This window comes from Nitrospinota bacterium, assembly GCA_016235255.1.
In the GTDB taxonomy this organism is placed as follows: Bacteria; Nitrospinota_A; UBA7883; order UBA7883; family JACRLM01; genus JACRLM01.
On record JACRLM010000044.1, the window covers coordinates 1 to 55275 of the forward strand.

Genomic DNA, 55275 nt, shown 5'->3' on the forward strand with positions numbered 1-55275 from the left:
AGGTTGAGGAAAGTGAGCGGTTATAAACACCTGCCAGAACTGCGTGAGATCATGAAACGGGCTCTGGCGGGGAAGATAATGGTGAAAGCGGCGTGACGGTCATGCCGGGAGTTTCAACTAAAAAAGGGATTGACTCCCCTTACGCTGGACAGTGAGATTATCGCCACGGGAAGCAGGGAAGGGGCGCAGGGGGAGCTTGCGCTAAAGTCCGGCGGGGAAAAGACGATTGACCTGCCGCTTCGCGTGTTCACAAGGCAGGCCATAGGCCACGCGCTGGCCGGGCTTGTGAAGAAAGGCTCCAAATTGACGCTGAAAGGGACACTTAAGTTCAATACTATGATGGGAATCGTGACGATTCCATATTCCGTCGAGCGGATTATTTAGCCCCGGCGCGGCGCTGGCTCCGTTTCGCAACCACCGCCGTTTATGATACTCTTTAAACCCTGTGCGGCTAATTGGAGGTACTGAAAACATGGAAAGAAAGAACATATCCACGGGCTCTAAGTGGGAGCCGGTAATCGGCTATTCCCGCGCTGTGATAGCGGGCCATCATGTGTCCGTCTCCGGGACGACGGCCACGGATGAAACCGGGAAAATAGTGGGCGAAGGGGACCTTTACGCCCAGACCAAACAGGCGATCAAGAATATCGAAAGTGCGCTCAAAGGAGCCGGTGTGCCCCTTTCCAATGTGGTGCGCACCAGGATGTTCCTCACAAACATCGCCGAATGGGAGAAGGCGGGCCGCGCCCATGGCGAATATTTCGGCGAGATACGCCCCAGTACCACCATGGTGGAGGTGAGCAAGCTTATCGACCCGAAGATGCTCATCGAAATTGAAGCGGACGCGGTGATAGACGCGTAACGGCATGTATTCGATCACGCGTGAAAGGTTTGTGGAGCTTGCCTCGGAGGGGAACCTTATCCCCGTTTACCGGGAGATATTCGCGGACCTTGAGACCCCCGTATCCGCGTTCCTTAAAATGGGGGACAACAAATACTCCTACCTTCTCGAATCGGTGGAGGGGGGGGAGAAATGGGGGCGATACACCTTTCTTGGCGGGGAACCGTCCATCATTTTCCGCTATGAAGGCGGACGAGTTTTAATCACTGAAAACGGAGTGGAGCGCTCCTTTGAACCAACCGGAGATCCGCTCGACGAGCTTCGCCGGGTGATGGCCCGCTACCGTCCGGCCCATGTCCCGGGTCTTTCCAGGTTCTCCGGCGGCGCGGTGGGATTTTTGTCGTACGACGCCGCCCGGTTTTTCGAGAAAATGCCGGAGACCGTGACGGATGACCTAAAAGTTCCCGACGCGGTGTTCACCGTGACCGGCACGATATTGATTTTCGACAACATCGCCAACACCATCAAGGTGGTCTCCAACGCATTCGTGGGGGAAGAAGGTGCGGAGGCGGCGTACGCCAAGGCGTGCGCGAAGATAGACTCCATGATCGAAAAGCTTAAGGCCCCCCTGCCGGACGTGAAGGTTGTGACCGGGGACGCCTCGGCCATATCGTTCGAGGGGGCGGCGGACAGGGCCGCGTATGAAAAGAACGTTGAGCGCTGCAAAAGCTATATCCGCGAGGGGGACATTTTCCAGGTGGTGCTGGCCCAAAGGCTCACCGCGCGCATCAAGGCTCCGGCCTTTCAGGTGTACAGGGCGTTGCGGGCCGTCAATCCATCGCCATACATGTACTACCTGAATTATGGGGATGTGAAAATAGTGGGCGCATCGCCCGAATCTTTGGTGCGCGTCGAAGACGGAGTGGTGGAGACCCGCCCGCTGGCAGGCACCCGCCCCAGGGGCCGCAACGAGGAAGAGGACAGGCTGCTGGAAAAAGAACTGCTGGCCGATGAAAAGGAGCGGGCGGAACACATTATGCTCGTGGACTTGGGGCGCAACGACATAGGGCGCGTGTCCACTGGCGGCGCCGTGAAGGTGGACGAGCTTATGGCGGTGGAGAAATATTCCCACGTGATGCACATAGTCTCCAACGTGAAGGGAAAGCTGCGGCCGGATATGGACGCGTATGACGCGCTTCGCGCCACGTTCCCGGCAGGCACGCTTTCCGGCGCGCCGAAAATCCGGGCGATGGAAATAATCGAGGAAATGGAGGGGAAACGGCGCGGCATATACGGCGGATGCGTGGGCTATTTCGCATTCTCCGGCAACATGGACATGGCGATTGCCATACGCACCCTTTATATGGACGGCCAGACCGCGTATCTTGGCGTGGGGGCGGGCATAGTGGCGGACTCCAGCCCGGCCATGGAATACCAGGAGACGATCAACAAGGGCAAGGCGCTCATCAAGGCTGTTAAAATCGCCGAAAACGGGCTTGAACCGTTGTAGGCTCCAATCCTCCTTCTTCACACTAAAAATATACAAACCATGCTTGATATAAAGCGCTTCCCTGTCAACATTGCCGCTTTGGCGCTATTGCTCTGTTCAAGCATTTTTCCTGGCCCGGCCCATGCCTCTGAAAAACGGATAACATTCATAAGCGTGAACGATGTTTACCAGATTTCCCCGGCGTCCGACGGCAGGGGCGGCCTGGCGCGGCTAAAAACGCTTGTGGACGGGATGAAAAAGGATAGTCCCGGCGCCATGTTCACCCTTTCCGGCGATTTCCTTTCGCCGTCGCTGATGTCCTCCGTGTTCAAGGGGAAACAGATGGTGGACCTTCTGAACCTGGCCGGGCTCGACTATGCGTCCATGGGCAACCATGAGTTCGACATGGGGACGCAAGCTCTGGACGACCGGATAAAAGAATCCAAATTCACATGGATAAACTCGAATGTTTACAAAACCGGTGAACTATACCCAGGCACGGTGTCCCACGCAATATTTGAAAAAGATGGGATCAAGGTGGGCGTATTCGCGGTCCTTACGGCGAAAACCACATTTCTCTCCCTGCCCGCCACTGAAGTGGAGATAACCGATCCGATCGTTTCCGCCGCCGAGTCCGTTGAGGAGTTGAAGGGACTTGGCGCAAAGGTGATCGTGGCGATGACACATCTGGACTTGAAGGACGACATCCTCCTTGCGCAGAGCGTGGAGGGGATCGACCTCATACTCGGCGGGCACGATCACGATATCGTTTCAGAAAGGGTGAACGGGGTCTTGATAGTCAAGGCCGGAGCCGACGCAAGATCCGCCGCGAAAGTGGAAATTAATTACGACACCACCATCGGCAGAAGGAGCGGCTCGGAAGTGACGTTCATTGCGGTGGAAACGACTTTGCGCGAGGATGCCACTGTGGCCGGGGCCGCGGCGTCGTATGAAAAAGAGCTTGATGAAAAGATGGCCAAAGTGGAATGCCATGCGGCTGTGGAGCTGGACGCCACCACCCAATCAAACCGGACCGGCCAGACAAACATGGGTGCGCTGGCGGCGGGGGCCATCCGGGCGAAGATGGAGGCGGACATCGGATTTATAAACGGCGGCGCGATACGGGCGGACCGCAAATACCCCGCCGGAGCGATCACGAAGAAAGACTTGTTTTCGATATTCTCTTTCGGCGGGCTTGTGTTCAAGCTTGCGGTCAGTGGCAAGGCGATTTTGGACGCTCTGGAATGGGGGGTGGAAGCCATGCCCGAACCGGCCGGCAAATTCCCCCAGGTGGACGGCGTCACGTTCAGGTTCGACCAGTCCGCCCGGCAGGGTGGCCGCGTGACCGATGTGAAGGTGGGGGGCTTTCCGCTGGATCCGGAAAAGATTTACACTATAGCCGTCACGGACTATATCGCCAAAGGAGGCGACGGCTACAAGATGCATAAGGGCGCCGAAACGATAATCGGCGAACAAAGCGCCCCGGCGTTTCTGGACGTGGTGGAGGAATACCTGTGCAAAACGCACGCTCAACCGGCCACAGGGCAATAAATACCATGATGCGCGCGTTATGACTTTCGCCGAAGCGGAGCGATACCTGAATTCCCTATCCTTTAAAGGGATAAGGCTGGGCCTGGCGAACACCAACAGGTTATTGAAACTCCTGGGCGATCCTCACAAAAGCTTTGATAGCGTGCATGTCACCGGCACAAACGGAAAAGGGTCCACTTCAACTCTCATATCGAACATACTCACACGGGCCGGCGTGTCCAACGGGCTTTATGTTTCGCCCCACCTGGAGACATTCAGGGAGCGGATATCCGTGAACGGCTCCATCGTCACCACGGGGCAGGCGGCGGCGCTCGTCGAAAAGGTCCGCGGCGCGGTGGAACGGGATGGGAAACTGGAAGTGACCTACTTCGAATTCATGACCGCCATGGCTTTCCTGCATTTCGCGCAATGCGGTGTGAAAATCGCCGTGGTGGAGGTGGGCCTTGGCGGCAGGTTCGATTCCACAAACGTGCTCTCTCCGGCGGTGTCTGTAATCACCAGTGTTTCAATGGACCATCGGGAGTATCTGGGAAACACCCTTGCGGCGATCGCTCGGGAAAAGTGCGGCATCGTGAAAAAACGGACGCCGCTTGTGACTGCGGCTTCCGGCGCGCGGGTGATCGCTGAAATAATGAAGGACGCAAAAGCGAAAAGGTCGCCTGTATATCTATGCGGCAGGGAATTTTCCGGCAGGCGCACAGGGATGACGGAAGATGGCGAATGCTTCGACTTCCAATCGTCCATGGGAGAAGTTGGAGGGATGGAAGTGTCGCTGGTGGGCCGTCCACAGGTGTTAAACGGTTCCATGGCCATCCAGACGGCGCTGCTTCTACTGCAAAAAGGAGTGAACATAGGCGAGAAAGCCATCCGGGCCGGATTGTCCACCGTGTCGCTCCCCGGCAGGTTCGAGATTGCCCGGCGCGATCCGCTGGTGATACTGGACGGAGCGCACAATCCGAAGGCAACCTCCGCCCTTTGCCGCACGTTGCTGGAGCGTTTTCCGGAGCGCGGGATAGACTTTGTTTTCGGCGCGATGAAAGACAAGGATTACCGGCGCATGCTCAGAAACCTTTCACCTGCGGCAAAGTCTTTCACCTTCTACAGCCCGCCGGTCCCGCGCGCCGCCGACCCGGTGGTCTTTAAAAAAGCGATGGGCGCAAGCCGCATACCTTTCAGGGTGGCGCGAAGTCTGGACGATGTAATAAAGACCATCGTTTGCGCGCGGAAAAACAGCGTCACGTGCGTCACAGGCTCTTTCTACACAATCGGGGAAATACGGCCGCTCTTGCGAAAAGTATTCAGGAAATAATGATGCGGTCAATATTCATCAAATAAACCAGCGCATTGTGAATAAATAAAGCGGCCAAAATCGCTTCTTGTATCAATGTGTTGCCTCATGCATGCCGTATATATTCCACATCCGGCGAATCCTTTTTGCAATGTTTTCATCTAATGCAAGTGTGGCGTGGATAGTTTGACAAAAGCTCTCCGGCCGCAAATCAACAAGCCTCTATAAAGGACCGGTTGGTTCCCCTATCCGCCGGTCTTGTCCGGGTGAGGGCGATCCCCTCACCCGGTCCTTCCCTTCCCCATCACGCAAAATCTCAAGAGCTTTTTCTTTGGAAAGAAAAAGAAGCAAAAAGAAACTCATTTGCGCCGCTTGGGGGGATGCAATCCCCCACAAGACGGCGCACGCGGTTTTCTTTTGGTTCTTTTCTTTTTCCCAAAAGAAAAGAACAGGCTCTCAAGATAATTTGCGTGATGGGGGAGGGAAGGAGGTCAGAAGGCTTCCCGGTCCAGGGAGCGGTATTGGACAGCTTCACCCACATGATCGGCGCGCATGGCGGGAGCCCCTTCCAAGTCGGCAATAGTGCGGGCGACTTTGAGAACTTTTTCGTGCGCCCTGGCTGAAAGGCCCAGTTTTTCGACGGCGGCCTTTAGGATAGCTTTGGAAGGGCCGTCCAGTTCACATATTTGTTTAATCAGCTTCGCCCCCATCTGTGCGTTGCAATAGATGGACGAGCCGGCGAACCGGTCAAGTTGCATTTTTCTGGCGTTGTTCACCCGTGCGCGTATGTCCTCCGAAGGCTCCCCGTCCGCTTCACCCATCATCTCGCGGTATTTGACGGCGGGCGCCTCGATGTGAATATCGATCCTGTCCATAAGCGGGCCCGATATGCGGCTCCGGTATTTCTGTATCATGTGGCCGGTGCAGGCGCATTCCTTGGCCGGATCCGTGTAATATCCGCACGGGCACGGATTCATGGCCGCCGCCAGCATGAACCGGCAAGGGAACGTGACGGACATGGCCGAGCGGCTGATGGTGAGTCTTCCGTCCTCCAGCGGCTGGCGCATCGCCTCCAGCGCGCTGCGGCGGAACTCCGGAAGCTCATCAAGAAACAAAACGCCGTTATGCGCCAAAGAGACCTCGCCGGGGGTCGGATTAGTCCCGCCGCCGATGAGCCCCGCGTCTGAAATGGTGTGATGAGGGGAACGGAACGGCCTGTGAGTCACCAGCGAAGAGCTGGGGCCCAGTTTCCCGGAGACCGAGTGTATGCGGGTTGTTTCTATCGCCTCGTCAAAGCTCATGTCCGGCAGAATGGTGGGGAGCCGTTTGGCCATCATGGACTTTCCTGATCCCGGCGGCCCGATCATTATCAGGTTGTGCCCGCCAGCGGCTGCCACTTCAAGCGCCCGTTTGACGTGGCCTTGCCCTTTAACTTCCGAGAAATCGAGCCCGCCCCAGTCCGCCGGGCGGAACATATCGTCAAGATTCACCCGCGTCGGGTGAATGGTCTCATGTCCGTTCAAATAGCCTATCACCTGCGGGAGCGATGAGACGCCTAGCACCTCAAGACCGTCCACAACGGCCGCTTCCCGTGCGTTTTCCTCCGGCATTATGATTTTGCGAAAACCTTCGTTTTTGGCCAGGATGGCAGCGGAAAGAGCGCCACGGATAGGTTTGACCCGTCCGTCCAGCGCAAGTTCCCCGAAGATCATGGCGGTGGAAATGTCCGCCTCCAGAAGGTTTTCGGCCATCAGCATGGAGACGGCGATGGGCAGGTCGAAATTGGAGCCTTCCTTGCGCACGTCCGCCGGGGCCAGGTTGACCGTTATTTTTTTTGCGGGAACCTCGAACCCGGAGTTCTGCAGCGCAGCCAGAACCCGTTCCTGGCTTTCGCGCACCGCCGCGTCCGGCAGGCCCACGGTGGAATACGACGGCTGGCCCGGGGAGATGTTCACCTCCACGTCCACTTTCAAGGCGTGGATGCCATGGATGGCGGCGCTGTGGGTCTTGGAGACCGGCATTATTATTTACCCCTTTTGGGTAATAATGCTATGAGGATGAACGGATTATGTCAAGGAAGTTAAGAGGGCATTCTCAAAGCCAACGGATTTACGCCCCTTCCTTGCCGCCTGCCGGCGTTGTACAATTACAGCATGGTTTTCATAAAGTAAGAGCAGGCGCGGCCGTAAAATGATCAAAATAGACAACGTCACGAAAATCTACGGCAAGACCGTGGCGGTGGACGGCGTTTCCCTCCATGTGCGGCCCGGGGAGTGTTTCGGATTCCTGGGGCCCAACGGGGCGGGAAAGACCACCACGCTAAAAATGCTCGCAGGGCTCCTCGTTCCGACACAAGGCGCAATGACAGTGGCGGGATATGACATACAGCGCCAGGCGCTGGAGGCGAAGAAAATGATAGGGTTCGTGCCGGACAAGCCCTTCATTTACGAAAAGCTGACAGGATGGGAGTTTTTGGAGTTCATCCGCACCATATACGGGGTGGACGGCGATTCTGGCGTGTTGGGCATGCAGAACGAATTGATAAGCATGTTCGGCCTGTCCGATTGGCTCAATGAGCTTGTTGAAAGCTATTCCCACGGCATGCGGCAGAAGCTTGTGATAACCTCCGCCCTTATCCACAATCCAAAGGCGCTTATCATAGACGAGCCGATGGTGGGGCTGGACGCGCGCGGTATGCGCCAGGTCAAAGAGCTTTTCAGGGAGCTTGTGAAGAGAGGCTCCACCGTCCTTCTTTCCACCCACACCATGGCCACGGCGCAGGAGATTTGCGACAGGATAGGCATTCTAAGCAAAGGGCGTCTGGTGGCCGTCGGCACGCTCGACGAGCTTCGTGAAAAGGCCGGCGGGGGAGATCTTGAGTCCATTTTCCTCTGGATCACCGAGCGGCAAGCCCAGGACCCGAACGGCGCCTTGACCGCGCAATTTTAAACAAAGGCAGTTGGCGGTACATGATCCACTTCAAATCACTCATTGTCCGCGCGTCCGTCTTTTTGGCGGCCCTCACGGTCCTTTCCTCCCCCGCGGCCATGTGCGCGGCTGTGGAAACATTCACGCTGAAGAACGACACCGTGAAAATCAAAAAGACATACAGGAACGGCGACAAGGTGAAGTTCTGTATTTCGAAGACCTCGGCCGTGAAGAACTGGAAAGGGGTGAAGCTTTTCCACAAAGACGGCAAACCTATAGTCACGCTCACCATCGAAGGGGAGGACAACGGGCCTTTTTGCGCCACGCTGGACCGGGCAACACTAAAAAGCGGATTCCGGTATGAGCTGTGGAGGCGCGAAAGGACCCTTCTTGAATCCTACTTGTCCGGCACCGACGTGGCCTATCCGGGCCATTTGCCCCTTGGCCGGATGGAATATCACTGGGTGAAGGAGATGTGAATCACAGCTCCAGAGTCCCGGCTTCGTTTCCGTTTTCGTCTATATAGAAATGCTGGATGGCGATATCGCGCATCCAGCCCGCCCCGGCCTGTCCCTTGAGCATGGCTATCGTGCAAATGCTTCCCGCCACCACGCACTTGTCCGCCACCACGCTCACAGACGCAAGTCCACGCGACGGCCATCCGGTGCGCGGATTGAGGATATGGCCGTAGCGGACACCGTTGATGACTATGCAGCGCTCATAATCTCCGGAGCTTGCCAGCGCTCCGGCGCCAAGCTTTATCGTCCCCGCGGCGGGTCCTTCTTTGAGGGGGCGCCGTATTTCAATTTCCCAAGGTTCACCATTTGCGTGCGGCCCGGTTATCGCGATGTCCCCGCCCAGGTCCACAAGCCCGTGACGCACACCGGATGATTCAAGAAGCTCGGCCACCCTGTCGGCGGCGTACTCCTTGCCGATCCCTCCGAAGTCCAATTCCATCCCGGGCACGTTAAATGTAAGCTCAGGTGGAGTCCAAGTTATTTTGTCCAGCCCCACCTTCGGCAAAAGGCTTTCTATTTGTTCCCTGTCAGGCAGCTTGCCAGACTCGAAATTCCATGCTCTTCGCAATATGCCGGACGTTATGTCGAAAAGGCCGCCGCTGGCCTCGTGGCAGGCGTAGGCATAGTCCAGCAGACCGGCGGTTTCGCTGTCCACTTCCACGCTCCCCCCGGCTTGGGCGATTTTGTTTATGTGGGAAAGGAAGCTTTCGGGATTGTATCTTGAGTAGCGGTCCTCAATCCTGTGGGCCTCGTTGACCGCCAGTTCGGAAATCTGGTCCGCCTTATCCTGGTTTTCGGCGTAAAAATGGAGGTTGCACTCGGTTCCGAGCGCAAAAAAACCATGGCTGAAGAGCTTATGCATAAAACATCGAAAAGATCCGTTCCACCCAACTTACCACAGCATACGTGGCCAATCCATGTGGCCGGGTCCTTTCGACGCTTTTGCGTGAAGATATCAGCTATCAGGCCTTGATGTTAATATGGCCACCTTTGCCGGACGCAGCGACTTTTAAGGCGGAGGCGGATGGGCCGGAGCCATGCGCCGGGGCGGCTTTGGGCGCCCTTGGGGCCGGGGCTGAATGTCTTGCACTGGCTCCCGATGATATTTTAGGGCCGGCGGCCGATACTCCACTCATTTAAACTCTCCTCCATAAAACTTATGTTTGACGGCGTCGTGGAGCGCCCAGACACCCTCTGGATTATCCACTAGTAAACTATATCGACTATAGTGCCGGATACTTTAGGGAAAAATAGTCCTTTTCTGCCTTTATCCCTTTGAATATTCAGTAAGTTAGCCGTAAGCTTTCTCCCCTCTTCGCAAACTCGTTGAATCCTTGCGCAAAAATTCTTATCTAGAACAATTGCACTATCGGCGCCATGAGATATTGCTAATAAAAACAGTGTGTTGATATTGAAAAAGGGGTGAATAATTTGCCAATGGAGGGTATAAGTTGCCGGTGGGGTTAAAAATATTCCTTATTTTTCTTTGATTCCTTTTCTCTCCAGCGCCACATCCATCCCTTTAAGGTCGCCGGAAAGATGTTTCTTCAACCGCTTCATAAGACGCTCCTCCGCCTGGCGGATTGCCTCCCGGGTGACGCCATGAGCCTCGCCGATCTCCCGCAGAGTGATTGGATTGTCCGACAATATCCGTTTTTCCAGAAGGTCAAGATCGCTTTGCTTGAGCCCTTTTTTAAAACGCTCCACGGACTGGCGGAATTTTTCCATTAATTGCCGATGGGAAAGGTCCTCGGCCAGGTCCGGGCCGGAGCCGGGGATCGTCTCCACCAATTCGCGTCTGCCCCCTTCCTCCACAGGCTGGCTTAGCGACGTGTCCGCCGCGCCTATGCTCTGCCCTATCTCGATCACGTCCTGTTCCGTGGCGCCGAACTTTTCCGCCAGCAGTTTGGGCCCGGCCTCCACCCCCGCCTCCTCCAGCTTCCCCTGTATCTCCTTCAGGTTATATAAAAGCTTGCGCCGGACATTTGTGGTGCCAACCTTCACAAGCCGCCAGTTGTCCAGAAGGTACTTTAAGATATAGGCCCGGATCCAGTATGAAGAGTATGTGGAAAGCCGGGTCCCCTTGAACGGGTCGAACTTGCGGATCGCCCGGAGCAGGCCATAGTTCCCCTCCTGAATAAGGTCCAGCATGTTCTGGAATTGCGACCGGAATTCATAGGCTATCTTCACCACCAGCATAAGGTTGGAGGTCACCAGGCGGAACGCCGCGTCCTTGTCCCCGGTCTGTTTGAACTTTTGGGCAAGCTCAACTTCCTCCTCTCTGCTCAGTGGCGGGTACTGCTTGATCTTGCCGATATATAGCTGAAGCGGGTCCGCCGGGACAATCGCCTCGGCATGTTCCCTCTTCACTGCATTGACAGGCCGGAGGGCCGGAGGTATCACCTCCATTTCATTTTCATCCAAGCCCCCCCCGGAAGGCGGCTTTTTGACGCCATGTTTTTCCATCCGGATATTCTAACATGGGGAAAAATTGGCCAATAAGCGTCGGGAAATACATTCCGGCCTCCAAATATGGGGGATTTTGACGCTTTGGGGCATGGCACAACAATTGCCTATTCAATATGTTGTCAGAACCATGACGCATCGGAGCCCTGGCGCCGTAATTGCTTAACATGACGATAAGGTTAAAAGGCTTTTTATGGGAATCGTAAACGACATACTTTATTCAAGCAACACAGGGAAGCTGACGAACAAGGCTCTGGACATATACGCACAGAGGGCGCTATTGCTCACCAGCAACGTGGCGAACGTGGAAACTCCTGGATACAAGTCCGTGGACATGAAGCCGTTTGAAAACCAGTTAAAGGACGCTATGCGCTCCACCATGAAAATGTCCACCACCAACGGAGCCCATTTGGAAGGGCCCGGGGGGGATATAACCAGTTTTACACCCGAAACCGAGGTGTCGGCCGAGCCGGGAAGGATAGACGGGAACAATGTGAACCTGGACAAGGAAATAGCCGCCCTGCAGGAAAACTCCATTATGTACCAGGCAGTGCTGAACGCCCGGAGCAAACGCGGGCAGATAATCAGCGAGACAATTGACATGGCCGGAAGATAGGAAAATATTTAAGGTAAAGGAAAATGTCTGATCTAAAGATTTTTAGCGGGATGGAGCCGATAGGCTCCGCCCTGAAGGTGGGGAAAAAGACGGAAGCGGACGGGGGCAAGTTCGCCAACACCCTTTCGGACGCGATAAAAGAAGTCAACGACATGCAGATCAACGCCGACAAGGCGATAGAAGACCTTGTCACCGGCAAGTCGAAAAACATCCACGAGACTATGATCACCTTGAGCAAGGCCGAGGTGGCGATGAAACTCACCTTGCAGGTGCGCAACAAGGTGATTGAAGCTTACAAGGAAGTGATGAACACCTCGATGTAGGTGGATTGATAATAAACGCTCCGGGGCGGATAACACCCCCGGAGCGCCAGCCGTTGGCCGCTATTTGAAAGCCCCCGCGTAATCTTTCGCGAAATCACCGAACGAGCGCGCCGCTTTGCCGGTGATGTTTTTAATATCGCCGGTGACTGTGGCGGTGTGGCCAGCCTTGTTGACCGCGTAAAGTTCCAGCAAGCCATCCACCATCCAGTCCGGAATCCCCATGGCAGCCATCCCTTCACGCGCCTTTGATTCGGGAATGTCCACATAAGCCACGTTCTTTCCGGCGGCTGAAGAGAGCGTTTGGGCGGCCTGATGGTTTGTTATCGCCGCAGGACCTGTGAGAGTGTACGCTTTTCCTGCGTGCGCGGCGGGATTGACGAGGATTTCCGCCGCCGCATCGGCGATGTCCCGGGTGTCCACAAAACTGACCGCTCCATTGCCGTGGGGTAAATAGAAGGCCCCTTGCTCCTTGATGGAATGGGAATGGAAGTTGACGTAGTTTTGCATGAACGAATTTGGCCGAAGATGGGTCCATGCGACACCTGATTCTTCAACGGCCCGTTCCGCCGCGCGGTGCCATTTGGCCAATGTGATCTGCTCGTGTTCCGCCCCCATTCCGGACAGCCGGACGATATGGGATATCCCCGCATGTTTGGCGGCCGCCGCGATGCCTGATGTGAGCTGGGCCATTTGAGGGAAGAAGGGAGTAAGCAGGAACAGGGCTTTTCCACCTTCAAAGACCCGGTTTAAAGCGGCGTGCCCGGTCATCTCCGCATTGACCGCATCAATGCCCTTGGCGCGTAATGCCGAAGCTTTTTCCGCCGAGTGTGTGACTGCGGTAAAGTTTGCGCCCCGTTTTTGGAGCGCATCCAATAACGGCGTCCCGATGTTGCCCGTGGCGCCTGTAACGATGATTTTCCCGGCCATGATCCTTGTCCTTTCGCCAAATGTTTTTCATCAATATTGATTGGATGATAGGCTTTTGATATATAATGTCAACTAGTGAGCTATATTGAAACTAGTTACATTTTATATACCATAGAGGCAAGGCCACCCCATGAAAAACGGCGCCAAGGGCGATTGTGATCCGTTCTGCCCCGTCCGCAAGACCATGGAAATCATCCAGGGCAAATGGACCCTCTTGATCCTTCGCGACCTGATGGCAGGCCCGCGCAGGTTCGGCCAGTTGCGCCGGTCATTGGATGGCGTCAGCCCGCGCACGTTGTCCGCCAGGTTGAAGGAACTGGAGGCGGAAGGGATATTGACCCGCACAATATATGCGGAAATTCCGCCCAGGGTGGAATACCGGTTGACTCCAAATGGATTGGGATTGAAGGGGGTGATCGGCGCCATGGGTGAATGGGGAATGAAATCGGCCCGCAAAAAAAAGCCGGGCTCCAGGGGCGCCCCGTCTCTTACCGCCTGAAACCGCAGAGTTGCAATCTGTTATCCCCTTGTATTAACAGACGATAGTCCGGATCGATTTTTTTTCTAAAGCCGGAGCGTCAAAAATCCGATAGTCATGTTAACAAAGGACGGCTATCGGAAATGCAAATACAAGGTCTGGTTCCAAATAATTTTCGCCATATGGCGCCGTGGCAAGCTCCGGCCGGCCAATCAGGCGGCGCAAACCCGTTCAATGAAGCGCTTATACAGGCGCAACCGGAACAATTAAGCCCGCAACCTTCCTCCGGCGCCGGCAATCAAGGCGTTACCGGCGATGGATCGGATGGAAGCTCGCTGTTTTACGGGCACGTATCGCTGGACTTGAGTTTCTCCATGTCCGAATCGCTTACCCGGCAGACCACATCCTCAGGCCCTGATGGTTACAAAACACTGACCGAAAACATGAGCAGGAGTTTTCAGGCGGGATTGAGCCTGGACTTCTCGTTTTTGCAGCAATTCAGCGGAACTACAGACAAATTAAGCAAAATGGATCAGGCTGTCTTTGGCGAGTGGGGCCAGGCCGCTTCTGACCTGCTGGACATGAATCCGAAAGATTTCCAGGAATTCGTGGCCTCCACCGACAAGCTGTTCAACGAAATTGAAAAAGCGCTTGGCCTTGGTTCCACCGGATTGGACCATGTGGCGCAGTTCTTCACCGATCAGGTGAAAGGTTTCCTTGGCGACGTGAAGGCCCAGATGGACCAATTCGAGAAAAATCCAATCGGACAGGGCAACGATATCGGGCTTAACATTCCCGCCCTGTTCGACAAGGCGAAACAGGCGATGCCCGGCGACCTGCAGAAATTCCTGGAAGATCAAATTGCCCGGCAGTCTTCCGAAGATCCGAAATCGGAGCTTTTGAAAAAACTGCAGGAGATTTATAAGCGCCTTTTGGACCGACTGAATAACCCAGAGGACCCTAAGGCAATAAACGACGGTTCCGCGAATCAATCAGGGCTGGACATACCTCCGCCGCCACCGCCACCCCCGGGAAGCGATGGGGCGTCCGCGGTTCCGGAGGAGGAAGGGGCCGCAAGTGATAAAGACCCGGGCGGGGAGGAACAGTATTTGTCTTTCTCCTATTTCCAGAAAAAGACGGTGTCAATCTCGGCTTACCTTGAAACCATAAGCCAGAAGGATCCAGGCGGCAACGAACCGGGACAGGCCACCTCCATTACGGCCTGACTGGCTCCGCCACCGTCCCTTCTTACAGGCCTATCTATATCCCCTTCCGGAAAGAGCCGGAGCCCTATGAGCCTTGAATTCGGGCTTAAGGCTCAAGTTGAAAGATTTTTCGACAGGGGCGGCAGAAATCTGGACATCAAAAGCGGAGGCTTCCGGATCACCCTTCATCCTGTAATGCCAGGACATCAGCTTATAGGCGCCTGTTGGAATATCCTTCAATTTTCCCTTGCCGTCGGTCCCTGTGATGGTGAAATAAGGGGTGTCCACCACATATAAGTAGGCGGACATCCAGTCATGTATGTTGCACCCTATGGCAATGGCCCCGGGCTTGTCGAAAACAACTGGATTGGCCGGGGTGCCGATATAGAGCGGAAGCTCGAATGTCTTGGTTGGTGATAACGAATAGACATGATGGCGGATATTGTCCCTGTTTGGGAATTGGACCGCCACTCCGGTCTGGGCCGCCAGCACCAGAGGGACAAACTCCTTGTTCACCTGGTCCATTATCGTCAGTTTGCCGCTTTCCAGGCGAGGCGCCTTGCCGCTGACCGGTACGGCGAATATCACAGCTTTGTTCAATGGGGCGCCGTTGGAGTCCAAGACCGTCGCCGATATCTCCCCCGCATCCGCATTGCCGCCAAATAAGATCAATACCGCGATGAACGCAACCGCGATCAGCGCCGGAGCGTGAAGGGGCGATTTGGCGGATATTCCGGGTTTGCGCGCGTCAGAAAGCATACGCCGCCCCAAACCTGAAGATGTTGTTTTCATAATTCGCCCAGCTCGAGTTTGTGTTGACGCGCAGATAGTCCAGATTAAGGGAAAATTGGCGGTATATTTCCCGGCTTAGCCCTATGTTGAAGGATTGGGTGTCGGCCTGATATCTAGCGGTGGCGTAATTGGAAAAAACATGGTCGTACCAGATTGATGTCCTGGAGTTGCGCAGAGAGGCGCCCGGGACAAAGTCCACCGCCACCTCCCCGCGCCGGAAGCGGTATTCGAATATAAGATTGTCCGCCTCGGTCAACAGGAAAGAGAGACGGGCCAGAACGGTGTTCCCGGAAGTGTCATACGGATTTGAATAGCTTCCTGGACTGCAATCCGTGGTTTTACCGTCCGACCCGCAATAAGCCTCAAATGTTTCTCGGGGGGAATTTCTGTCGTATTCGTATCCTATCAGCATATTCAGCCGCTCGGTGGCCCATAGCGAGCCGGTCAGCCCAGCCGTCAGCGAATTGATGTCGCGGTGATTGTCCTTGAAGTCTTCTATCCGGTATGAGGCCCGCATGTCCATCCGAAGGGACTGCGGCCCGACGCCGAACTTGTGTCCCAGGTTGAGCGAAAGTCCGCCGGACATTCTGCTTAATCCGTCATACTCGGAGACAGTGGCGTTTTCCAGATCAACATCAATGGAAGCGCCGGTGTATGTGGCTATCTGTTCGAAATATCCCAGGGAAGCGCCGGCGATATACGCAGTTCCGGTTTTCATGCCGGCGGCGGCCTTGGTATTGTTGATGTTGTCGTTCCTCTCCGCCAGAGCACGTAAATCTAAAAGCCAACTTGCCTCCGCGCATTTTGGCCCCAGCGTGGACATGGAAAGGATTGTGGCCAGCAACACCGTTGGCAATGATGAAACGAAGCTCGTGAAACAAATTTTTTTTCTCAAAGTGGCCAGCTCCCCATAGGCTGGTTAGAAGATACAATACGCCGCGTAATAATGCAACACAATCGGCGGCTCCGTTGCCGGCCTGCGCATATCGGCTTATCCTGCTTTTGCGCGGCAATTTCCACAACATTTCATGGGTACTGCCGCCAAATAGCTTGACTTCACCTCCTGTTGAAATATCATCCTTTCAAGGTGGATGTTGGCCTGGGGCTGGAACCGGCGGAGCATGCGGGACGGCGGCGCATTGTCCATTGATATGTTTCATTATTGAAAGCCAAAAGGCGGACACAGAGGGCGATTGTTAAAATTCCGGAGCTTTCGGGCACGCATCCTCGCCCTGTTCCTGATATTGCTGGCCATCGTCCAGTCGGCCGTCTTCGTGGCGGTGAACAGGGCGAACATAAATAGCGCCACCGCGCAAATAGAGAGCGCCCTGGCCGTCACCGCCGGGGTCCTCAGGCAGATTGTCCACGAAAGGAACAGGAGCCTGGTCGAGTCCGCCAAGGTCATGTCGGGTGATTATGCGTTCAAGCAGGCCATCGCCACACATGATCAGGGCACCATTATATCGGTCCTGAACAACCATAAGGCCCGCATAGGCGCCGATGTGATGCTGCTGGTCTCTTTCGATGTGGACATAATAGCGGACACGCTTCATCCCAATCAGGCCGGAGGCAGATTCCACGATGAGAGGATCATCAAGTCCGCCGAGTCCAACGAGCGGGGGGAAGCGGCGTCCATCGTGATGATAGACGGCAAAGCATACCAGATGGCCGTCGTCCCATTGCTCATCCCGGCGCCTGAGGCATGGGTTCTTGTGGGATTTGACGTCAATGAGGTGTTCGCCAAAGAGCTGGAGAGGCTCACCCAGTCGCAAATATCCTTTGCGGTAAGCGAAAGCGGAAAGCCGGGCTGGGAAGTATTCGCCTCAACCCTGCCAGCCCAGCCGCGTAAAACACTGCCGCCGCTCTTGAACGACAAGACCCTTGTCGCCGGCAAGGGGGCGACAATTGTCATGGACGGTGTGGAGCATGTTTCTTTCGTGGTCTCCCTGCTCGACACAAACCAGGCCAAGGTCTCCGTGATACTCCAAAGGCCGCTGGCGGACGCGCTGGCGCCGTATTTCAGGCTGAGGATAGTCCTTGCGGCGCTGTTCATAGTGGGGCTGGCTTTCTTCGCCCTTGGAGGCAATTTCCTGGCCGGCACGGTGACAAGGCCGGTGAACAAGCTTGTGCGGATGAGCCGCAAAGTCGAGGAGGGGGACTATACCGTATCCGTCGAGATAGCGCAGAAGGACGAGCTTGGAAAACTCGGGGCCGCGTTCAACAACATGGTCAAGGGGCTCGCGGAACGTGACCGCGTCCAGAACATTCTTGGAAAGGTGGTGTCGGTGGCGGTGGCCGAGGAGCTTTTGAGCAAGGGATATGACCTGGGGGGCGAAGACAAGGAAGTGACTGTGCTTTTCACCGACCTGCGGGACTTCACCACGCTGAGCGAAAAGCACACCGCGCGCGAAATACTTTCGATCCTCAACGTTTATTTCACCGGGATCACCTCCGTGGTGGAGGCGTCCGGTGGAGTGGTGGACAAATATATCGGAGACGCCATGATGGCCCTTTTCGGCGCGCCGCTGACCCATAAGGACGACGCGGAACAGGCTGTGGCCGCCGCGCTGGAAATGATAAAGACCCTGGGCCGGATAAATGAGGAGTTTGTGGCGAGGGGATTCCAGAAGCTGGAAATGGGCGTGGGGATAAACACCGCCATGGTGTTGGCCGGGAACATGGGATCGAAGACCAGGCTCAATTACACGGTCATCGGGGACGGCGTCAATCTCGCGTCGAGAATAGAGGGCCTTTGCAAGAAATACGGGGTGGCCGTTCTGGTGAGCGGCACCACAAGGGAAAAAGCCCACTCATTCGTATATCGAGAGATTGACAGGGTCCGGGTCAAAGGCAAGACAGAGCCTGTGGTCATATATGAGCCTGCAGGCAAAAGCGGGGAGATGGATCCCGCGGCGCTGGAAATGGTGAATACGCACAATTCCGCCATCGAATTGTACCGCGCGCGGCGGTGGGACGAGGCCAAAAATATTTTCAGCGGGATTTGCGGGAATGCTTTGGCCAACCCAAAGCTGTGCTCTCTTTACCTGGAGCGCATAGACGGGCACATGGCCAATCCGCCGGGAGAGGACTGGAGCGGGATCAGCGATCTGCGCGAAAAATAAAGTATCCTATCGGCTGTATTTCAGAGCTTCGAGTTCCAGAGGACGCTGGGCAAGTCATTTTTTACGCCATGGCTATATAAAGGTTCATAGCGAAGAAGGGGAAGGGAGCAGGTTCACCGTGCAGATTCCGCTTGGAATCAGATTCCCGGCCAAAGTGGAGCAATCCATGGAAAGCACAGCCTACCCGCTTCGTTCAAAGGCAATAATAGACGAGGCGCGGGAATGGCTTCCGGATGACGGAATCAAGGAAAGCAACATCGCTCCCGTCACTTCCGATCGTTTGGGCCGGATAGTGGTGGCCGAGGACAACGCAGACATGCGCGAGTACATAAGCCGCCTTGTCCGGGATGCCGGGTAATGCCGTGCTGACCGCGCAGGACGGAGAAGAAGCGCTTGCGGCCTGCCTTGCGGACCCGCCAGACCTGATCCTGTCCGACATCATGATGCCCAAGCTGGACGGTTTCGGTCTTCTGCGGAAACTCCGCGCCGAGGAGCGCACCGCCACGCTTCCCATCATTATGCTTTCGGCCCGGGCGGGGGAGGAAGCGCGGATCGGCGGCATCGCCAAAGGGGCGGACGACTATCTTGCAAAACCGTTCCATGCCCGAGAACTTGTGTCGCGGGCGCGCCGGGAAGTGGAGTGTGAACTTCGCCAGGCGAAGGACGCCGCCGCCGAAATGAAAAAGATCAGCTTGAGCAACAACGTGCCGCCGGAAACCGTGGCGCAGGCGGATCCGGAGCTGCTTGGCGAGGCGCTCCACAACATCGTGGTCAACGCCATAAAATTCACCCACGAAGGGGGCTGTGTGCGCGTGTTCACACCGGAGGACAATGTTATCGCCGTGGAAGACAACGGGATAGGCGTCAATCCTGGCATGATAAACAAGCTTTTCACCGCCGATGGGGCGATATCATCTCCGGGCACGGCGGGGGAAAGCGGCACGGGCCTGGGCCTGCTGCTTTGCTCCGACGTGATAAAGGCTCACGGGGGCGTCATCTCGGTGAAAAGCGAGCCGGGCAAAGGGAGCGTATTTTCGATCCATTTGCCACAGCCCACCCGCAAGACCGGTTGACGACGTCCCGTTTTCTCAGCCTTTCTCCACCATAAGCAAGTGCCTTCCACCCTCAAAAGGATCGCTTGAAAGGATGGTGTGCCCGTCATTGCGAAGGCTTTGCGGCACGTTCTTTATGGGCGCGCCGTCGTCCAGGATCACTTCCACCCGCGTCCCGGTCTCCGCCATTTCCAGGAACAGCTTCACCTTGATGTAGTTGTACGGGCACTTCACGCCGGTCAAGTCCAGCCGTTTTGCTTCCGGCTTGGCCTTTTTCACGGTCTGCTCTTCGTTGGAGTCGGCGTGGATAGTGGTGTACGCGGCGAGGCAGTCCTCAAGGAACTCCCCGCTCATCGCCACAAGCTCGGCGGCGCTTCCGGCCTTCTGGCCCGCGGGTACCAGCGCCACCTTGTAGCGCTCCGGCACAAATCCCCTTGTCACAAGCTTGGTGTTAAACTCGCGGAAGGTCTCCTCCTCCGTGGCGGGGTCTATCCCGTAGGTGACCAGGAGCGCCTTGGCCGCCCGCAACACCGCGTCATGGGCCGCCGCCGCCGCCTCTGCGCCGTTGCCTTGCTTGAGCGCTCCATTGGCTGCGGTGTGATAGCGGCGCGCCTCGTCGAACAGGCCGTCTATCAACTCCAGCGCGGAACCCGCGCACTCTCCCGGGCCCACTTCGTCCAGGCTGAACTCTTTTTGCGTGTCCCAGTCGTAATACGAGTCCGGATTCTCGTCGAAAGAAGGCAGCTTTGAGAATCCGGACAGCGCGGACTCCAGTTTGTCCAGCCCTATCCGCGCAAAAGTGTCCGACAGCCTTTCCCCCTGCAGGCGGTTGATCCCCGCCAGGGAAAGGGTCATGTCCACAGCTTCCGGGACGCGCCGCGCCGGAATTTTCGCCAGCGGCCGCCCGAACACCGTTGTCTGCCCCAGGCTCACACCGCCAACGTAAAGCTGGTAGTGGGGAGCCAGCTTGCCGTTCACCTTCTTCGCGGAACCGGACAAGCCGATATCGGCGGTGTGATGCCGTGAGCAGGCGTTCGGGCAGCCGCTGGCGGCTATCGTGAAGTCATGATAGCCAAGCAGTTCATATTTTTTCGCCACCTGCTCAAGCCTGCGGGCCACCCCCTTGGAATTGGCGATTCCCTCGGAGCATGTTGTGGCGCCGTTGCAGGCCAGAACGCGATAGCTGCGCTCCGGGACATAGATTTCAAGCCCGATTTCCTTGAGCCGCGCCTTTGCCGATTCCCGTTCATCCGGGCCGAATCCATGCACGGCCAGGGTCCCGTCGCGGGTTATGTTCACGGACAAGCGGCCGGCCTCAAGCGCCGCCGCCAGAGAGCGCAACTGTTGCGGTGTGACGTCCCCGGTGGCGCCGCGAGCGTAAACTGCCTCCCCATTCACCTCGTTGACGTATGCGATGGGCAGGTCAATGGGCTCTATGCCGGTGAAGTTTTCCCGTTCACGCCTGTACAGATCCTTGAACATCTCCACACCGACGTTTTCTATATAGAACTTTATCCTGGCCCTGTTCCGGTTCACGCGCTGGCCGTTCCGGTTGAACAGGGTGACTATCGCCAGGATAACCTCGTGAATCCTGCCGGCCGGGACGAACTCTTCCAGCGTAAATCCAAGCCTTGGCACAGCGCCAAGCCCGCCTCCGACATACACGCGGAAACCGAATTCCGGATATCCCTCCTTCGGGCCCAGGGCGATGAGCCCTATGTCGTCGGTCATGGCCGAAGCCGCGTCGCTCGCGTTTCCGGTGAAGGTGATCTTCACCTTGCGAGGCAGCCCTTTCGACAGCGGGCTTTTGGAAAAATATTGCGACACGCGCCTCGCCGCTTCGGTCACGTCAATCGGGGCCGTGGCGCTCACAACCATGTTGCGCAGGGTGTTGCCAGCGGCGCCGATGGTGGTTATCCCGGCTCGGTTGAGAAGGTCAAGCGCGTCCACAAGGTTTTCCAGCTTGACGAAGTATAGCTGGAAGTCCTGCCTTGTGGTCAGGCGGACCGGGCCTTCGCCAAATTTTTCCGCCGCCTCGGCCGCGGCCAGAAGACCCTTTGCCGAGATCGCGCCCCCCGCCAGCTTGGTGCGGATGAGAAAATATCCCGGCTGCCGGAGCGCGTATATGCCGAATCCAAGGCGCGCCGCCTTGAACTGGTCCTTTGTCAGGCCGCCCGAAATGAACTTCTCCACCTGCCTGGAAAACTCCTGCAGCTCAGGTGAAGAGTATGTCCGTTCCGTCAATGTATCAGCGCCACTCATCTTATATACCTCCATGCCGGCTCCCTTGAGAGCCGAATTCAAACAAGTTTTATCCCGGCCATGAGCATCACACCGCTCATTGAATAGCGCAGGACGTATTCGGGTATAACAACCACAAGCCTGCTGCCCAACGCTATCCCCGGCAGGGAGCCGATCAAAAGATTGCCAGCAAGATTAAAGTCCACATCTCCAACGAAAAAGTGGGCCATCGCCGCCACCGACACCAGGCCCGCCGCGTGCACGATGTCCGTGCCCACGATCTTCGCCGCGCCGAGGGCCGGGAAGAAAAGGAAAAGGCAGGCGCAGATCAAAGTGCCGCTGCCGATGGAAGTGAGAGTCACCAGAAATCCCACAATCAGCCCGGTGACAGGAAGGATCGCAAGCTTTTGGAAACTCCAGTTTTCCTCGTCCGGCTTTTCCCTCGCCGCCTCTTTTCTGAAAAGGTTTGGCGCAAGCAGGCTGATAGAGACCAGAATGAGCATCAGCCCCACCCCTTTGGCGATCATCATGTCCAGTTGGTCCCCATAGGTCCTTTTCAGCTCGCCGAGCAGGTATCCTGCGATCAGGCTTCCCGGAAGGCTTCCCGCGAAAAGAAGACCGGCCACCTTGAAGGAGACCGTCCTTTGAAAACCGTGGATCGTCCCGCCGGCCATCTTTGTGATGGCGGCGTAAAACAGGTCGGTGCCCACGGCAAGCGTCGGCTTGATCCCCATGATCAACACGAGGATGGGGGTCATCAATGATCCTCCCCCCATCCCAGTAAGACCTACGAGAACGCCGACCAGAAAGCCTGTTAAAACCAATCCTGCGTCCATTTGCCCCTTAATTAAAAACGGTCAAGAGATGCTGATAACTCCCAAAGACTTCAGAGGCTGAGTGTGGATTCCGCACTCGCCGCCGCACTTGGAGGTGTTTATCCACCTTCCGGCGCGCTCGTTGTCGTCCGTGCTGATATGCGTGCAAGGGGCGCAACCCAAAGACCGGTAGCCTTCGCCGTACAGCGGATTGACCTTGACCTGGTAAAGCGCCAGGTATTGCCATACTTCCCTTTCCTTGAACAAAAGCACCGGGTTGAGCTTTATGAGCCCTTCGTCGCGCTGCTCGATTTCCTTAAAGTCGGTCCTTGTGCGCCCTTCGGTGCAGCGCAGCCCGGTGATCCAGCATTCAACGTCCAGCTCCTCCACGGCGCGGCGCACCGGCTCCACTTTGAGTATCTGGCAGCACTTGTCCGGGTCGGTGTTGTAAAGGTCGCCCACCTGCATGTCGGACTTGTAAATTTTCAACCCCGGATTTTCCTCCACGAGGTCGTCCATGAACTTTATGGTCTCGGCCGGTTTATATGCGGTGGTGACTATAAAGCCCTTCACGTTTGGATTCACTTTTTTGGCCAGGTCCCACACCACCATGGAGTCCTTTCCCAGGCTGTTGGCCACAACGGCCTTCTCGCCATATTTGTCGAACGCCCAGGCCAGAAGCTTTTTGGCCCTTTCCACCTTCTGTCCGAAGTGAAGCGACTCAACTAGTGAAGGAATATTCTCATTTTCAAAACCAGCGTTGACAGCCATGGCAAATCTCCTCGGATTTATAATTCCTATAGAAATGATATAATTTATGTAAATAATAGCTAATCGTGAATGACGAGTCAATATCTTTTTTCAGATTTATGCCATTATGATAGAGATAATTGCCATAAGCCCATTAATATCATATATATAAAAATGCTATTTTGCTGCAACCGATAATATGATATAAAAGCAATAGGAATTTAAGGAATTGATAAAATGAAATTCTCAGCCAAGTTTGAATACGCCCTTTTGGCGTTGCTATATCTTAAATGCGAGCCGGATGAGGCCCCTGTGTCGGGGAGGATATTGTCCGAGAAACTTAAAATCCCTTACAGATTTTTAGAGCAGATACTGTCCGACCTGAAAAAGGCGGGGCTTGTGCGCAGCGTACGCGGCTATCAGGGAGGGTATGCCTTGAACCTGGGGCCGGAGGAAATTTCCCTGTACGACATCTACCAGGTGACGGAGGGAAGGATCGAACCTTGGGACTGCGGGATATCCGTTTCCGCCAAATGCGGGCAGGACCATAATCTTTGCGTGATAAACCAGTTCTATTCCGATTTTAAGAACACTTTCAAGGACCTTCTCAAAAGCTACACCTTGTTGAGGCTGTGCGTCCAGACTCATACATTGAAGACCGAGGCGGGTCTGGTGAAAAGGACTCCCGCCCTCCCTGTGGGATAATATTTCCGGCGGGCCTCCATTTTATTCGGCACAAAGTGTGGACTGGACCGCTCCTCTTATCTATAATCACCTATTCATCGCCGGAGTGGTGAAACTGGTAGACGCGCGGGACTCAAAATCCCGTATGGGTTACCCCATGTGTCGGTTCGATTCCGACCTCCGGCACCAACTTCAACCCGTAAATCCGCGCTCGCCGCCGCCATGAATAGGCGCGTCTGAAAAAGGTTCAGCCCCCGTTCCTTTTATTTAGCTTGACTATTATTTTATTAAAAATATGATAATGATGAAAATGGGGACATACAACTTGACCAGAGGGTAGCAATGTCAGATTTAGATCCCAATATCAGAGTGCTTGTTGTCGACGATTTCGCCACCATGCGGAAAATTGAGAAGAACATCCTGGGCCAGCTTGGCATCAGGAATGTGGACGAGGCGGACGACGGCTCCACCGCCCTTCCCAAGGTGCAGCAAAGCCTCTACGACGTGATCCTGCTGGACTGGAACATGCCGCAGATGAGCGGACTTGAATTCCTGAAGGCCATCAGGGCCGATCCGAACACCAAGAACGTCCCGGTGATAATGGTCACGGCGGAAGCTTTGAAGGACAACATAATCGCCGCCGCCCAGGCAGGGGTCAACGACTATGTGGTCAAACCGTTCACCGCGGCTGTGCTTGAGGATAAACTCAAGAAGGTCCTCAAGAAATAGCCGTTCCTTTCCGGATGGCCGCCATCCGGATCACTATTTCCCCGCGGCGCTCTTGGTTATCACTCCATGGAGGAGCTTGGCCTCATTGAAGTCCGGCTTTATCTTTAGCGCCTGCTCAAGGCACTTCACCGCGTCGGAGGCGTTTCCGTTTTCATGCAACGCCCGCGCCATGTTGAAATACAGCGCCTCGTCGTCCGGGTCTATTTCTATCGCCTTTGTATAGTTTGTCACGGCCAGGTCGTACATCTTCCCGCGCCGAAGTTCGATGCCGTATTCGTTAAACAGGTGCTTGTTGTCCTTGTCGTATATCGTGTCTATGGTGGAAAGCTTTTCGAAGGTCTCCTTGGCCTTGTCCACCTCGCCAAGCTCCATGTGCGCCTTCCCTTTTCCCAGGTGGGCCACTATGTTCTTCTCGTCGATCTTTATGGCCTGGCCGAACTCGAAGGCGGCGGCGTGATATTCCTTTTTCTCCAGGTGTATTTGGGCCATATTGGCCTTTTTATCAGAAGCCTCTTTTTTCTTGTCGTCCTCGGTCTTGGGCTTGAACTCGCACTGGTGGGTGGAACAGTCCTTGAACCGCTCCTTGAATGCGTCCATGGCCACCGTGTCCACCACTATGGAGGTGGGGGTTCCGTCAGGTTTCAGATAAAAAAGGTCCACATCCCCTTTGGTGTTGGTTTTCGCGTAGTAATGCAGGTCGTGAGGAGTGTCATGCACCCTCCTGGTGGCCATAGTGCCGGCCTCCATTTTTTTTGTCTCGTAATAAATTCCCTTGATATCTTCCGCAGTCATCACCAACACCGTCCGCTGTTTTAAAAGTTGCTCAAGAATAGCATAAAATCGCCTGCTGTTCAGCCGTGAAGGGCCATCGTGGCGAAGCTTACCACGTTCTCATTCTCCCCCTCCACGTTCTGCCTGTAGCCGAGCACCTGGCCGGACCTGGCCCCGCTCGCCGCAATCAGGGTGTAAAGCGCGGGAAACCCGCAAACGCGGTTGGTCTTGTTCTTGCGCTCGATCTGGTTGACGAACGCCTCGTTGTCAATGCGGGCAAGGGCGGAAAGAAGCGCCGTGTCGTCGGTCTTTATCCTGTCCAGCTCCCGGCCGTCCACCGCATGGCTGTCCCCGAACCTTTGGCCCACATGGGCGAAATCAACGCTGGCGGCGTAACATGCTTTGCGGCCGGATTCGGATACGGTCTTTTTGAGCGCTTCGATGAACTTTGCGATCCGCCGAACGTTGAACAGAGGATGGTCCATCTTGAGCGCTTCTTCCGGAAACGAAAGGAGTATGGGGACCGCTGTGACCGCCGGATTCCGGCCGAATATGTGCGCCATGAACAGCGCCGCAAACTCGATGGAATGCTCCGTCCGATGGGCATGGGCGTTGCCCAAAATGTCTTCGCCGAAATTTTTCGAGAAATTTGCGATAAATTCCCCGTCCACCCGCATCGTTCCCGCCGGCGTTTCGAAATCCTTGTCTATGCAGGCGAAAAAATCATCCGTCAACGCATGGCCGATGCCGAGGATTATAAAGAGTTCCGCGCCGCTTTTGGCCGCCCGGCTCCATCCCGCCGCCATCATGTCCCCCCCCACGCGAAAATCAATATGCGGAACGACCACCGCCTTAAGCCCGTTTGCAGGCTCATCCGTCGCCGCCGATTTTAGAAGTGAATCGAGCACTCCCTTAAGTTCTGCGCTGTCATCCGGATAACTTTTCCCGGCAAACGCGGCGGGGCGGGTTTTGAGCGAATTGAATTCGTCCGTCACAGCCTTTTTGCGGCCGCGGAACCTCTCATTGTCCAGAAGGTATGCCTCGTCGAGCGCGTGTACAAGCCCGGCCACTTCACCCGGCTCCATAGGCTGGCCGAACTGGGCCTCGAACTCCTCGCAGAGTATTTCGACGCTCCTGGAGCCGTCCATCATTGACATGACAAAAAACGCCGGCAGAGAAACGGAGATGGGCGTTTCACAGAAATTCGCGGGATCGAAAAAAGTCACCATCCGCCGCCCATCGTGTTCGCCGACAGAAGCTTGCACATTGCGCAGCAACGGAAAATCATTCATAATCGGCCGCCACCTGATTTAAAACGCCTGTCTGTCATTCTACATCCGATTTTCAGGTAGAATCGTCATTCATACATAATAAATATCCAAGGGACGGCAATGAAGCGGATAGCGGTGACAGGGGGAGATGTGATCACTCCGGCGGGATTGATAGGAAACGGACTTGTGTTGATCCGCGGTGGCAGGATCGAATACGCCGGCGCGGCCAGAACGATCCCCTTGGGAGCTTGCGAAAAAATAGACGCAGGGGGATTGACCGTATCTCCCGGCCTGATAGACGCGCACACCCACCTTGGCGTTTACGCCGAAGGGACCGGCGCGCCGGGCGAGGACGGCAACGAGATGATAGATCCCGTAACCCCCCATGTGCGCGCCATCGACTCCATAGACCACACGGACAGGGCCTTTATTGAAGCGCGCGAAGGGGGCGTAACCTGCGTGATGATAACACCAGGTTCCGCCAATGTCATCGGCGGCTCCATATGTGCCGCTAAAACATTTGGGCGCACGGCGGACGACATGGTGATTGCAAAGGATATCGGCCAGAAGATGGCCACCGGGGAAAATCCGAAGAGGGTGTATGGGGAAAAACACAAAGCTCCCATGACAAGGATGGGGATCGCCGCCGTACTGCGCTCCACGCTTGTGGAGGCGATAAACTATAAAAAGAAAGTTGCGGCGAAGAAAGACACCGCGCGAGACCTGAAACTGGAAGCCCTGCAATCCGTGGTCGCAGGAAAACTCCCGGCCCGCGTCCATGCCCACCGGGCGGACGACATAATGACGGCCATCCGCATCGCGGAGGAATTCGGGTTAAAGCTTGTGATCGAGCATGGGACCGAGGCGTACAAGATCGCCGACATCCTGGCGGCGAAAAAAATACCGGTGAACATCGGCCCCACATCCTCCAGCAGGAGCAAGATTGAACTTAAAGACCTTGCGCGGGACAACGCGGTGCGCTGCATGGAGGCAGGCGTCCGGGTGGCGCTTATCACCGACCATCCGGTGATGCCCATACAGGACATCCGGCAGGAGGCGATAAAGCTTGTTCGCGACTACGGGGCGGACAGGACAGAGGTGTTTAAAACCGTGACCATTAATCCGGCCATCACGCTGGGAGTGGAAAAGCGGGTGGGGTCGCTGGAAAAAGGGAAGGACGCGGACATCGCCATATTCACCGGCCACCCGCTCGACGGCGGAGCAAGGTGCGTGATGACGATGGTGGACGGGGCAATGGTCTTTGATGGGCGGGAAGGCAAAAAGTCAAAACACTAAAACGCCTGTCATTCCAGCAGTTCGTACCTCATGTTCCTCCGCTTCGGAACGTAACCGGCGTCCTCGATGATGCGCCGGATATCCTTCTCGCTCATCCGGAACGCCACTCCCGCGGCGGCCACCACGTTCTCCTCGATCATGGTGGACCCCATGTCGTTTGCGCCGAAATATAGGGCCATCTGCGCGATTTTGGGCCCCTGGGTCACCCAAGATGACTGCATGTTGTCCACATTGTCCAGATACAGCCGGGAGACGGCCAGCGTCCTCAGGTAATCGAATCCGCCGCTTTTGCTTTCAAGCTTGATGGCCGTGTTGTCCGGCTGGAACGTCCATGGGATGAACGCGGTGAACCCCCCGGTTTCGTCCTGCAAATCACGGATTCTTCGCAGACTCTCCACACGCTCGCAAAGCGTTTCTATATGGCCGAACATCATGGTGGCGGTGGTGCGCATGCCAAGCTTGTGCGCCTGGCGCATCACATCTATCCATTCGTCCGCGCCGCACTTGCCGGGGCTGATTTTGTTGCGCACCCTGTCCACAAGTATCTCCGCCCCGCCGCCGGGGATGGAGTCCAGCCCGGCGTCCTTGAGCCTGCGGATGGCTCCGGACACCGTCAATCCCGACAGGCTGGCGATATGGACAATCTCCGGCGGGGAGAAGGCGTGCACATGGACGCCGTGCTTCGTTTTGATCTGCCGCAAAAGCTCCTCATACCATTCGATGGTGTGGGTGGGATGCAATCCCCCTTGCATCAGAATCTGCGATCCGCCAAGCTCCACAGTTTCGGCGATCTTGCGGTCTATTTCCTCAAAGGGGAGCACATAACCGTCCTCCGCCCCCTCCACCCGGAAAAAGGCGCAGAACCGGCAGCCGGAAACGCACACGTTGGTATAGTTGATGTTCCGGTCGATTATGTATGTGACCACCAACTCAGGTTTTTTCGCCATACGAATGGCGTTTGCCGCCTGGCCGAGGGAAAGGATGTCCGTGGATTCCATAAGCCGCATGGCGTCCTCGTCCGAAAGACGAGCGCCGCCGCCGGTCTCCTCCAGAATCTTTTCTAATTCTCTCACGTCCGTCATTTTGGGGCCTTCTCCGCCTCGCCTCCGCCCCGCAAATCCAGCAGCTCCACCGATTTCACCTTGCGCTCCGTGGCGTCCAGGATCGTGATAAGGTACGGCCCGATGGCCATAGTTTCACGTATGCGCGGGATTCGCTCCACGGCGTCGTTGACAAAGCCGGAAAGGGTCTCGTAATCCCCTTTGGGGACGCCCAGGCCAAGCTCTTCGTTGAGGCTGTCTATCTCCATCATCGCGTCAATGACGTAGCGGCCTCCGCCGAGTTTTTCAAAGAATTTCACGGGGCTGTCATATTCGTCCTCTATCTCGCCGACGATTTCCTCCACCAGGTCCTCTATGGTGACGATGCCGATGGCCCCGCCGTATTCGTCCACCACAACCGCCATGTGGACGTTGTTCTCCTGCATTTCCTTTAGCAGCACGGGGTTGCGCTTGGTGACGGGGGTGTAGAACGCGGGCGCCATCACCTTGTCCACACGGATGGAGAGGTCCTGGTACTTTAAAATGTCGAACGCGCCGATTATCCCGGCGATGTTGAATATGCGTTCCACGAACACAGGCAGCCTGGAGTAGCCGCTTTCGGCTATCCTGGCCTTCGCCTCGGCCAGGGTGGAAACGGACGGCACGCCGACAACTGTCACAAGCGGCCTCATGACCGTGTCCACCGTGTTGGTCTTGAACTCGAATATCTTGTGGATCATTTTCTTTTCTTCGTGGGCCAGGTCGAGCCTGTCCTCGCTCATCTTTGTGAGCAGCAGGATCTCCTCCCTGCTCACAAGCCCGGAGGAGAGCCCTTTGCGCCCGAGGAACACCCGGACAAATGCGCGGGATATCAGGGAAGTCACGGCCAACAGCGGAGCGAAAAGCTTCTGCGCGGCGGAAAGGGGATTGCCGATATAAGGGGCCAGCCAGTCCGCATGCCGGCGGAAGACCATTTTCGGGACTATTTCCCCTAAAATTAGCGTCAGGGGCCCCATCACCAGGAAGGCATAGAAATCCGCGTCACTTTCCCCCAGCCGCGATGCGGCGAAAGCTGTGGCGATGGCCGACCCGGCGAAGACGCTTACATTGGTGCCCGCGGATGTGGCGCCGAAAATCCGCTCCGGCCGTTTCAGCAGGTTTTCAAGCTTGGCGGCCCTTTCGTCGCCGTTCTCGGCCATGTGGCGCATCTTTATCCGGTTAAACGAAATCAACGCCAGTTCGCTGCCGGAAAAAAATCCTTCCAGCACCAGGAAGAAAAGGATAAGGATGACGGTGAGCGCTATTTCCATCGTCACTCTTCCCCCTCATGCCCGCCATTATGGCCCGGCGCTTTCATCCGAAGCTCCGTTATCCTGCGCCCTTTCAGGCGCTCCACGGTGAAAGTCAGCCCCTCGGCCTCCACGCTTTCCCCGGTCGCAGGAACGCGCCCGAACAGATGGAACACGTAACCGCCGATGGTCTCAAGCTCTTCATGCTCCAGGTTGGTGTTGAACCGCTCGCTGAAATCCTCCAGCGGCATCGAGGCCTGTATGATATAGGTGTCCGCTCCCGCCCTTTTTACATCATGCCCCTGCTCGCGGATCTGGCTGGGATTTACGCCGATCAATTCGCTTATTATGTCGTCCAGTGTGATCACCCCCTGCACGCCGCCATACTCGTCCATGGCCACGGCCATGTGGCTCTTGCGCTTCTTAAACTCGCGCAGCAGTTCGTTTATCGTCATCGTCTCCGGCACTATGAACGGTTCGCGAAGCAGGCTCTTGAGCGTCACGGCCGGATCTGGCGGGTGTGACAGCTTGAGCAGGTCCTTTTTGAAAAGCACCCCCTCGATATTGTCTATGGCGCCGTGGAACACAGGGGCGCGGGCAAAGCTGGACTCCGCCATTTTCCCCCACGCCTCCACAAGCGGCGTGGAGACGTCCAGGGCCAGTATTTCAGTCCTGGGGGTCATCACCTCCCGCACCGTCAGGTCGCCCAGATCGAACACGGAGCGGATCATCTCCCGCTCCCCTTCGTCTATCACTCCCTCGTTGGCGCTTTTCTCCATGAGGGTCTTGATCTCGTCTTCCGTGAGCATGGAGCTGGCCGAGGATGCCTTGCCTCCGAACCAGCTTGCTATTCCCGCCGCCAGCCACGTCACCACTATCTGGACGGGGGAAATCACCCACATGAACACCGTGAGCGGGACCGATGACAGCAGCGCCCACTTTTCATTGCTGTAATGAGCGAAAGTCTTGGGGGTGATTTCGCCGAACACCAGCAGGGCAAACACCCCCGCTCCCAGCGCCAGGGCCACCCCTGCGTCGCCGAAAAGCTCCAGGGCAAGGAAAGTCATGACCGACGATATGGCCACGTTCACAAGCTCGTTGGCGATGTAAAGGGTGACAAGCAGTTTTTGCGGATCGGAAAGGAGAGCGGCCACGCGCTCCCCCATCAATCCGCGCTCCCTGCCGAGCTTTTCCACCTGCAGCCGCGTCAGCGAAAAGAACGCCACCTCGCTGCCGGAAAAAAAGGCGGAGGCCGACAACAGCACGGGCAAAAGCACCCAACGGAAAGTCAAGGATTCGTCCATGTCAAAACACTATGTTCTGGCGCATCAATCGCGTGAAGGATATTCGCGCAAGGATATCCTCTCCACCTTTCCAAAACCAGCCAGCTGCTTTTCCAGCCCGGCCGGGTCCCCAACCACCACTATCTTTAATTCATCAGGTCTTAGATGGTTTTTCGCCGCTTCCAGCACGTCGTCCGCGGTCACTTTCATCACTTTTTCCCGGAACGTCTCCAGGTAATCGGCCGGCATGCCGTAATAGTCTATTATCATGCGCTGCTCAAGGATGCGCCCCGGCGTGTCGAAAATGAAAACGAAGGAGTTTATCAGCGAGTCTTTCGCCGCTTTAAGCTCCATTGGGTCCACCTTTCCGGTCCTCATTTTCGAAACCTCGTCCATGAAGATGGAAAGCACTTCTCCGGCGCTTTGCGTCTTGGTCTCGGCGCCCATCGTAAATGAGCCATTTTCCCATCTTCCGCCCATATTATAAGACCAGACGGAATAGGCCAGACCTTTGTCCGTCCGCACTTTCTGCATAAGACGGGAGGCGAATCCGGACCCGCCCAGTATTTCATCCATCACCCGCACCGCCTGATAATCCGGATCTGTCCTCTTAAGGCCAAGATGGCCCGCCCTTATCACCGCCTGCGGAAGCTTCTTGGCCGCGAGGTACAATCTTCTTTCGTGGTCATCCGCGGCCTTAGGCGTGGCGCGAAGATTTGCGGGCTCTCCCTGCCAGTCCCCAAACAGCTTCTCAAGGGTGGACATCAGATCCTTTTCGTCAAAATCCCCGGTCACACCCATAATCACAGAAGAGGGGCGTACGCTGTTTTTATAAAATTCCACAACATCGCGCCGTGTGATGGATTTCACAGACTCCATTGTCGGACGCGCTCCGTATGGTGAGCCCTTATAAATCAGCTTTGAAAGCTCCCTGTCGCCTATCCCGGTGGGCTCGTCGTTCTCGCGGCGGATACCGTCGAGCATCCGCGCCCGGGCCAGTTCCAGCCTGTCGTTGTCGAACCTCGGCCTGCGAAGGACATCGGCGAATATCGCCAGCCCTTCTTTTAAGTCCTTGCTCATCACCGAAAGCGACGCCCTGCCAGCTTCGTCCGCAATGCCGGTCTCCACGGAGGCGGCCATGCTTTCAAGCTTTTCGTCCAGCGCGTCCGCAGGCATGGACGCCGCCCCGCCGGACCTCCACACCGCCCCCGTTAGCGCCGCAAGGCCTGTCGTCCCGGCCGGATCCCAAATGGAGCCGGTTTTAGCCATGGCCATCACGTTTACTATCGGCAGCTCCTTGTCCGGCATAAGGTGAACACGCATCCCGTTGGAAAGGGTGACGACTTTAGTTTTGGGGACATCGGTCTTGATCGGTTTGTAATCGAGCAGGTAAAACCTGTCCACCGACGATTTGGTAGGCTCCGGCTGTATCTTTGCAAGCGTGGGATAACACCCGCCGAGTACCTGTATTGTCAATGCGAGAACCAGCCCTCGCGTAATCTGTCTCATTTCTTTTTCACCAGAGTGCCCACCGTCAGGTTGCCCCGGACAAAATATTTTTTGGCCACCCGCTGCACGTCCGTGGTGGTGACCCCCTTTATCATCTCCAGCTCTTTTAGAATATTGCGCCAATCGCCGGTGACCACCTCGTAATGCGCCAGCAACCTGGCCATTCCGTAGTGCGACACCAGGCCGCGGATGAAATCGGCCTCGATGTTGTTCTTCACTTTCTCAAGCTCTTTTGCCGCCACAGGCGTTTTTTTGAGCAGTTCAAGCTCTTCCCAGACGGCCTTTTCCACATCGGCCGTGCTCTTCGGCGGGCGCGGCTCCCCGCTTATGATAAAAAGGTTAGGGTACCTGTCACCCGGGGCCTGGAATGTCCCCACCGAAAGGGCCGCCTTTTTGCCGCGCACGATGTTCTTGTCAAATCTGCCGGTTCTCCCGGCGGAAAGAAGACCGTCTATCACGGTGAACGCGGCGTCGTCCGGATGGGGGAACACAGGCTTGTGAAAGCCCATCATCACCTCGCCGCTGGCGTCAAACTCCACGTCCACCCTGCGCCCTTTTTCCTGCGCCGGTTCCACCGTGGAAATCCGGTCTGGCAATTTGACCCTCGGTATGGAGGCGAAATATGTGACTATCACATCGCGGACCTCGTGGAATTTCACGTCTCCCACAATGGTTATGACGGCGTTGTTGGGGGCGTACCAGGCCTTTAAAAATCTTTCAACTTCCGAAATGGGCAAAGTGGCGATTTCCTTTTCCCGGCCGATTATCGGCCTTCCGTAAGGGTGGGAGGAATAGGCCGTGTCCAGGAACTTTTCGTACAGCTTGCCCTGGGGATCGTTCAGATAACTGCGGCGCAGCTCCTCCATCACCACGTCCCGCTCGGAATAATATTCGCGCAGGACGGGGTTTTTCATCCTGTCGGACTCCAGCCTGGCCCAAAGCTCCAGTTTGTTGGCGGGAAGGCGGATGATGTAATTTGTGGTGTCCTTGCTGGTCCCGGCGTTGTGGCCCACGCCCCCTTCGGCGGAGTATATCTTCGAGTAGCTTTCGGACACGATGTATTGCTTGTGCTCCGCCTCGGCGCTCTTGAGCTTTTCGCGCAGTTCCTTTATCTTCGCCTCGCCGGCCCCGTCGCGGACGGCATTGTCCAGCTCCTCGCCCGCCTCGTTCACCTTTTCAAGCAGCGGCTTTTCACTGGGCCAGTCGCGGGTGCCCACGTTCGTGGTCCCCTTGAAAAGCATGTGTTCTAGCATGTGGGCCGCCCCGGAATAGCCCGTCCGCTCCTCCACGGAGCCTACCTTGAAGGTGATGTGGGCGGCGAAAATGGGCGAGCCGCTCCTTTCAAGGACGATGACCTTAAGGCCGTTGGGAAGGGTGAATTCTTTTACGCGCTCCTTCAAATCGAAGGCAAGGGCGGTGGATGAGGCGCCCGCCGCGGCGAAAAACAGGATGAGAGCCGGCCAGATGGCGGAGAACCGGCGGCTCCTGCAACGCGGGCCGTCGTTCGGCGGTTTGTCCATCAGGCTGAAAACTTCAAGCTCCCATCGTAGTTGACACGAGCCATGATATTAGATTAACAGGGCATTGCTGTCAATATTGCCCGCGCACATTGCCCGCGCATGGGCAGTGCGCCCGCGCTTGGCCGGCCAGCGCCTCCATTACGGCAGATAGACCATTATCTCCGTGTCCCCCACCTTGATTATGTCGTTGTTTTTTATCAGCGCAGGATCGTTAGGGGCGAGGGGCTTGCCGTTTAGCTCCGATCCGTTCGTGCTTCCCACGTCCAGGTAGAACCAGGAGCGGGTCACGTTGTCGTAAACTATCTTTCCATGGTGACGGGAGACCTGCGTGTCATACAGGCTCACATCGTTTTCCGGATTCCTGATGTTGCCGACGCTGATGTCCTTTCGCCCAAGCGTTATACGCTCTACACCATCCTTTTTGCGAACCATCAGCGCCGGTTCCAGAAGGCGCCCGGGGGCGGAGCCTACCATCGCTTCGGATATGGCCATGGTCTGGTCAGGATTGAAATCCGGCGCCTTGCGGTGCTCGCCGGTCTCGTCCGGAGTCTTTTCCACTCCCTTGCCCGGCTGGCCTGCGCCGCCGGCGGATTCAGCCTCTTTCACGGCTCCCCCCATTTCCTTCTTGCGTTCTGTTCCACCTTTGTATGATCCCGCTTCCGGCTCCATGTCCAAAGGCATCCTCTTATGGGCAGGATCCGTCGGGGCGCCATCCATCACCTCTATTGCCGTGTCGTCAACCCGCCAGGACCCGGCCTTGCGAAGCATGGCCATCCCTTCCTTGAGCCAGGAAACGTCCGCCAGTTCCACTTCAAGCGCGCGCCTCAATTCGTCGCGCTTTTCCGTGAAATACCCGGCTCCATACTCCTTGGACTTAAACCGCAGCCGGTTTAGACGCACCTCCCGCCGCAGATGTTTCACCCGCTCGCAAGCTTCGTTCAAAGAGCCTTTCAGCTCCTCGATCAATTCCCCGGCCTGCGCGGGTGTAAGCGAGATTTGCGTCTCACGCTTCTCCCAGCTTGCCGCCATTTGCTCAAGCCTGGCGGAATAGTCCCTCTCAAGCTCTTCATATAGTTTACGTTTTTCGGACGCCTCCGAAAGCAGGCCATAGATCTTGCGCGAGGCCAGCCTTGCCTCCCGGAACTTCGGGTCACCAAATATATCGCGGAAACTCTCTTTTCCCACTTTGCGGTCTTTCCCCTATTCCCCTGTTAATATCCAGCCAGCCAACGCCAAAGCGGCCGCAAGCGCGGCAAAAAGCGTCGCCCGCAACAATCCCCGTCCCTTGCTTGCGCCATGGCCATGGCTTTTGGCGATGTGGGCGAAGTCCATGCTTGTGTCTGTGATGGTGGTGTCCGGATCAGGCTCCGCCGCGGCGGCCAGCGCGGCCTCCTTCTCTTCCAGCAATTTTATGAGCCCCTGTTTGGAGCGGGATATAAACGCCACGCGCTGCAGTTCGTTCCTGTCCATGGCGCGGTCGAGCGCCTCATCGAAAGCTTTTACGGTCTGGTGGTCTGGCATAAGCATTTTTTCAAGCCGGGCGATAATATCATCCTCCCTGGTCTTACGGATGGGGCATCGCTCCAGGAATTGCGTCAAGGTGGCGTTGTCCCTTACTTCCTCGAGCGTCACTTCGTGGTTTATGGCCGTTGTGTACCGTATGTCGAACCTGAACACCCCCATTTTCACCACGTCCCCCTCCTGCAGGGTCACAGGGGCGCTTATGCGCGTTTCGTTGACGTAAACGCCGTTGCTGCTTTTCTTGCCGTCCGTCCCGTCGGAAATCATCGTCCTGCCGTTTTCGATGGTTATCAGGGCGTGTTTTTTCGAGACGGATGGATCGGGAAGCAGAATGTCGCATCCGGGCTCGCGGCCGATGGTCATGCCGTCCCGTAAAAGGGGGAAAATCTTCTCGGCCCCCTTCTCCCCCTCCACATAGAAGCAGAGGGAATCGTCTTGGTCCATCATTGCCCGGCGTTCCTTATTTTAATATCAGAAATTGTAGCATAGCGGCGATATTATGGAAAAAATCGCTCCCGCCCGGCATCTATCCCCGACATGGGGCATCTAAGCAGGAACGTTCATCTATTCGCATATAAATTAGGGGGGTGGGGAAATGCGGACAATTTTCATGGTGTTCACGGCCTTTCTGTTTATTCTTCTGGCGGCGCGTTCTTCGGAAGCGGGGATACAGCCATACTTTGCGGCGGGGGACTTCAAGGGCTCCGTGGCAGAGGCTGAGAAGGCCGTTGGAGCCGCGCTTGGCTCCGCCGGATTTGAGGTTATAGGGGCATACTCTCCGGCAAATGACTCAAAGCTCCGGTCCATGGTGTTCACAAGGGGGGACATTCAGGCGGCGTTAGGCGGCCTTGCACCCACCCGGATGCTGGCGGCGGCGCTTAAAGTCGGGCTAAAGCAAAACGGGGACAAAGTGGCCGTCACATTCGTTAACCCCGAATACCTGTTCCGGGCATACACCCAGAAGGAATATTCAAAGGCCGAGGCGGCCCTTTCCAAGGCTCATGCGGATATTCTTGCCGCCATGGCCACTTTCGGCAAACCCGCTCCCATGGGGGGCGGCGGGCTGGAACCCAAGGGGCTGGAACATTATCACTATATGCTCGGCATGGAGTATTTCGAGGACATGTCCCAGCTTAACGCCAAACCCGAAAGTTTTGAAACGCTGACCGCGAAGGTCGAAAAGAACCTCGCCGCCAGGGTCGGAGGCGCCGAAAAGGTGTATGCCATCAAACCGGCGGGAAAGAAAATAGCGGTCTATGGCGTGGGGCTGACGGACCCGAAGAGCGGCGAGCCTTTCTTCCTTCCAATAATCGGGACGGACCATGTTTCCGCCATGCCATACGAGCTTATCGTGGTGGACAACACGGCTTTCATTTTATACGGCCGGTATCGCATAGCGCTTCACTGGCCCGCTTTGACCATGGGGACATTCACGAAGATCATCACCACGCCGGGGGAGATAGTGGACCAGATGAAGGGGCTGATGAAGTGACAATATCTTCCAGCATTAAATAAACTTTGCAGGGGGCAGGTTAAAAACCTGCCCCTACTCATTCCACAATCTCTCCAAATCCTTCTCCAGTTCCTCCATCGTCTTTCGCACGTTAAACTCCGGCAGGCTATTGAAAAACACCTTGCCGTAGCTTTTTGTGGACAATCGCCTGTCCAGCACCGCCAATAGCCCCTTGTCGGAAACGCCGCGGATCAATCTGCCCAATCCCTGCTTCAGCAAAAGCGCCGCCGCCGGGAGTTGGTATTCCATGAACGGCGATCCCCCTTTTTTGGAGATCATCTCTATCCTCGCCTCCACCACCGGGTCGTCCGGGGCGGCGAATGGGAGCTTGTCTATTATCACCGCCGACAACGCTTCTCCCGGCACGTCCACCCCCTGCCAGAACGACGTGGTGGCGAAAAGCACAGAATGGGTATCTGTCTTGAACTTGTCCAGAATCACAGACCGGGGCGCGTCCCCCTGTTTGAACGTGGAATAGGGCAACTTCCCCTCCATCAGGCTCCAGACCGTGTCCATGTTCCGGTAGCTTGTGAACAACACGAACGCCCGCCCTTTGGTCAGCTTGAGAAGCGCTTCGATCCGCTCCGCCGCTTTTGCCTGGAACCTGTCGCTCATGGGGTCGGGCATATCCTCGGCGAGGTAAAACACCGACTGTTTCTTGTAATCGAACGGGGAAGGGACCACTATCTCCTCCACCTCCGAAAGTCCGAGCCTGGCCTTTATAAAATCGAAGTTGCCCCCCGTGGTGAGCGTGGCCGATGTGAACACTGTGGCGCCGGCTTTTGGATACAGCTTGTCCTTCAGATGGCCGGAGACGTCTATGGGGGACGATTGAAGGAACACCCCCCGGCCCCTTGTTTCCACCCAATACACGTAATCGTCCCGCTCCATGGTGGTTATTTCGCGCAACGCCGCCGCTATATCGCCGAACCTCGCCGCGCACGATTTCACCGGGTCGGTGGCGTTTTTCAGCGACATTAGGAAATCCCGCATAAGTTCCAGCGTATTTAAAAGCTCTTCGGCCCGTTTTCCCACCCGGTCCGCGTCCCGCTTTTTCAGCCTGCGCCTCCCTTCAAAGGCCTCCCCAATGGAGTCGAAGAACAAGTGCGACCTTCGCAACAGGTTTTCGATGGTCTTGGCGGTGTCCGCGTCGGCCAGCTTCTCCGTACGCAGTTCCCTTTCGGTGTCCCGGGCGGCGTCGGATATCCTGTGGTTTGAAATGGACTGGCCGAAATAGGCGCAGGCGGTCTCCTCCACAAGGTGCGCCTCGTCGAAAATCACCGCGTCGCACCTTGGGATCACTTCGCCAAATGAGCTGTCCCGCACGTTCAGGTCGGCGAAAAAAAGGTGGTGGTTGACGATCACTATGTCCGCCTCGGCGGCGTCCCGGCGCATTTTCGTGATAAAGCAGGAGTCGAAAGTAGGGCATGCCGTGCCAAGGCACAGCTCCGTCTTGCTGTTCATCTCCCCCCAGGCCGCATAGCTGTCCGGCATGTCCGCCATTTCCGCCCGGTCGCCAATCTGCGTGATGGCGGCCCATGACTGTATCCGGGCGAAAAGCCTTCCTTCGGCGTTATCGTTGAAGAGAGGCTGCTGGGAGAAGTTTTTGAAACGGCGTTTGCAAAGGTAGTTGCCGCGCCCTTTCATGCAGGCGGCCTTGAACCTGCCCGGAAATATTTTTTCAAGGACAGGGATGTCCTTGCCGATTATCTGCTCCTGCAGGTTTAGCACGCCGGTGGAAACGGCCACCTTTTGGCCGCTAAGGACTGCGGGGATGAGATAGGCTAGGGTCTTGCCGGTGCCGGTGCCCGCCTCCGCCAGCAAAGCCCCGCCCCCGGTGAGGACGGCGTAAACCGATTCGGCCATGCGCTCCTGCCCGGGCCGGGCCTCATAAGCGGACAACGCCTGGGACAAGGCGCCGCCTGGGCCGAAATAGCGCCTCATAATTGCGCCGGCGCCGGCGATGGAATCGGTCGTCAATTTTGTGTCCATCATCATATCCCGGCGAAATTGCCGGTAACGATGATTTTACACTCCCTTGGGTTTTTCCGCCCGGCGTTATTACCTGATGCTCTCTTCCGGGTATGCGTCAATGTTGTGAATCGCCAGGTCGGACCCCATGGCCTCTTCGTCCCGCGAGAGTCTGAAGCCCACAAGCTTGTCCACCGCAAGGTACACAACGAACCCGGACGCCACCGCCAGGCCGACCCCAGCAAGCGTCCCGATCAACTGCGCCATGAATGAAACGCCGCCGATTCCCCCCAGCGCCTTTTGGCCGAATATTCCGCAGGCTATCCCGCCCCACGTGCCGCAAAGCCCGTGCAAGGGCCATACGCCCAGCACGTCGTCTATCTTCATCCGCTCCTGTTCCCACACGAACGCCTTCATGAAAATGACGCCTGCCACGCCCCCAACGATCAACGCGCCGAGAGGGTGGAACTGGTCTGACCCGGAGCATACCGCCACAAGCCCGGCCAGAGCGCCGTTGTGGACGAAGCCGGGATCCCGTTTGGACACTATCAGCGAGGTTATTATCCCCCCCGCCATCGCCATCAGCGAGTTGACCGCCACAAGGCCGCTGATCGCCGTTATCTCCTGCGCGCTCATCACGTTGAATCCGAACCACCCCACGCACAGCATCCAGCTACCCAGCGCCAGCATCGGAATGTTGCTCACCGGGATCGGATGGGACCTGCCATCCTGCCACCGGCCATGCCGCGCGCCAAGCCGCAACACAGCCATCAGCCCGATCCACCCACCAAGCGCATGCACCACCACCGACCCGGCGTAATCATGAAACGGAGCCCCCAGCGCTGTGGCGATGATGGAGTCTTTCTGGCCCAGCAAGGATAAGCGGCCCCACACCATCCCCTCGAACAAGGGATATACAAGCCCCACGAAAATAGCGGCGGCGGCCACCTGCGGCCAGAATTTCGCCCGTTCGGCTATGCCGCCGGAGATTATGGCCGGGATCGCGGCGGCGAATGTGAGCAGGAAGAAGAATTTCACAAGGTCGTAGCCGTTGGTCGTTCCGGCTATCTGCTCGGCCGGGGTGAGGAACGTCATCCCGTACGCGAGAGGGAATCCGATGATAAAATAGACCACGGCGGAGAAACCGAAATCGGAAATGATTTTCACCAGCGCGTTGACCTGGTTCTTTTTCCTCACCGTCCCCAACTCAAGAAAAGCGAATCCACCGTGCATGGCGAAGACCATCACGGCCCCCAGCATAAGAAAAAGAACGTCGGAACTGACTTTGAGCGCTGTTTGATCCATCTGAAATTCCCGCGATAAATATTGTGAAGTTATCGCTGAACTAGCAAGGATAGTGCCTGTTTGCGACGGCTTTTGCGCTGGGATATAACCGGTTGATTGTTAACGCAAAATTGTCGCATTTGCTACATCGGCAGGTAGCCTTTCAACCTTGGAGCCGCCTATATAATAGGCAACGAAGATTGTTGAGAGCCTATTATTTAGGCCGGACAGGGTGGTGTATATCTATAAGAATTAATAAAGGTTAGTTGTAAATAGAGAAGCCATCCGGATGGCAAAAAAATAAAGCGCCCTGATTTATAGCTACATCAAGGCGCTTTTTCGGAAATTCAGAAAGACTTGCCCACAGACTCCGCCACCTTGTTAAGCTCCTGCATCAGCGCCGCGAACTTGTTCGGTTTTAGTGATTGCGGACCGTCGGAGAAAGCCTCCTCCGGTTTCCAGTGGACTTCAATCATCAGCCCGTCCGCGCCGCATGCCACGGCCGCCTTGGACATGGAGGCCACATATTGCCAATGCCCCACGCCGTGGCTCGGGTCCACAATGATGGGAAGGTGCGTTTTTTCCTTCACCACCGGCACGGCGGAAAGGTCCAACGTGTTGCGGGTGGCGGTCTCGAAGGTGCGGATGCCGCGCTCGCAAAGGATCACCTCGTTGTTCCCTTCAGAAAGGATATACTCGGCGGACATGAGCCATTCTTCAATGGTGTTAGCCAGCCCGCGTTTGAGCAAAATAGGCTTTCTGAGCTTGCCAACATCTTTTAGCAGCGAAAAGTTCTGCATGTTCCTGGCGCCGATCTGCAGGATATCGCAGTAATCGTGCACAAGGTCCACCTCCTTGTTGCTCATGATCTCGGTGACCACAGGCATTCCGGTCTCGTCTGATACGTCCCGTAGTATCTTGAGCCCGTCCTCGCCAAGGCCCTGGAAACTCCATGGGGAAGTGCGCGGCTTGAAGGCTCCGCCGCGAAGGATCGTGGCGCCAGCCGTCCGCACGGACTTGCCGGTCTGCATAAGCTGGTCCTTGCTCTCCACGGAGCACGGCCCCGCCATCACCACAAGCTTGTTCCCGCCTATTTTGACGCCCTTGACGTCTATCACGGTGTTCTCTTTCTTGGCCTCGCGGGAGCAAAGCTTGTACGGTTTCAATATCGGCACCACGCTTTCCACATGGTGCAAAGACTCCAGCGCGGCAAGCCTGGCCTTGTCCCGCGCATCCCCCAGCGCCGCCACCACCTTGCGCAGCGATCCTTCGATGATCCTCGGCGTATAGCCGAAATTGCGCACACGCTCCATCACGTCCGCCACGTCCTGCTCGGTGGCGTTTTCCTGCATAACTATGATCATGTTATAAGAAGTCTCCAGACTGATTATTCCTTTATCCCGCCGTCAATTAAAAACGCGCATGTCCGCCATCAGGCCGGGAACGGTGATGATATGCCATTTTGCCGGCTCCGGGCAATAGCGGCGATTTTTTGCGCCGGACCGCCGGCTCTGGCAGTTTTGGGGCCAGCTTATTTCTTCCCTTCCACCTTGAAAGCCACATCTATCACCACCTGCCATTCGTGGACGACGCCGTTTTCGTCAATCCTGCCGCGCTGCTCGACCACCTCGAACCAGTTCAGTCCACGAAGGCTTTCATGGGCGTCGCTAATGGCCATCTTTATGGCGTCCTCGTAGCCCACCGGGGAAGTTCCGGCCATCCTTATCACCTTGAATGTTTTATGCATCTCGGCCTCCATGGAATATGTTTATGGAAAACGACCGTCACCTGTCATATTTTATCCCGAACCGGAGCCGGAAATCTCCAAAAACTAGTCTCCGATAGATATCTGGTAAACATACTGGCCGCGCTGCACATACAATATCGCGCCGCCATATCCCTGGCTTTCCATGACGGCGTTGCGGAAACCCTCTTGGGAGTCCGCCGTGGTCCTGTTGATTTTCCGGATCACATCCCCTTCCCGCACCCCTGTTTTCGCAAGTTCGCTGGCCGGGTCTATTTTCGATATCACAAGCCCTTTTTGGGCGGGGAGCCCGAACCTTGCCATATTGTTTTTGTCCGCCGGGGCCACGGAAACGCCAATCCATTCATAACCTATCTGGTCCGCCACGGCAGGGGTGATTCTTGTTCCTTTAATTGATATTTCAATCTGCGCGGGGCTTCTGAACACATTAAATATGGCGGCCGATCCTTCCGGCATGGCGGCAAGCCTGGAATACAGGTCCTTCCTGTCCGAGACCTTCTTGCCGTTGATGGCGGTCACTATGTCTCCGGCCGCAAGCCCCGCCTTCCTGGCCGGTCCCACACCGAACACTTTTGTGACAATGGCGCCCCCCTTCCCTTTCCACCCAAGGCGGTAGCGCAGCTCCGATGAAAGGTCCCGGGCGAAAAAGCCGAACCACGCCCTTGAAACGGCGCCGAAACTTATAAGGTCGGCCACTATCCGTTTGGCCTTGTCTATGGGGATGGCAAAACCGATCCCCTCGCCCCCCTTGTGGACGGCGGTGGTGATCCCTATAAGCTCCCCGTTGATGTTGACAAGCGCCCCGCCGGAGTTGCCCGGATTGATCGGCGCGTCCAGTTGGATGAAGTCGTGGAGCATGCGGTCCTCCTCCACCTGCACGCTTCTGCCGGTGGCGGAGATGATGCCCGTTGTGGCCGAGTGGGTGAGCCCGAACGGATTGCCGATGGCGATGATCGTCTCCCCTATCATTATGTCGTCCGACCGCCCCATTTTCGCCACAGGCAGGGGCGTTGCCGAGCTCACTTTGATCACAGCCAGGTCGGAGGCCGGGTCCGCCCCAACTACTTCGGCGGCAAACTCCCGCTCGTCCGCCAGCGTCACCCGTATTTCCGTGGCGCCGTCAATCACATGGTTGTTTGTGAGTATGTAACCGTCCTGCTTTATAATGACACCGGAGCCGAGCGACTCCCGTTCAACGGTCATCGGGCCCAAGGCCCCTCCGAATGCCCCCAAAGGGCTTCTTCTGAAAGGATTGACCTGTTCTCTTTTGGATGTGTTTATATTGACCACGGCAGGGCTCGTCTTTTCCACCGCCTCCACTATCACCGTGCGCCTGTTGGCCGCATAGGAGTTGACCGGAGTTAAAAACGCGAGTAACGGCGCGGCAATTGCCGCAAGCAAAACGGATGATTTCATTGACCGTCCAACCCTTGATATTCTCTTTGAAATATTATCATTAAGGCCGCTCACCCACAAAAATCCGGCCGTTATCAAGCTTCTTCCCCCTTCCTTTTCATCTCTTTTATCAGTTCCTCGTCCACCCTCACCGCTAGGGACTTGGCCCCGGTGACGATAACCTTGCCCGGCGCCGCCCTCTTGGGCTTTTTCACGTCCTTTGCGAAAAGCCACGTCACCTCCCCCTTGCCGGACTTGGCCGCCTTGGAATAATGGATGGCCAGCATGGCCGCTTCCCGCAGGGTTATTTGCGGCAGCTGTATCCCCTTTGGCAATTTTGCCACCACGTGGGAGCCCGGGTAGTCCCGCGCGTGGAGCCAAAGGTCTTTCCCGGACGCGATCCGGAAGGTCAGTTCGTCGTTTTCCCTGTCATTGCGCCCCACCATTATCAGGTGCCCTTCAGATGAGATGAACCTCCTTGGCCCCGTTTGCGCCGCTTTTTGTTTGGCTTTTGCCGCCTGGCCATGGAGGGCCTTTTGCCGCGCGATTCCTTCCGGTTTTGGCTCCGGCCGCCATTTACCGGATTCGATTTGCAAAAGCCGTTCTTTTATTGCCGCGGTCTTTTTGTCCAGCTCCCGCAATGTTTCGGCGATGCGAGCCAGCCCTTTTTCAAACTTCCTGTGCCTCTTATAGTAGAGGGCCACATTCTCGGCGGGGCCCAGAGCCGGATTCAAGGGTATTTCAACCGTGCGTTCTTCGGCGGAATATACGTCCGGAACCGTGATGGAGGCGCATCCTTTCCTTATAAGATGGAAGCTGGCCTGAAGGATGTCCCCAAGCCGTCTGTCGTCCTTGAAACAGGCGAGTTGCTCCATCTCTTTTTCCAAGGCCACTTTCAACTTGCCGATCTTTTTCAATTCGCCCAATAGCGGCGCCGCCGCTTCACGGCGCAGTTCATCGGTTTTTTCTTTTTCGGCGGATTCCCTGTGCGCGGCTTCCATGGCGCGGCTTGCAGGAAAGCCGCCGTCTTCCATATATGACGGTTTTGTGTCCGTTTCCTGCGTTATAGGACGGGGGGGAGGGGGAGTGTATATGTCACCCGAAGCGATTCGCCCGCGGCGGTCCAGCGCCATGGCGATGACCTTTTCCTCGCTGTTCAGGAGAAAGGCGTTGGCGCGGGTCCCCATCAGTTCGCAGGCCAGGTGATAGTCCCCCCCGGCGGTGTTGAAGCTTAGCCGCAAAATCCTGTCCAGGCCGGGCTGGGTGACGGCGAAAAGATACCCCCTCTCCAGCGTTTTTTTCAAAAGCCGCGTAAAATGGCCGTTTTCGGCCAAGGCTTCGTGAGCTGAAAAAACCAGGTGGGCCCTGCCGTTGCGCGGCGAGAGGCTGACAAGCAGCCAGCTTTTGCGCCCCCCCTTCCGGAAAGCGAACACCCATTCCCATGGAGCGGTCTGGACGATTTTGTCCACAAAAGACCCTTCACAGGCGGCCTTTATCTCCGCTATGGTCCCTGAAAGTTCGTTGGCGGTCATGTTCATTTTTCCTTTATATCCAAAGCGCTTTATCAAGGATACGGCCAAAGCGCCGTTGCCGGGACTGTATTTTATCAAAAGGGGACGACTTGAGCCGTTGGACGAAGGAAAGCGCCAAATCCAAGAAAATTAAAATTTCACTGGATTTTTGAATATTGTTGGGCTATGTTACTACCTTATTGTTTTAACCTTTTTGGGGGTATATATGGCTATTAGGACTTTTGTTGCGTTCATTGCTGCTGCTTTCTTGGTGACTGTTGGTGGTTCCTTCGCTTCCGCCGAGGAGAAGAAGGCTGAGGCTCCGGCCGCTGCCGCTCCTGCTGCTGCCGCTCCGGCCGCCGCTGGCGAGAAGAAGGAAGAGAAAAAAGTAGAGAAGAAGGCCAAGAAGGCCAAGAAGGAAGAGAAGAAAGAAGAGAAGAAAGAGGAGAAGAAGGAAGAGAAGAAATAACTTCTTTTCCCGCTTTTTCCCGATTTTCCGATTTTTCCGCGAGCTAAACTCGCAACCCATACGAATCAACAAAACTGTATGGGTTGCGAGACCTTAGCCGGCTTGCCTCATCCCAATCCCAGATCCTCATATTCAGGCTCTTCCAGAAGTCCGCGCCGCTCGTAAATGTTCCGCGTCTTTTGGGCCAGCTTCATGTGTCTGGCCTCCTCCAAAGCAAGATGTTTGAAGAGGGAGGCGACTTCGGGATCGTCCACTTTCGCCGAATATTCATCGTAAAAAGCGAAAGCTTCGGCTTCCCTTTTCTCAACATGCCGCAGCGAGTCGTCCAATGAAAGCTTTGGATTCATTTTTTCAACGTTGGCGCTCTCAAAACCAACCCATGCGATCACCTCGCCCAAGGCTGGAGTGTTGCTCTCTCCCCTGCGCTTCATGAATTTCATAAGGCCGTTGAAGTGCCCGCGCTCCCTCATCGCCTGGTACCTGAAAAAATCGGCGGCCTTCGGATTTCCGCCCCTGCTGCAATAGTCGGCCATGGAATCATAATAGTCCGCCGCCAACTTTTCGTTGTAGATGGCTGTCTTCAAGACATCGGCTGTGTCTAGCCCGCTTATCACCTGGCTGTACATGACCATGTCTCCTTTTTGTTGTAAGTCATGCTTGATGGAACAGCATAGATCGGGCCAAATTTTACCGGGTTGAAAAATATCCTGTTATTGCCCGGCGGAACTTGTGTGCGCGACATGCATGTCCCCCTGGACGACAGGAAAGTCCACCCCGGCCGGTGAAGATAAATTAAAGTTTCCAGCCCGCGTTTTTGCTACCATAAATGGTTATGGACGAATATTTGAAAAATGGCGCAAGGATTCTTGTCATAAAACTCTCCGCCATGGGGGACGTTGTGCACACGTTTCCTGTCGTGGCGGCGGTGAAAAAAGCCAGGCCGGACATATCCTTAGACTGGGTGGTGGCCGAAGGATACCGCGAATTGGTGGGCCTTTCCAGGCATGTGGACAATGTGATCCTGTTCAAGCGCAAAGAGTGGGGGAGTTTTTGGAAGCCCGGCGTGCTATCGCAGATTTCCGGTTTTCTGCGCAACGTGCGGGAAAAAGAATACGACGCGGTGGTGGACCTGCAGGGATTGCTGCGTTCCGGCCTGATCACGGCGGCGGCGCGCTCCCCCCTTAAAATCGGATTTGATTACGCACGGGAGGGAGCCACCCTGTTTTACAACAGGAAAATAGGGCGGCCCCCCGGCCAGGTCCATGCCATCGAAAGATACCTTGGCGCGCTGAAGGAAATAGGGATTCCATTTCAGGGGGGGCCAGACTACGGAATAAGCGTTCCACAAAGGGAAACGCTATGGGCCGAGACCGTTACGCCAAAAGAGCCCTTCGCCGTGGTCAATCCCAACGCCAGATGGAAAACAAAACGCTGGAGCGCCGAAAAGTTCGCCGGACTTGTAAAAGAGCTGGAGAAAAGGCATGGAATGAGGTCGGTGATTATCGGCGGGCCGGATGACGTGAAGACCGGGGCTCAACTTGCCTCCATGGCCGGCCCCGCCGCCATGGACCTCACGGGCAAAGGTGGATTCGCCCACCTTGCGGCCCTGCTCGGGCGCGCGGCGGTGATGTTCACAAACGATTCCGGCCCCATGCACCTTGCGGTAGCTCTCAATATCCCGGTGGTGGCGGTTTTCGGCCCGACAAATCCCAATCTCACGGGCCCATACGGCCCCGGCAATATGGTGGTGGCCGCTTCCGTGGATTGCTCTCCGTGCTACAAAAGGGAATGCGAAAAAGGAATGGAGTGCATGGATTCGATAAGCGTGGAATCCGTGCTGACCGCCTGGAACGCAACTGCCAAGGCGGGAGCGAGACGATAACATGGACGAGGCGCTTTTCCGTGCCATAAACAGCGTGTCCGGCCATGCGTGGGACACGGTGATGGTGACGGCGTCCAGCACGTCCACTTGGAGCGCGCCGGCAGGGCTGCTTGCGGCGGGCCTGCTGATCCGGGACAGACGGCGCGGCCTGTGGGCGATTGCCGCGGCTGTGATCGCGGTGGGAATAGGGGATGCGCTTGGTTTTTATGTTTTAAAGGAACTTGCCGCCAGGGCCAGGCCCTGCTTCGCGCTGGAAAACGTGCGGATTCTTATCGGTTGTGGCGAGGCGTATTCTTTCCCCTCCAATCACGCCATAAATTCGCTGGCCATAGCCGGGGCGATTGGGTATTTTTTCCGTCCAATGTTGTGGGCGCTTGTCCCGGCGGGGCTTCTTGTGAGCTTGTCCCGCGTGGCGGTGGGGGCGCATTACCCTTCGGACGTGGCGGCGGGCGCCGTGATAGGCTTTATCATAGGGTGGATCGTGTCAACCATGATTGAAAGAAAAACCGCGGGCATTCGTTGCGCCGCGACAAAACTCCGCATAGTGTTCCTGGACAGGGACGGATGCGTGAACGTGGAGGACAATCATATACGCGATATCGCCCAGTTCCGGCTTTACCCAGATACGCTGGAGGCGATACGAAAGCTCAACTCGGCCGGATTCAAGGTGGTGGTGATAACAAACCAGTCCGGCGTGGCCAGGGGGTTGATGACCGAGGAGCTTGTCCGGCAGACGCATGATCTGCTGATGAAATGGACGCGGGAGGCGGGGGTGACGATAGACCGGATCGAATATTGCCCCCATCATCCCGAAGGGAGCGTGGCCGATTACGCCAAAACCTGCGATTGCAGGAAGCCGATGCCCGGCATGCTGATACGCGCCGCAAAGGAGCTTGGCGCCGATCTTCCGGAATCATACGTCGTCGGAGACAAGATAAGCGACATCGAGCTGGGCCCCGCCACCGGCGCAAAGGCGATCCTTGTGCGGACCGGATATGGCGCCAGGGACGAAGGAAAGATAATCAGCGGCGAGGTCCGTCCACCCGCTTTCGTGGCGGACGGCATAAAGGAGGCGGTTGATTGGATTCTGGCCGACGCCGGATTGCGCAAATAAGCGGCGGGATGATAGATTTTAGCCGGGCTGAATCAATTAGCGGAGCGTGGGACAATGGACGATAGCGGCGGGGAAAGCCACAAGTATGTAAGTGTGCCGGTCTGCTTTTCGGTGCGCTGGAAGCGGGCTGAGGACACGGCCATGCTCAAGGCGGAAATCGTGAGCCACCGCACATCCGACAGGTACATGGCCCCGCCCCCCGCCTTTTCAGAGTCCGCCATAGACGCCGCCGATCTGGTTGATTTCCAGCGTTCGGCGCCGCATATTTTCAAGATGTGGGCGGCGCTGGAAAAAAAGCTGGATTACCTGATCCGTCTGACCAGCAGGCAAGCCGCGGACGATCAGAGTTTCTCGGCAGGCATGTGCCTTTCACTTTCAGAAGGTGGAGCGGTGATAAAGCTGGCCGAGCCGATCGCAAAGGATGATTTGCTAAGGCTCCGCCTTAATCCTCCGGCATACCCGATGGTGATGGTGGAAACTTTGGCCAAAGTCGTCGCGGTCACTCCCGATCCTGAAAAACAGGAAGAGATTCTTTTGGAGGTGGAGTTTGACGCCATCAACCACATGGACAGGGAGGAGATAGTGCAGTTCCTGTTCCGCCGTCAGCGGGAGATCCTGCAGAAAAAACGGGAGTGACGCCGCCAGTTGCGATGTATGGTCAATTTTTCTGGCTGTACCTTTCGGCGCCCCAGAAAAAGCGGGAGAAACGCCGCTTGCCGGCCTTCTGCTCCATAACGATAACGCCAAGGTCCCTGTCATCCGCGCTTATTCCGGCCACGCGCGGATTTACGATGTATGCCGCCTCCATCATCACAAGGCTCTTGCCATCTTTCTTGCCTGCGGGGATTGTCACGTTCACGGCCTGGGATCCAGCAAGGGAAACGCGTTCCGTCTTTCCGTCGGCCATGATGGTCACTACCTGCGGCCTGTTATTCACCCCCGGCAAAGGACAGGCCAGCGTCATGCTTATTTTCCCGTCGATCACGTCGGAATAAAACACTCCCCTGCGCCCCATCCAGCGTCCCACCGTCCCGTCCGGCTGTTTTTCCCAATTGTGGAATCCGGCGGCAAAGCCTGGGTTGACTGTCTGGTCCATCACCGTTTTCACCTGCCAGACGAAGGCCACAGCGATGCAGGTGATGGCGGAAAGAAAAAAAACGCGGCCTTTGAAAAAAGGCTTTTGAAAGCCTGCCGCCAGCCCGGCCAGCATGCCCAGCGATATCCAGAAAGAGGAGTCTATAGCGCGGCAAACGGGCGTATGGTGGGTTATTCCCAGGAAAAGCCACATCAATCCGGAAAAAAGAAGGGCTGCCGCAAGCGTCTTTTGTCCGGCTGCCGGGCCGGACTTGATATAGCGGTATCCGGCGAAAAGCGTCAGCAAAACGAAAGAAAAGAAAAGCCCGAAGCCGATCAATCCCTGGTCAGCGAGGAGCTCGGCGTATATGGAATGGGCCGATTCATGCGTGGCAAAGCCCACGTCTTCCCAGTTTGTATAGTCGGCGGAGAAAAAGTCCCAGAAAAGCGCCGTGAACCGGCCGAGGCCTACCCCCAAAAGCGGCGAGAAGATGAACATCAGCGCCGCGGTGTGCCAGAGGAAAAGCCTCGGTTCGAGGATGACGTTAGCCCGCATGAAATACAGGGGATCATCTATATACATCCATGAATTTTTTATCAATTCCCAGCTTAACCTGCCGAATATCTCCTTCTGGAAACGCTCGGAGGCCATATTCGTGGCCAGCGCCGCTCCTATGATGACGGCGAACACCGCCAGACCTGCGGCAGTGGTCAGCGTAGAACCCTTTATTCGCCCCTTGAGCGCAGGCAGGATTATCAGCGCTATCAAAATCAGCACCGCCAGATAAAGGGCGATGGCAGCGGTGCGAAGCCCCCCCTGGATGACGCAAAAGCCGATTGCCGCCGTGATCGCGGAGTAAAACGCCACGGTGAAGGGCCTGGACTTGCCGAGCCACGCAAGTCCCGCGGCCAGCGGGAGGGCGAGCAGAAGATATTGGTTGAAGAAATGGAGCGCGTATGAAAATCCGGTTATGGAGTCCCCATACTTGCCCACAAGGGAGAGCCCAAGGTAGCGCCATTTATCAGGATTATGGGGGACGGCGCCGTAGGCCAGCAAGACTGCTATCAAGCATATTGCGCCCGCAAGCGCCACGTACGCCGAAAGCAGCTTTCGCAAATATGATGGCCCTGCCTGGGAGGTAATGTGGCAAGCCACGGCGAAAAGCCCCAGCCCCGAAACAAGGTTCATCAATGTCCGCAGATAATTAACGCGAGGTATTGGGTGCGCGGCCAGCCAGTTGGCCGCCTGCTCCGAAAATCCGACGGCCCAAAACTCATAGTAAAACTCTTTTCCGTCAATTGGGACGCTGGCGGCGGAGGCTATTATCAGAAGCGCGATCAAGCGGCCGGATGGAATTTCAAACCGCCATCCACGCAATAACCGATGGGCAAGGGCGGACGTAAGCGCGCCGTATATCAGGATTTCTGTAATCCAGTAATACGGCCACCCGCTTTCCCCGAGGAAAAACGGGGTGGCCAGCAACGTGAAGGCAAGGCCGTTGGCGGGATTTGCCGCCGTTGCCACCACAAAGGCGGCAATGGCAATCCCCGCAGCCCATTTTTCCGGCAGGGCGAAGAAATATGCTCCGGATCCTATCAAGGCGAACAGGCAAAGCATCCAGTAAGGATTGATCAATAATCCGGCTGAAGAGCTTTTCCCGTCCTGGGCGGTCATCTGTTGAGCTCCGGGGATGCGGTCATATTGGCCACGATATCAGCGAGGTCTCGGCCATTGGGGCCTAGGATACGCCGTTTATGATGAAGGGGGTGGAATTTTCCCATTCGGTGTCGAAGTCCCATAGCGAGACAAAAAAGAGGATGTAGTTGAACGGTGGAATAAGCTTGATGGACTTCATCTCGCATCTGACCATGAAATAATAGCGCGCGCCTTGCTTGAGGTTGGACACGGGCCCCATGTCCACACCTTCAAGGCGGGTCATCCATTTTTCCATTTGCTCATAATCGCCCATGGCCGGTTCCTGCGCCTGCTGGCCGTCTGCCTGCGTTGGCTGGTCCTTCGCCTTTTCCTTGTTGTACTCCGCGGCCGCCAGCTCCTGTTCGAAAGTCAGGTCCTCGTCATTCTCACCTTTCTTTTCCCACATGAGGTACACCTTGCGCAACGCGTCGAACTTCACCGTCCTCTTGACGGCCAGTTTGCGCGAGGTCTCGTTCCATATAAGCGAGCGGATCCTTTTAAGCTCAATGAAATAAGTGAAAGTCATCGGCATGCCGCTTAGCACGCTTTCCTTGATTTCCCTGGTGAAGGCCCCTTTGAGGATGGCGGAAGCGCCAAGCCTTTCCCCCTGGCCGGAGCGCACCACGTCCACGATGAAAGCGTCCGCCGCCGCCTGCCGGGGATTCCATGCCTGGAGGAACGTAGAAAAGAATATGGCCGCAAACAAGCCCGGGGCCAAGAAATATGACAAGCCGCCGGGACTCTTTTTTCTGACTTTCAAATCTTTAACCGGAAATAATTGGTTTCAACACTAACTTTGCGAACGCAAAAAATCAAGACAAATGCGCATGCAAGCGGGCTCGATGCGCAGTTCAATTCTTGCCAATGCGGGTTGGTGAGGCTAAAATCTAAATCTGGATGTATTCAAGGTGTTCATTATGTTCAAGTCGGCCGATCCGGCGATAAACCGGATCGCGGAAAAAGTTTACGCGGGCGAAAGGCTCTCTTTCGAGGACGGGGTTGCGCTCGACAGGACGGCGGACATGCTGGCGCTTGGCCGGATGGCCAACACCGTGCGCGAGAGGCTCAACGGATCCAGCGCTTATTACATCAACAACCGCCATATAAACCACACGAACCTTTGCGTGAATTCCTGCAAGTTCTGCGCTTTTTCGCGCAAGGAGGGGGACGAGGACGGGTACACCATGTCCGTGGAACGCGTCCTTGAGGAGGCGCATAAATACGACGGGCAAAGTTTCTCGGAGTTCCACATCGTCGGCGGGCTTCATCCCACCATGCCGTACTCGTACTACCTTGAAATGGCGCGAAGGCTCCATGATGACTTCCCGGCGGCGCACATACAGGCCTTCACGGCGGTGGAAATAGCATATTTCGCCAAAATATCCGGCAAAAGCGTGGAGAATGTTCTCGCCGAATTCAGGGACGCCGGTCTGGGCTCGTTGCCCGGGGGCGGGGCGGAGATTTTCGCCGGAAGGGTGAGAAAGAAAATTTGCCCGGAAAAGATAACCGGGGAGGAATGGCTGAATGTCCACAAGGCGGCCCACCGCGCCGGGCTGCGCTCCAACGCCACGATGTTGTACGGCCATATAGAGAAAACGGAGGACCGGGTGGACCATCTTATGCGGCTGCGGAGCGCGCAGGAGGAGACCGGGGGATTTCTCACGTTCATCCCGCTGGCGTTCCATCCGAAGAACACGGACTATGAGAAGCTGCCCCGCACAACGGGGCAGATGGACCTGCGGATGATCGCGCTGGCCAGGCTTATGCTGGACAATTTCCCGCATATAAAGGCGTTCTGGATCATGATCGGGGAAAAGATCGCCCAGCTTTCGCTCTCGTTCGGCGCGGACGACGTGGACGGTACAGTGGTGGAGGAGAAGATCACCCACTCCGCCGGGGCCGAGACCGCGCAACGCATGGCAAAGCGCGGCCTTGAAGCGCTCATCGTCGAGGCGGGGCGCGTCCCTGTGGAGAGGGACACCGTTTACAACCTGGTGACTACCTGATGACGGAAGCTTCGCGCCCGAGGGTGGGATTCCACGATTTTCTCAACTCAAAGCCCATATTGCATCCATTCAGGCACGGCCTTGTGGAAATGCCTTTCAAGCTGATAATAGACACCCCGGCAAACCTGGCCGAAAGGTTCCACGCAGGCGAACTGGACATGGCGCTCGTCCCGTCCATCGAATACGCCCGCAACAAGGACGCGGTGATAGTCCCGGTGGTATGCATCGCCTCCCTTGGCAGGGTGCAGACGGTGCTGCTGTTCTCGGAAAAAGCGGTGGAGGAGGTGGACTCGGTTTGCGTAGATCCTCGCTCGCGCACTTCCGTGGCGATGCTGCGGATACTTTTCAGGGAGAAGTTCGGGAAAGATCCGTCAATAGTCGTCGGCGGGGGAGATCCGGCGAAAATGCTCGACAGCGCAGAGGCCGGCCTTGTTATCGGCGACGCGGCGTTTTCCATCGACCGCGAGAAATATGTGGTCCACGACCTTGGGGAGATGTGGTTCTCGCATTGCGGCAGGCCATTCGTCCATGCGGCTCTTTGCGCCCGGCGCGGGGAGAAGTGGGACCTGGCTATCGCCGCCATCGCCGAGGCAAAGGCGGTCGGGCTGAAGAACAGGGAACTTATCGCCCGCCAGGAGACAAAATCGCACCGCCAGGCGGACGAGCTTTATGATTACCTGACAAAGAACATCCTGTTTGACCTTCAAAGCGAAGAAAAAGAGGGCCTATCCTATTTCCTCTCCGCCGCCCGCGCCATGGGGCTGTGCCAGCGGGACGACCTGGAATTTTACGGCTGACCGGTAAAGTCACTTCTTGAACGCCAATGCCACGGAGTAATGTGTGCGGCCTTGTGACTGTCGTGACGTATAAAAGTGGTGATATTAAACAGGAAAAGCTCTCCGGGGTTGAGGATCATATTATTACAAATGCGTATCGCTCATGGACATGTTATTTACCATTAATTGTTGACATATACTCAATATTTGTAAGAACATTTGGTTGACGGTTGATTTGCAGGGCCAAAAACCTTCGCCGTTGTTGTAGCAACTATTAAACGCTGGATATATGAGATCGTTAATTTGCGGAGAAGATCCTTCTTTCAGGAAGGATGTCACCAGTATATTAACGGCATCCGGCTTCACGGAGTCAATCCCTTTTTTAGTTGAAACTCCCGGCATGACCGTCACGCCGCTTTCACCATTATCTTCCCCGCCAGAGCCCGTTTCATGATCTCACGCAGTTCTGGCAGGTGTTTATAACCGCTCACTTTCCTCAACCTG

Annotated in this window: 51 protein-coding genes and 1 tRNA gene; 25 read left to right on the forward strand and 27 right to left on the reverse strand. The window is 56.2% G+C overall.

Translation table 11 applies throughout. The annotated features are described in order from the left end of the window. The first annotated feature begins 129 nt into the window (after positions 1-129). The 5 genes from HZB29_05870 (at position 130) to HZB29_05890 (ending at position 5190) form a co-directional block, all read left to right on the forward strand. Positions 130-384 carry a hypothetical protein gene (locus HZB29_05870; protein MBI5815120.1) on the forward strand — a complete coding sequence of 85 codons (255 nt, stop codon included), beginning with the start codon at positions 130-132 and terminating at the stop codon, positions 382-384. An 88-nt stretch (positions 385-472) separates the two neighbouring features. After that, the gene (locus HZB29_05875) at positions 473-862 is read left to right on the forward strand and encodes a RidA family protein (GenBank protein ID MBI5815121.1); all 390 of its coding nucleotides are present in this window, start codon (positions 473-475) and stop codon (positions 860-862) included. A 4-nt stretch (positions 863-866) separates the two neighbouring features. Beyond that, positions 867-2351 (forward strand): anthranilate synthase component I, encoded by a 1485-nt coding sequence (gene trpE / locus HZB29_05880; protein MBI5815122.1) that lies wholly within the window; start codon positions 867-869, stop codon positions 2349-2351. A gap of 153 nt (positions 2352-2504) precedes the next feature. Next, a complete protein-coding gene (locus HZB29_05885; GenBank protein ID MBI5815123.1) occupies positions 2505-3881 on the forward strand; it encodes a bifunctional metallophosphatase/5'-nucleotidase in 1377 nt (458 codons plus the stop codon). Positions 3882-3900: 19 nt separating this feature from the next. After that, positions 3901-5190: a bifunctional folylpolyglutamate synthase/dihydrofolate synthase gene (locus HZB29_05890; protein MBI5815124.1), complete on the forward strand. Its 1290-nt coding sequence runs from the start codon at positions 3901-3903 to the stop codon at positions 5188-5190. Between the two features lie 470 nt (positions 5191-5660). Here HZB29_05890 and HZB29_05895 read toward each other — a convergent pair whose 3' ends face one another. Beyond that, a complete protein-coding gene (locus tag HZB29_05895; protein ID MBI5815125.1) occupies positions 5661-7190 on the reverse strand; it encodes a YifB family Mg chelatase-like AAA ATPase in 1530 nt (509 codons plus the stop codon). Between the two features lie 169 nt (positions 7191-7359). On the opposite strand from HZB29_05895, the gene HZB29_05900 reads away from it, so the two are divergent. Both HZB29_05900 and HZB29_05905 read left to right on the forward strand, forming a co-directional pair. Continuing rightward, a complete protein-coding gene (locus HZB29_05900; GenBank protein MBI5815126.1) occupies positions 7360-8118 on the forward strand; it encodes an ABC transporter ATP-binding protein in 759 nt (252 codons plus the stop codon). A 20-nt stretch (positions 8119-8138) separates the two neighbouring features. Beyond that, entirely contained in the window at positions 8139-8576 is a 438-nt protein-coding gene (locus HZB29_05905) for a hypothetical protein (protein MBI5815127.1), read from the forward strand. A 1-nt stretch (position 8577) separates the two neighbouring features. Here HZB29_05905 and HZB29_05910 read toward each other — a convergent pair whose 3' ends face one another. Continuing rightward, positions 8578-9477, reverse strand: a complete 900-nt coding sequence (locus tag HZB29_05910) for an FAD:protein FMN transferase (protein MBI5815128.1) — start codon at positions 9475-9477, stop codon at positions 8578-8580. Positions 9478-10091: 614 nt separating this feature from the next. Next, positions 10092-11039 carry a sigma-70 family RNA polymerase sigma factor gene (locus HZB29_05915; protein ID MBI5815129.1) on the reverse strand — a complete coding sequence of 316 codons (948 nt, stop codon included), beginning with the start codon at positions 11037-11039 and terminating at the stop codon, positions 10092-10094. Between the two features lie 235 nt (positions 11040-11274). Between HZB29_05915 and flgB the strand changes: the two genes are divergently transcribed. Both flgB and fliE read left to right on the forward strand, forming a co-directional pair. Continuing rightward, entirely contained in the window at positions 11275-11697 is a 423-nt protein-coding gene (gene flgB, locus HZB29_05920; protein MBI5815130.1) for a flagellar basal body rod protein FlgB, read from the forward strand. A 23-nt stretch (positions 11698-11720) separates the two neighbouring features. After that, complete coding sequence (fliE, locus tag HZB29_05925; GenBank protein MBI5815131.1) at positions 11721-12020, forward strand: flagellar hook-basal body complex protein FliE; 300 nt, start codon at positions 11721-11723, stop codon at positions 12018-12020. 60 nt (positions 12021-12080) lie between these two features. On the opposite strand, the gene HZB29_05930 is transcribed toward fliE, so the two are convergent. Next, positions 12081-12947: an SDR family oxidoreductase gene (locus HZB29_05930; GenBank protein ID MBI5815132.1), complete on the reverse strand. Its 867-nt coding sequence runs from the start codon at positions 12945-12947 to the stop codon at positions 12081-12083. A gap of 130 nt (positions 12948-13077) precedes the next feature. On the opposite strand from HZB29_05930, the gene HZB29_05935 reads away from it, so the two are divergent. Together HZB29_05935 and HZB29_05940 are read left to right on the forward strand one after the other, a co-directional pair. Continuing rightward, complete coding sequence (locus tag HZB29_05935) at positions 13078-13446, forward strand: helix-turn-helix transcriptional regulator (protein ID MBI5815133.1); 369 nt, start codon at positions 13078-13080, stop codon at positions 13444-13446. Between the two features lie 161 nt (positions 13447-13607). Beyond that, complete coding sequence (locus tag HZB29_05940; protein ID MBI5815134.1) at positions 13608-14651, forward strand: hypothetical protein; 1044 nt, start codon at positions 13608-13610, stop codon at positions 14649-14651. Positions 14652-14681: 30 nt separating this feature from the next. Here the strand turns inward: HZB29_05940 and HZB29_05945 are convergent, their stop codons facing one another. Together HZB29_05945 and HZB29_05950 are read right to left on the reverse strand one after the other, a co-directional pair. After that, on the reverse strand, positions 14682-15389 hold the full coding sequence (locus tag HZB29_05945; GenBank protein MBI5815135.1) for a methylamine utilization protein: 708 nt from the start codon (positions 15387-15389) through the stop codon (positions 14682-14684). Further along, the gene (locus HZB29_05950) at positions 15379-16317 is read right to left on the reverse strand and encodes a hypothetical protein (GenBank protein ID MBI5815136.1); all 939 of its coding nucleotides are present in this window, start codon (positions 16315-16317) and stop codon (positions 15379-15381) included. The genes HZB29_05945 and HZB29_05950 overlap by 11 nt, the downstream gene beginning before the upstream one ends. A 298-nt stretch (positions 16318-16615) precedes the next feature. Here HZB29_05950 and HZB29_05955 point away from each other — a divergent pair, with 298 nt between their 5' ends. The 3 genes from HZB29_05955 (at position 16616) to HZB29_05965 (ending at position 19617) form a co-directional block, all read left to right on the forward strand. Next, positions 16616-18544 carry a HAMP domain-containing protein gene (locus tag HZB29_05955; protein MBI5815137.1) on the forward strand — a complete coding sequence of 643 codons (1929 nt, stop codon included), beginning with the start codon at positions 16616-16618 and terminating at the stop codon, positions 18542-18544. Positions 18545-18710: 166 nt separating this feature from the next. Further along, a complete protein-coding gene (locus tag HZB29_05960; GenBank protein MBI5815138.1) occupies positions 18711-18902 on the forward strand; it encodes a hypothetical protein in 192 nt (63 codons plus the stop codon). A gap of 4 nt (positions 18903-18906) precedes the next feature. Continuing rightward, positions 18907-19617, forward strand: coding sequence for a response regulator (locus HZB29_05965; protein ID MBI5815139.1), 711 nt, complete (start codon positions 18907-18909; stop codon positions 19615-19617). A 15-nt stretch (positions 19618-19632) separates the two neighbouring features. On the opposite strand, the gene HZB29_05970 is transcribed toward HZB29_05965, so the two are convergent. Genes HZB29_05970 through HZB29_05980 form a run of 3 tightly spaced genes read right to left on the reverse strand, consistent with a single transcriptional unit; the run spans position 19633 to position 23423 of the window. Next, positions 19633-21858: a sulfurtransferase TusA family protein gene (locus HZB29_05970; protein ID MBI5815140.1), complete on the reverse strand. Its 2226-nt coding sequence runs from the start codon at positions 21856-21858 to the stop codon at positions 19633-19635. Positions 21859-21896: 38 nt separating this feature from the next. After that, on the reverse strand, positions 21897-22673 hold the full coding sequence (locus HZB29_05975; protein ID MBI5815141.1) for a sulfite exporter TauE/SafE family protein: 777 nt from the start codon (positions 22671-22673) through the stop codon (positions 21897-21899). A gap of 21 nt (positions 22674-22694) precedes the next feature. Continuing rightward, positions 22695-23423: a phosphoadenylyl-sulfate reductase gene (locus HZB29_05980; GenBank protein MBI5815142.1), complete on the reverse strand. Its 729-nt coding sequence runs from the start codon at positions 23421-23423 to the stop codon at positions 22695-22697. A 216-nt stretch (positions 23424-23639) separates the two neighbouring features. Between HZB29_05980 and HZB29_05985 the strand changes: the two genes are divergently transcribed. The 3 genes from HZB29_05985 (at position 23640) to HZB29_05995 (ending at position 24815) form a co-directional block, all read left to right on the forward strand. Then, entirely contained in the window at positions 23640-24107 is a 468-nt protein-coding gene (locus HZB29_05985; GenBank protein MBI5815143.1) for an Rrf2 family transcriptional regulator, read from the forward strand. A 79-nt stretch (positions 24108-24186) separates the two neighbouring features. Then, positions 24187-24275, forward strand: a tRNA-Leu gene (locus HZB29_05990). Positions 24276-24428: 153 nt separating this feature from the next. Then, on the forward strand, positions 24429-24815 hold the full coding sequence (locus tag HZB29_05995; protein MBI5815144.1) for a response regulator: 387 nt from the start codon (positions 24429-24431) through the stop codon (positions 24813-24815). Between the two features lie 33 nt (positions 24816-24848). Here HZB29_05995 and HZB29_06000 read toward each other — a convergent pair whose 3' ends face one another. Together HZB29_06000 and amrB are read right to left on the reverse strand one after the other, a co-directional pair. Further along, positions 24849-25607, reverse strand: a complete 759-nt coding sequence (locus HZB29_06000; protein MBI5815145.1) for a tetratricopeptide repeat protein — start codon at positions 25605-25607, stop codon at positions 24849-24851. A 59-nt stretch (positions 25608-25666) separates the two neighbouring features. Beyond that, complete coding sequence (gene amrB, locus HZB29_06005; protein MBI5815146.1) at positions 25667-26878, reverse strand: AmmeMemoRadiSam system protein B; 1212 nt, start codon at positions 26876-26878, stop codon at positions 25667-25669. 99 nt (positions 26879-26977) lie between these two features. Here amrB and HZB29_06010 point away from each other — a divergent pair, with 99 nt between their 5' ends. Next, positions 26978-28153, forward strand: a complete 1176-nt coding sequence (locus HZB29_06010) for an amidohydrolase (GenBank protein ID MBI5815147.1) — start codon at positions 26978-26980, stop codon at positions 28151-28153. A gap of 8 nt (positions 28154-28161) precedes the next feature. On the opposite strand, the gene mqnC is transcribed toward HZB29_06010, so the two are convergent. The 7 genes from mqnC to HZB29_06045 form a co-directional block, all read right to left on the reverse strand. Next, the gene (gene mqnC / locus HZB29_06015) at positions 28162-29235 is read right to left on the reverse strand and encodes a dehypoxanthine futalosine cyclase (protein MBI5815148.1); all 1074 of its coding nucleotides are present in this window, start codon (positions 29233-29235) and stop codon (positions 28162-28164) included. Continuing rightward, positions 29232-30509, reverse strand: a complete 1278-nt coding sequence (locus HZB29_06020) for an HlyC/CorC family transporter (GenBank protein MBI5815149.1) — start codon at positions 30507-30509, stop codon at positions 29232-29234. The genes mqnC and HZB29_06020 overlap by 4 nt, the downstream gene beginning before the upstream one ends. After that, a complete protein-coding gene (locus tag HZB29_06025) occupies positions 30506-31786 on the reverse strand; it encodes an HlyC/CorC family transporter (protein ID MBI5815150.1) in 1281 nt (426 codons plus the stop codon). Before HZB29_06025 ends, HZB29_06020 begins: the two co-directional genes overlap by 4 nt. 24 nt (positions 31787-31810) lie before the next feature. After that, entirely contained in the window at positions 31811-33274 is a 1464-nt protein-coding gene (locus tag HZB29_06030) for an insulinase family protein (protein MBI5815151.1), read from the reverse strand. Continuing rightward, positions 33271-34794, reverse strand: coding sequence for an insulinase family protein (locus HZB29_06035; GenBank protein ID MBI5815152.1), 1524 nt, complete (start codon positions 34792-34794; stop codon positions 33271-33273). Before HZB29_06035 ends, HZB29_06030 begins: the two co-directional genes overlap by 4 nt. A gap of 138 nt (positions 34795-34932) precedes the next feature. Continuing rightward, positions 34933-35979 (reverse strand): FHA domain-containing protein, encoded by a 1047-nt coding sequence (locus HZB29_06040; protein MBI5815153.1) that lies wholly within the window; start codon positions 35977-35979, stop codon positions 34933-34935. A gap of 15 nt (positions 35980-35994) precedes the next feature. After that, positions 35995-36762, reverse strand: coding sequence for an FHA domain-containing protein (locus HZB29_06045; protein MBI5815154.1), 768 nt, complete (start codon positions 36760-36762; stop codon positions 35995-35997). 148 nt (positions 36763-36910) lie between these two features. On the opposite strand from HZB29_06045, the gene HZB29_06050 reads away from it, so the two are divergent. Beyond that, on the forward strand, positions 36911-37807 hold the full coding sequence (locus tag HZB29_06050; protein ID MBI5815155.1) for a hypothetical protein: 897 nt from the start codon (positions 36911-36913) through the stop codon (positions 37805-37807). A 54-nt stretch (positions 37808-37861) separates the two neighbouring features. On the opposite strand, the gene HZB29_06055 is transcribed toward HZB29_06050, so the two are convergent. The 6 genes from HZB29_06055 to HZB29_06080 all read right to left on the reverse strand — a co-directional run bounded on the left by HZB29_06055 (position 37862) and on the right by HZB29_06080 (position 45781). Continuing rightward, positions 37862-39820, reverse strand: coding sequence for an ATP-dependent DNA helicase (locus HZB29_06055; GenBank protein ID MBI5815156.1), 1959 nt, complete (start codon positions 39818-39820; stop codon positions 37862-37864). 69 nt (positions 39821-39889) lie between these two features. Then, a complete protein-coding gene (locus tag HZB29_06060) occupies positions 39890-41104 on the reverse strand; it encodes an ammonium transporter (GenBank protein MBI5815157.1) in 1215 nt (404 codons plus the stop codon). 326 nt (positions 41105-41430) lie between these two features. After that, positions 41431-42447 (reverse strand): 3-deoxy-7-phosphoheptulonate synthase, encoded by a 1017-nt coding sequence (gene aroF / locus HZB29_06065; protein ID MBI5815158.1) that lies wholly within the window; start codon positions 42445-42447, stop codon positions 41431-41433. 167 nt (positions 42448-42614) lie between these two features. Continuing rightward, positions 42615-42830, reverse strand: coding sequence for a dodecin domain-containing protein (locus HZB29_06070; protein ID MBI5815159.1), 216 nt, complete (start codon positions 42828-42830; stop codon positions 42615-42617). Between the two features lie 84 nt (positions 42831-42914). Further along, positions 42915-44264, reverse strand: a complete 1350-nt coding sequence (locus tag HZB29_06075; GenBank protein ID MBI5815160.1) for a trypsin-like peptidase domain-containing protein — start codon at positions 44262-44264, stop codon at positions 42915-42917. Between the two features lie 74 nt (positions 44265-44338). Beyond that, positions 44339-45781 (reverse strand): NFACT family protein, encoded by a 1443-nt coding sequence (locus HZB29_06080; GenBank protein ID MBI5815161.1) that lies wholly within the window; start codon positions 45779-45781, stop codon positions 44339-44341. Positions 45782-45980: 199 nt separating this feature from the next. Between HZB29_06080 and HZB29_06085 the strand changes: the two genes are divergently transcribed. Next, a complete protein-coding gene (locus HZB29_06085; GenBank protein MBI5815162.1) occupies positions 45981-46223 on the forward strand; it encodes a hypothetical protein in 243 nt (80 codons plus the stop codon). 107 nt (positions 46224-46330) lie between these two features. Here the strand turns inward: HZB29_06085 and HZB29_06090 are convergent, their stop codons facing one another. Further along, positions 46331-46855, reverse strand: a complete 525-nt coding sequence (locus HZB29_06090) for a ferritin family protein (GenBank protein ID MBI5815163.1) — start codon at positions 46853-46855, stop codon at positions 46331-46333. Between the two features lie 194 nt (positions 46856-47049). Between HZB29_06090 and waaC the strand changes: the two genes are divergently transcribed. Genes waaC through HZB29_06105 form a run of 3 tightly spaced genes read left to right on the forward strand, consistent with a single transcriptional unit; the run spans position 47050 to position 49855 of the window. Then, the gene (waaC, locus tag HZB29_06095; GenBank protein MBI5815164.1) at positions 47050-48105 is read left to right on the forward strand and encodes a lipopolysaccharide heptosyltransferase I; all 1056 of its coding nucleotides are present in this window, start codon (positions 47050-47052) and stop codon (positions 48103-48105) included. 1 nt (position 48106) lies between these two features. Next, positions 48107-49219, forward strand: coding sequence for an HAD-IIIA family hydrolase (locus tag HZB29_06100; GenBank protein MBI5815165.1), 1113 nt, complete (start codon positions 48107-48109; stop codon positions 49217-49219). 54 nt (positions 49220-49273) lie between these two features. Beyond that, positions 49274-49855: a PilZ domain-containing protein gene (locus HZB29_06105; GenBank protein ID MBI5815166.1), complete on the forward strand. Its 582-nt coding sequence runs from the start codon at positions 49274-49276 to the stop codon at positions 49853-49855. Between the two features lie 22 nt (positions 49856-49877). Here the strand turns inward: HZB29_06105 and HZB29_06110 are convergent, their stop codons facing one another. Both HZB29_06110 and HZB29_06115 read right to left on the reverse strand, forming a co-directional pair. Further along, positions 49878-51968 carry an O-antigen ligase family protein gene (locus tag HZB29_06110; protein MBI5815167.1) on the reverse strand — a complete coding sequence of 697 codons (2091 nt, stop codon included), beginning with the start codon at positions 51966-51968 and terminating at the stop codon, positions 49878-49880. A 64-nt stretch (positions 51969-52032) separates the two neighbouring features. Beyond that, positions 52033-52707, reverse strand: coding sequence for a DUF4390 domain-containing protein (locus HZB29_06115; GenBank protein MBI5815168.1), 675 nt, complete (start codon positions 52705-52707; stop codon positions 52033-52035). Positions 52708-52906: 199 nt separating this feature from the next. On the opposite strand from HZB29_06115, the gene mqnE reads away from it, so the two are divergent. Continuing rightward, complete coding sequence (gene mqnE, locus HZB29_06120) at positions 52907-53995, forward strand: aminofutalosine synthase MqnE (GenBank protein ID MBI5815169.1); 1089 nt, start codon at positions 52907-52909, stop codon at positions 53993-53995. Then, positions 53995-54792: a menaquinone biosynthesis protein gene (locus HZB29_06125; GenBank protein ID MBI5815170.1), complete on the forward strand. Its 798-nt coding sequence runs from the start codon at positions 53995-53997 to the stop codon at positions 54790-54792. The genes mqnE and HZB29_06125 overlap by 1 nt, the downstream gene beginning before the upstream one ends. Positions 54793-55275: the final 483 nt, after the last annotated feature.

Bases quoted from the DNA above. Each gene is read 5' to 3' on its own strand.
- HZB29_05875 (MBI5815121.1), top strand. From the start codon at position 473: ATGGAAAGAAAGAACATATCCACGGGCTCTAAGTGGGAGCCGGTAATC.
- trpE (MBI5815122.1), top strand. From the start codon at position 867: ATGTATTCGATCACGCGTGAAAGGTTTGTGGAGCTTGCCTCGGAGGGG.
- HZB29_05890 (MBI5815124.1), top strand. From the start codon at position 3,901: ATGACTTTCGCCGAAGCGGAGCGATACCTGAATTCCCTATCCTTTAAA.
- HZB29_05895 (MBI5815125.1), bottom strand. From the start codon at position 7,190: ATGCCGGTCTCCAAGACCCACAGCGCCGCCATCCATGGCATCCACGCC.
- HZB29_05900 (MBI5815126.1), top strand. From the start codon at position 7,360: ATGATCAAAATAGACAACGTCACGAAAATCTACGGCAAGACCGTGGCG.
- HZB29_05905 (MBI5815127.1), top strand. From the start codon at position 8,139: ATGATCCACTTCAAATCACTCATTGTCCGCGCGTCCGTCTTTTTGGCG.
- HZB29_05910 (MBI5815128.1), bottom strand. From the start codon at position 9,477: ATGCATAAGCTCTTCAGCCATGGTTTTTTTGCGCTCGGAACCGAGTGC.
- flgB (MBI5815130.1), top strand. From the start codon at position 11,275: ATGGGAATCGTAAACGACATACTTTATTCAAGCAACACAGGGAAGCTG.
- fliE (MBI5815131.1), top strand. From the start codon at position 11,721: ATGTCTGATCTAAAGATTTTTAGCGGGATGGAGCCGATAGGCTCCGCC.
- HZB29_05930 (MBI5815132.1), bottom strand. From the start codon at position 12,947: ATGGCCGGGAAAATCATCGTTACAGGCGCCACGGGCAACATCGGGACG.
- HZB29_05935 (MBI5815133.1), top strand. From the start codon at position 13,078: ATGAAAAACGGCGCCAAGGGCGATTGTGATCCGTTCTGCCCCGTCCGC.
- HZB29_05940 (MBI5815134.1), top strand. From the start codon at position 13,608: ATGGCGCCGTGGCAAGCTCCGGCCGGCCAATCAGGCGGCGCAAACCCG.
- HZB29_05945 (MBI5815135.1), bottom strand. From the start codon at position 15,389: ATGCTTTCTGACGCGCGCAAACCCGGAATATCCGCCAAATCGCCCCTT.
- HZB29_05960 (MBI5815138.1), top strand. From the start codon at position 18,711: ATGGAAAGCACAGCCTACCCGCTTCGTTCAAAGGCAATAATAGACGAG.
- HZB29_05970 (MBI5815140.1), bottom strand. From the start codon at position 21,858: ATGAGTGGCGCTGATACATTGACGGAACGGACATACTCTTCACCTGAG.
- HZB29_05975 (MBI5815141.1), bottom strand. From the start codon at position 22,673: ATGGACGCAGGATTGGTTTTAACAGGCTTTCTGGTCGGCGTTCTCGTA.
- HZB29_05980 (MBI5815142.1), bottom strand. From the start codon at position 23,423: ATGGCTGTCAACGCTGGTTTTGAAAATGAGAATATTCCTTCACTAGTT.
- HZB29_05985 (MBI5815143.1), top strand. From the start codon at position 23,640: ATGAAATTCTCAGCCAAGTTTGAATACGCCCTTTTGGCGTTGCTATAT.
- HZB29_05995 (MBI5815144.1), top strand. From the start codon at position 24,429: ATGTCAGATTTAGATCCCAATATCAGAGTGCTTGTTGTCGACGATTTC.
- HZB29_06000 (MBI5815145.1), bottom strand. From the start codon at position 25,607: ATGACTGCGGAAGATATCAAGGGAATTTATTACGAGACAAAAAAAATG.
- amrB (MBI5815146.1), bottom strand. From the start codon at position 26,878: ATGAATGATTTTCCGTTGCTGCGCAATGTGCAAGCTTCTGTCGGCGAA.
- HZB29_06010 (MBI5815147.1), top strand. From the start codon at position 26,978: ATGAAGCGGATAGCGGTGACAGGGGGAGATGTGATCACTCCGGCGGGA.
- mqnC (MBI5815148.1), bottom strand. From the start codon at position 29,235: ATGACGGACGTGAGAGAATTAGAAAAGATTCTGGAGGAGACCGGCGGC.
- HZB29_06025 (MBI5815150.1), bottom strand. From the start codon at position 31,786: ATGGACGAATCCTTGACTTTCCGTTGGGTGCTTTTGCCCGTGCTGTTG.
- HZB29_06030 (MBI5815151.1), bottom strand. From the start codon at position 33,274: ATGAGACAGATTACGCGAGGGCTGGTTCTCGCATTGACAATACAGGTA.
- HZB29_06035 (MBI5815152.1), bottom strand. From the start codon at position 34,794: ATGGACAAACCGCCGAACGACGGCCCGCGTTGCAGGAGCCGCCGGTTC.
- HZB29_06045 (MBI5815154.1), bottom strand. From the start codon at position 36,762: ATGATGGACCAAGACGATTCCCTCTGCTTCTATGTGGAGGGGGAGAAG.
- HZB29_06050 (MBI5815155.1), top strand. From the start codon at position 36,911: ATGCGGACAATTTTCATGGTGTTCACGGCCTTTCTGTTTATTCTTCTG.
- HZB29_06055 (MBI5815156.1), bottom strand. From the start codon at position 39,820: ATGGACACAAAATTGACGACCGATTCCATCGCCGGCGCCGGCGCAATT.
- HZB29_06060 (MBI5815157.1), bottom strand. From the start codon at position 41,104: ATGGATCAAACAGCGCTCAAAGTCAGTTCCGACGTTCTTTTTCTTATG.
- aroF (MBI5815158.1), bottom strand. From the start codon at position 42,447: ATGATCATAGTTATGCAGGAAAACGCCACCGAGCAGGACGTGGCGGAC.
- HZB29_06070 (MBI5815159.1), bottom strand. From the start codon at position 42,830: ATGCATAAAACATTCAAGGTGATAAGGATGGCCGGAACTTCCCCGGTG.
- HZB29_06075 (MBI5815160.1), bottom strand. From the start codon at position 44,264: ATGAAATCATCCGTTTTGCTTGCGGCAATTGCCGCGCCGTTACTCGCG.
- HZB29_06080 (MBI5815161.1), bottom strand. From the start codon at position 45,781: ATGAACATGACCGCCAACGAACTTTCAGGGACCATAGCGGAGATAAAG.
- HZB29_06085 (MBI5815162.1), top strand. From the start codon at position 45,981: ATGGCTATTAGGACTTTTGTTGCGTTCATTGCTGCTGCTTTCTTGGTG.
- HZB29_06090 (MBI5815163.1), bottom strand. From the start codon at position 46,855: ATGGTCATGTACAGCCAGGTGATAAGCGGGCTAGACACAGCCGATGTC.
- waaC (MBI5815164.1), top strand. From the start codon at position 47,050: ATGGTTATGGACGAATATTTGAAAAATGGCGCAAGGATTCTTGTCATA.
- HZB29_06100 (MBI5815165.1), top strand. From the start codon at position 48,107: ATGGACGAGGCGCTTTTCCGTGCCATAAACAGCGTGTCCGGCCATGCG.
- HZB29_06105 (MBI5815166.1), top strand. From the start codon at position 49,274: ATGGACGATAGCGGCGGGGAAAGCCACAAGTATGTAAGTGTGCCGGTC.
- HZB29_06110 (MBI5815167.1), bottom strand. From the start codon at position 51,968: ATGACCGCCCAGGACGGGAAAAGCTCTTCAGCCGGATTATTGATCAAT.
- mqnE (MBI5815169.1), top strand. From the start codon at position 52,907: ATGTTCAAGTCGGCCGATCCGGCGATAAACCGGATCGCGGAAAAAGTT.
- HZB29_06125 (MBI5815170.1), top strand. From the start codon at position 53,995: ATGACGGAAGCTTCGCGCCCGAGGGTGGGATTCCACGATTTTCTCAAC.